A 56,262-nucleotide genomic window follows, 5' to 3' on the forward strand; every position below is an offset into this window, starting at 1 on the left:
AGGGCCGCGCCGGCGTGGTCGTCGCCGTCGGCCCGCTGCTGGACGCCGCCCTCGCCGCCACGGAGGGCCTGGACGTGACCGTGCTCCACGCGACGACCGTGCGGCCCTTCGACACGGCCGGGCTGCGGCGGGCGACGGAGGCGGCCGGCACGGACGTGGTGCTGGTCGAGCCGTATCTCGCGGGGACGTCGACGGCCGCGGTGAGCGAGGCGCTGGCCGACGTGCCGCACCGGGTGCTCGGCCTCGGCGTGGGCCGCCGGGAGCTGCGCCGCTACGGCACGGTCGAGGAGCACGTCGCCGCCCACGGCCTGGACCCGGCGGGGCTGCGCCGGCGGATCACCGCCTATCTGGGCGCCGGCCGCGCCACCGCCCCGGCTCCCGGCCGGTGACGGCACACTCGGGCCGCGGCACCGGACCGGCACCGCCGGCCCGGGTGGCGGGGGCGTCGGCGTCGGCGCGGACCAGGTCGCGTATCGCCGGGAAGGCGAGCAGGGCCGCCGCCACCACCACGCTCACCACGCCCGCGATCAGCAACACCTGGCCGGCGCCCAGCGCGCCGGCCGCCGGACCGGCGAGGGCCTGGCCGATCGGCATCATGGCCAGCGAACCGGCCACGTCGTAGGCGTGGATGCGGTTCAGGACGTCGGCCGGGACCTGGGTCTGCACACTCGTCGCCCACATGACCGCCCAGAAGGACATCCCGGCACCGGCGAGCGCCGCACCGGCCGCCATGGCCGGCACCCCGAGCCCCGCCCCGACGGCCGCCGGAAAGCCGAAGAAGGCGAACAGGGCGACGGCGCCCGCCCGGAGCATGCGGCGGGGCCGCAGCCGGAGGGCGATCATGCCGCCGATCACCGTGCCGCCGCCCAGGGCCGAGTTGACCAGGCCGTAGGCGCCCGGGCCGTGGTGCCGGACCACCTCCGTGGCCACCAGCGGAACCGTGGGACCCCACACGGCGATCATGTAGAGGCCCCAGACGGCGATCACGCCCCACAGCCAGGCACGGGACCGGAACTCCCGCCAGCCGTCGACGAGATCGGCGCGGAAGGCCCGCAGGCCGGAGCCGGTGGCGGCGCGGGTGCCCGCAGGCGGCGCGGGCAGCCGGAGCAGCAGCAGGCACAGGGCGCTGACCGCGTAGGTGGCGGCGTGCGCGGCGAAGACCCCGCCGGGCGAGGCGAGGCCGACCAGGATGCCCGCGACGGCCGGGCCGGCGAGCTGGGCGGCGGACTCGGCGACGCGGATCGCGCCGTTCGCGCCCTGGACGTCGGCGGCGAGCCTCGGCACCGTACTGGCCACACCGGGCTGGAAGACGGCACCGGCCGCGCCGTTGACGACGCCGACGGCACAGATCTGCCACAGCACCACGTGCCCGGTGAAGAACAGGCCCGCGGCGAACGACTGGGTGCCGATCCGGACGAGATCGGCGCCGATCATCAGCCTCCGGGTGCTGAACCGGTCGGCGACGACCCCGCCGAAGACGACCAGTCCGGCGAACGCGGCCGTCGTGGCGGCCATCGCGAGGCCGACCGCGCCCGCGCCGTACCCCTGTTCCAGCAGGCCGGTGGCGAGGGCCACGGGCAGCATGGTGTCGCCGAGGCGGGCGACGGCCCGGGCGGTGAAGAACAGCGCGAAGTCCCGCGACCAGAGCGCCGGACCGCCCGCCGGGGCGGCGCCCACGCCCCGTACGGCACCGCCGCGTCGTGCGTCCGTCCCCGTCATGTCCCCCGCTCCCCTCCCCGCCGTCCGGCCCCGGCGGCGCCGTCCCGTCGCGAGGGATCATGCCCCGCCCCGGCCGCGCGCACCCGGGGTGTCACTCCCCGGACAGGAGCAACCCGGGGTGTGCGTCGAGGAGTCGGGGCGGGGCGGCCTGGCGCCAGGAGTCGGTGAGGATGTCCCGCAGCTCGTCCTCGTCGTCCAGGGCGGCGAGTCTCGCTCTCACCCAGGCGAACTGGGCCTCGTGGGCGGCGATCCAGAACTTCTCCGGTTCGGCCAGCACCAGTTCGGCGCGCTCCTCCTTGGGGCAGCGCACGGCGAGGGAGGTCTCGTCCTCCGGCAGGGTCGCGAACATCTTCCCCGCCACCCGGAAGGTGGGCATGTTCCAGGCGGTCTTCTCCGTCGTCTCCGGCAGGGACAGGGCGAGGCGGCGTACGTCTTCTGCGTCCGGCATGCCCGCACCGTAACTCCTGCCACTGACAGTCACCCCCCGAGGCGTTTGAAGTACAGCGTCGTGGGCCGGAGGCCGCCCGTCGGAGCGGCGGCGTAGTCGGGGATCGTGCCGGCCTCGGTCCAGCCGGCCGAGCGGTACAGCTCCTCGGCCGGGCTGCCGGTCTCGGTGTCGAGGTGGAGCAGGCCGATCCCGCCGGCCAGAGCCGCCTCCTCGGCGGTGGTGAGCAGCCGGCGGCCCAGTCCCCGCCCGCGTGCGCGGCGGTGCACCATCAGCTTGACGAGCTCCGCGCGGTGCCGGCTGTTCGGCTGGTCGGGGAAGGCCAGACCGACCGTGCCGGACACCCGGCCCTCGGGATCCACGGCCGCCCAGACGGCGACTCGGCCCGCCCGGACGGCGTCCTCCCGCTCCCGCCACCAGGCGGTCGCCTCCGCGTGGGTGAACGGCGCGAGGAAGCCGACGGAGGCGCCGGCGGCCACCGTGTCGGCCAGCAGCGCCGCCAGGTCGCCGGCCCGGTCGCGGACGCGGGTCGCGTCCCAGCGTTCCACCCTCATGGCCGCACCACCGCCAGCACGTACCGCGCCCCGCCCGGTGCGGCGCAGCGGAACCGGGTCGCCCCGTGCACCCGCATCCGCAGGCAGTCGCCCGCGCCGAGCCGGTGAACCCGCCCGCCGACGGTCACCTCCAGGGCCCCTTCCAGCAGCCACACGTGCTGTTCCAGGCCGGGGACGGGCGGGCGGTCGTAGGCGATGTCCGCGTCCGCGGCGAGGCGGCCCTCGACCAGTTCGCCGCGCAGCGCGGCGTGCGGCGGGGACACCGACCGGCGGAGGAAACCGGAGGCGCGGTCCTGCCACACCCGCTGCTCCGCGGCCGGCACCAGGGCGGCCGGTTCCGCCTCGACCTCGCTGAGCAACTGGGACATCGCGCGGCCGTAGACGTGGCAGAGCCGGTTCAGGAGGGCGGCGGTAGGGCTGGTCTCCGCCCGTTCGGCGCGGGACAGGGTGGACCGGCTCACTCCGCTGCGCTCCGCCAACTCGCCCAGCGCCAGCCGTGCTGGGCGCGCAGCTCGGCCAGCCGGGCACCGATGAGGTGATCGACGGCGTCCTCGGTTCTCATGTCCGGGACGCTATCGGCGGGGATGGGACAGGCGGGTTACGGAGTCCTCACGTCCGGGCGGCCTCGCCCAGGGCCTCCAGCACCGGGCGGATCAACGGGTGCCCCTCGGCTCCACGGCGTACGGCGGCGAAGACCCTACGGGTCGGGGCGACGCCGTCGACGGGCCGGACCACCACGTCGGTGAGGTCCATGCCGCGCAGCGCGGAGCGCGGGACGAGGGCGACCCCGGCGTCGGCCGACGCGAGGGCGACGACGGCACGGAAGTCGTCCGAGGAGTGTTCCAGGCGAGGCTGGAAACCGGCGCTCTCACAGGCGAGGACGACCACGTCGTGGCACGGGTTGCCGGGGTACGGGCCGATCCAGGCGTCCTTGGCCAGGTCGGCGAGGGGCACCTCGCGGGCGTCCGCCAGCCGGTGCCCGAGCGGGACGACCGCGTCGAACGGCTCGGCGTACAGCGGGACGTGGGTCAGACGGGGATCGCCGGCGACCGGGGCGCCCCGGTACTCGACGGCGACCGCGACGTCCACCTGCCGGTCCAGCACCATGGGCAGGCTGGCGTCGCCCTCCGCGTCCTGGACCCGGATCCTTATGCCGGGCGCGGACGCCGCGAGCCGGGCCACCGCGGGGGCCACGACCTGGGCGATGCCGGTCGCGAAGGACGCCACGGTCACCGTGCCCGCCTCGCCCGAGCCGTAGGCCGCGAGCTCCGCCTCGGCCCGCTCCAGCTGGGCGAGGACCGCGTTGGTGTGGCTGAGCAGGATCTCACCGGCCGGCGTGAGCCGTACGCCCCTGGCGCCCCGCTCGACCAGCCGGTGGCCGGTCTCCTGCTCCAGCGCGGTCAGCTGCTGGGAGACGGCCGAGGGGGTGAGGTAGAGCGCGGCGGCCGCCGCGGTGACCGTGCGGTGGTCGGCCACCGCACGGAGGATGTGGAGCCGCCGTGCCTCGATCATGCCCCCGATTATCCCAGGGTGTCCGGTCCGCTCAGGCCTCCAGCTCGGCGCGCGCCGCGACGAACGCGTCGACGGCGCGGTCGACGTCCTGCGTGGAGTGCGCGGCGGACAGCTGGACGCGGATGCGGGCCCGGTCCTGCGGGACGACCGGGTAGGAGAAGCCGATCACGTAGACGCCGCGCTCCAGGAGCAGTTCGGCCATGCGGGCGGCCTTCGCCGCCTCCCCGATCATGACGGGGGCGATGGCGTGGTCGCCGGGGAGGACGTCGAAGCCCTCCTCGGTCATCCGGCGGCGGAACAGCGCGGTGTTCTCGGCGAGCTGGACCCGCAGGTCGTCGGCCGACTCCAGCAGGTCGAGGACCTTCAGGGAGGCGGCGGCGATCACCGGGGCGAGGGTGTTGGAGAACAGGTACGGCCGGGAGCGCTGGCGCAGCAGGGCGACGATCTCCGCGCGGGCGGCGACGTATCCGCCGGAGGCGCCGCCGAGGGCCTTGCCGAGGGTGCCGGTGATGATGTCGACGCGGTCCATGACGCCGTGCAGTTCGGGGGTGCCGCGGCCGGAGGGGCCGACGAAGCCGACGGCGTGCGAGTCGTCGACCATGACCATGGCGTCGTAGCGGTCGGCGAGGTCGCAGATCTCGGCCAGCGGGGCCACGTAGCCGTCCATGGAGAAGACGCCGTCGGTGACGATCAGGCGGCGCCGCGCGCCGGACGCCTCCTTGAGCTTGGTCTCCAGGTCCGCGAGGTCGCGGTTGGCGTAGCGGAAGCGGCGGGCCTTCGACAGGCGGATGCCGTCGATGATGGACGCGTGGTTGAGGGCGTCGGAGATCACCGCGTCCTCCTCGCCGAGCAGCGTCTCGAAGACACCGCCGTTGGCGTCGAAGCAGGAGGAGTACAGGATCGTGTCCTCCTGGCCGAGGAACGCCGACAGCCGGGCCTCCAGCTCCTTGTGCACCTCCTGGGTGCCGCAGATGAAGCGGACGGAGGCCATGCCGTAGCCCCAGCGGTCCAGGGCCTCGTGGGCGGCGGCGATCACCTCGGGGTGGTCCGCCAGGCCGAGGTAGTTGTTTGCGCAGAAGTTGAGGACCTCGCCGGGGCGGCCGCCGGCGGTGACGGCGACGGTCGCGGACTGCGGGGTGCCGATGACACGCTCGGGCTTGTGCAGGCCGGCGGCGCGGATCTCGTCGAGGGTGGCGCGCAGGTCGTCGCGGACGGTGTCGAACATGTGGGGTGCTCCTGAAGGCGCTGACGGAGAGGGGAAGTCGTGTCCGGGACGGGTCACGCGGTCCAGTCGAGGACGACCTTGCCGCCCTTGCCGCCGGCGGCGTCGGCGAAGGCCGCCTCGTAGTCGCGGTACCCGTACCGGCCGGTGATCACGGGGGCGAGGTCCAGACCGCCTTCCAGCAGCACCGACATCGCGTACCAGGTCTCGAACATCTCGCGGCCGTAGATGCCCTTGATGGTGATCATCGAGGTGACGATCCGCGCCCAGTCGACCGGGAACTCCTGCGCGGGCAGGCCGAGCATGGCGATCCGGCCGCCGTGCGTCATGTTGGCGATCATGTCCCGCATGGCCTCGGGACGGCCGGACATCTCCAGGCCGATGTCGAAGCCCTCGCGCAGCCCCAGCTCCCGCTGGCCCTCGGCGATCGGGGTCCGGGCCACGTTCAGGGCGAGGCTGACGCCGATCTTGCGGGCCAGTTCGAGACGCTCCTCGCTGACGTCGGTGATGACGACGTTGCGGGCGCCGGCGTGCCGGGCCACCGCGGCGGCCATCAGACCGATGGGGCCGGCCCCGGTGATCAGGACGTCCTCGCCGACCAGCGGGAAGGACAGCGCGGTGTGCACCGCGTTGCCGAACGGGTCGAAGATCGCGGCGACGTCGAGGTCGACGGGGACGCGGTGCACCCAGACGTTGGAGGCGGGCAGCGCGACGTACTCGGCGAACGCGCCGTCGCGGCCCACACCGAGACCGACGGTGGCCCGGCACAGGTGACGGCGGCCGGCCTGGCAGTTGCGGCACTTGCCGCACACCAGGTGGCCCTCACCGCTGACCCGGTCGCCGATGCGGATGTCGGCCACGTCGCGCCCGGTCTCGACGACCTGCCCGACGAACTCGTGACCGATGACGAGCGGCGTGCGGATCGCCTGCTGGGCCCAGCCGTCCCAGGCGCGGATGTGCAGGTCGGTGCCGCAGATACCGGTCCGCATGACCTTGATCAGTACGTCACCGGGGCCGACGACGGGCTCCGGGACGTCCGTCAGCCGGAGTCCCGGCTCCGCCTTCTCCTTGACCAGCGCCTTCAACGCTACGGCTCCTGTGGGTGAGGCCCGGACCGCGGGCATGCCGAAGCAGACCGGCACCGGGTCGGAGGGGTGTGATCACCCCGCAATCTGCCGTATGCGCGGGCCCGGGTCCATCGAGCTTTTCTTAACCGCCGCCTCAGCTTTCCTTCAGGCCCCGCGCCGTGACCGGCGCCTCACAGGGGCAGACCGTCCGCCGCGCTGCGTTCGAGGCGTACGACGAGGTCCGCGGCCAACCCCTTGATGGTCGCCAGGCCCGGCCTGCCCCAGGCGCGCGGCGCCATGTCGGCGGCGCACACGGTGCCCAGCGCCATACCCGAACGGTCGATCAGTGGGGCGCCGAGATACGACCGGATGCCGTACGCGTCGACGACCGGGTTGCCCGCGAACCGGGGATAGTCGCGGACGTCCTCCAGGACCAGCGCCTTGTGGCGTACCACCACATGGGGGCAGAACCCATGGTCGCGCGGCAGCACCCGGCCGATGAGCGCCCTGCCGCCGTCCTCCCGCACGACCGGGGCGGTGGCCGGGGCGCTCAGGCCCGCGAAGAACTGGTGGTCCTCGCCGACGAAGTTGACCATGGCGTACGGCGCGCCGGTGAGCTGGGCCAGGTGCCCGGCGAAGGCGTCGAGCACGGGGTCGGGCCGGTCGGCCAGACCGAGCCGCCGCAGCCGGTCCGTCCGGGCGGGGGCCTCCTTGTCCTCGGGCGTGAGCAGCAGGCCCCGGACCGGCCGGGGCGGCTCGTAGCTCATGGCCGGGCTCCGGCGCTGTGGGCGTACCTCATGTCGGGGCTCCGTGGGCGGTAGGGCGGGGTCACCTGTGGGCGCCGTGGGTGGGCGCGGTCGCCGGGGCGTGGGCGAGGAGGTGACGCACGAGGGTGAGCAGGGTCTGCACGCCGGAGCTGGAGATCCGGGCGTCGCAGCGGACCACCGGGACCCGCGGGTCGAGGTCGATGGCGGAGCGCACCTCCTCGGCGTCGTAGCGGTGGGAGCCGTCGAACTCGTTGACGGCGACGACGAAGGCGAGGCCGCGTTCCTCGAAGAAGTCGACGGCGGCGAAGCAGTCCTCCAGGCGCCGGGTGTCGGCGAGGACGACGGCGCCGAGCGCTCCCTCGGACAGCTCGTCCCACATGAACCAGAACCGCTCCTGCCCCGGTGTGCCGAACAGGTACAGCACGTGCTGCGGATCGAGGGTGATCCGCCCGAAGTCCATGGCGACGGTGGTCTCCATCTTGTTCTCGATGCCGTCGAGACTGTCCGTGCCGACACTGACCGTGGTGAGCAGCTCCTCCGTGCTGAGCGGCGCGATCTCGCTGACCGCGCCCACGAAGGTCGTCTTGCCGACCCCGAACCCGCCCGCGACGAGGATCTTGAGCGCGGTGGGGAACGGGTCAGAGCTGTCGTCGTAGTCCATCGAGCACTGCCTCCAGCAGAGACCGGTCAGTGGGTGTGTGGTGGTAGGCGGGCGGCTTGGTGGTGAGCACCCCGCAGTCGACCAGGTCGGAGAGGAGCACCTTGGTGACCACGGCGGGCAGTCGCAGCTGGGCGGCGAGTTCGGCGACCGAGACGGGCGCCCGGCACAGTTCGAGGGCCTGCGCGTGCTCGGGTCCCAGGTAGCCCAGCGGGGTGACGCCGGTGGACATCACCTGCGACATCAGGTCGAGGGCGACGCTGGGTCTGGTGCGGCCGTTGCTGACGGTGAACGGGCGGACCAGGCGTCCGGCCGCGGCGTCCAGCCACGGCCCGTCACCGGCCGCGGTCACGCTCAATGCCTCGTCGCCGAGGGTTCGCCGGTGTGCTGCCGGGGTGCGGTCACCAGGTACGGGCGGACGCTCTTGACCAGCATCGCCATCTCGTAGCCCAGTACGGCGGCGTCGGCCTCGCGGCCGGCGAGCACGGCGAGGCAGGTGCCGGAGCCGGCGGTGGTGACGAACAGCAAGGTGGAGGCGAGTTCGACGACGACCTGCCGGACGTCACCGCCGTCACCGAACCGGACCCCCGCGCTGCGGCCGAGGGAGTACAGGCCGGAGGCCAGGGCCGCCATGTGGTCGGCGCTGTCGTGGTCGAGGCCGTGCACGGACTTGACCAGTCCGTCGCAGGACAGGAGTACCGCGCTGCTGGTGTGCGGTACGCGCTGCACGAGGCCGCTCAGCAGCCAGTCGAGGTCGGACGCGTGGGCGGTCGGCGCTTCGCTCGCCATGGTGGATCGACTCCTTGCGGTACGAAGGTGTGGGGGCGCAGTGGGGGCGGGGTTGCGGCGTACGCGTGCGGGAGCGGTCATCCGGCCGGCGCGCTCCCGGGCGCGGGGGGCGCGGCGGTGTGTCCTGACGCCATGTGGTCCGACACCGGGGTCAGCTCGTGCGGGCCGGTGGGGCGGGGGTCCGGGTGGTGCGGGCCGGGGAGTTCGGGGCGCCCGCGTGCGGGCTCGGCCGGCCGCGCCGCGGGGACCTTGGCGTGGTCGGCCACCGTGTGGTCGTCACCTGTGTGGCCACCACCCATGTGGTCGGACGCCATGTTGTCGGACCCCGTGTGGTCGGACTCCATGGGCAGGGAGGCGGACCGGTACGCCGACTCCCCGTGCACCGGCTCCTCGTACACCGTCTCGCCGGAGACCGTCTCCTCGTACGCGGGCACCTCGTACACCGGCTCCTCGTACGTCGTCTCCAGGTGCTGGCGGGCCTCGGCGAGGCCGATGCCGCGCCGGAAGGCGGCCATGAGACCGGGGTCGTGCCCGGTGACGATGTCGGTGCCGGTGTCCTGGCGGGGCGCGGGGCCGCCGCGCAGCTGGGGGACGAGGTGTTCCTGGGCGCGGCGGCGCGGCAGCTCGGGTCTGTCCATGGTGCCGCGTACGGCGTCGCCGCGCGGGACGGGCAGGATGCCGGCGTGTGCGTCCACGGCCGGCCGGTCCTCGGCGTTGACGCCGGGCAGGGCGGCGGCGGGGGTGGGCCGCGTCTCCCGGGCGCCGCGCACGGGAAGCGGTGCCGGGGCGGCGCCGTGACGTCCGGGTCCGGTGCCCTCCGCAGTGGTCCGCCGTCCGGTTCCGCGCTGGGCGTGCCGCCGCCGGCCGGTGCCCGGGGTCTGTCCGTCGTCCGTGGCCGCCGCGGGGGTGTCCGTGACGGTGGGGCCGGTCGGGGTCTCGCCGTCCGGCCGGGCCGCGCTCCCGGCCGCGACCGGGCTCCCCGTGCCGGGCGGGTCCGCGGCGTCCGTCGGCGCCGGACCCGTCCGCCGGGCGCCGCCGTGGCCGGGAGTCCCGGCGCCGGATGTCAGCGCGGACGGCCCCGGCCCCGGCTGTGGCCGGGGTGCGGTGTCCGCGCCGGGAACGGCCGGCGCGCCGCCCAGGAGGGCCTGCGGGACGACGAGGACGGCCTGGACACCGCCGTAGATGTTGGTCCGGAGCCGGACGTGGATGTGGTGTCTGCGGGCGAGTTGGGAGACGACGTAGAGGCCGATGCGGCCGTCGGCCAGCAGGCTGGCGACGTTGACCTGGTCGGGATCGGCGAGCAGGGCGTTCATGCGGTTCTGCTCGGTGACGGGCATGCCGAGCCCGCGGTCCTCGACCTCCACGGCGAGCCCGGCGGTGACGAGGTCGGCACGGAGCAGCACCTGGGTGTGCGGGGCGGAGAACACCGTGGCGTTCTCGATGAGTTCGGCGAGCAGGTGGATGACGTCGGCGACGGCGTGGCCGCGCAGTTCGCCGTCGATGGGCGGCACCAGTTTGACCCGGGAGTACTGCTCGACCTCGGCGATGGCGGAGCGCAGCACCTCCGTCATGTCGACCGGGTTGCTCCACTGCCGGCGGGAGACCGCGCCGCCGAGCACGGCGAGGTTCTCGGCGTGCCGCCGGATGCGGGTGGCCAGGTGGTCGACGTGGAAGAGGCCCTTCAGCAGGTCGGGGTCCTCGATCTCGTTCTCGAGGTCGTCGAGGATGGAGATCTCGCGGTGCACGAGGGACTGGAGGCGGCGTGCGAGGTTGACGAAGACCTCGAGCTTCTGCTCGCTGCCCGCCTGGCTGGAGAGCTGGGCGGCGCGCACGACGGCGGTGACGGCGCCGTCGTGCGCGCGGGCCAGTTCGGCGGCGAGGAGTTCGAAATGGTCGGCGTCGGCCGGCGCGCCCCGGTGCGGGGGGCGCCGGGGCGGGGTCTCGCCCCGGCGCAGCGCGTCGACGAGGTCGTGCAGGTCGGCCTCGCCGACCGCGGCGGTGCGGCGCAGGGCGTCGACGCGGTCGGCGACCGAGCGGGCGGCGCGGTCGGCGGCAACGGCGGCGATGAGGATGCCCGCGACGGCCACGGTGACCGCTCCGGCGAGTACGGCCCAGAGGGTGGGGCCGGTGCGCACGCCGGTGGAGCGGATGGTGAACAGGACGGCGGCGGTGGCGCCGAGGGCGACGGCGAGGGGTGGCAGGACGGCGAGCCGCATGAGCTGGGGCCGTATGTGCGTCTCGGGCAGCGCGGGGGCGGGTCGGGCGACCGGCCGCCCGTGCCGGCCGCCCTCGCGGCGCTCGGCACGGGTGGCCGGTGCTCGGAGGTGAGACATCTGCGTCCTCGTACTGGTCCGTCGGGCCTGGGGTGTCCTGCGGTGCGCGCTGCGGGCATGCGTCATCGCGCCGTCGGCGGCGGGACCGGGGGAACCCGGCCGTGCGTCGCCCGACGGACACTCACAGTAGTTGCCTCGGCATCACGTGCGGTGGGCAGTTGACAAAGTCACCCGAGGAGCGTCCCGCTCTGGTATGAAGCGTCGTACGCGGGACCGATAACCCGACCGGACAGCCGCGGCCGTTCCGGAAGCAGACGAAAAGAGCTGGTCAAAAGCGGTCAGGAAAAGGAGGTCGCGGGCGGCGCGGAGGGGCGGGCGTCTTTCGGCCGTCTTCCGCCGGACATCCGCGCCCTGACGTGCGCGGCGCCCTTCCCGCTTCCTCGCGGGGCGTCCGCGACCCCCGCACGGAGTCACGGACAGTGATCTCCTGGCCTGGACTCCGTACCGCGTCAGGACCGTGCGGCCGGGGGCTCCGCCACGAACGCGCCGACCGAACGCCAGGTGCGCCGTACGTCGCCGGACACGCCCCGCCACCAGGCCTCCGCCGGTACCTTGCCGGCGGGCTCGAAGGGCTCGCCGGGCCGGGGCAGGGCCACCGCCTGGCCGGCCTCCTCGGCGGCCTCCTTGGTCCACTCGCCCGGCTCGGCCCACGGGTGCGGGGCCAGGTTGAAGGTGCCCCAGTGGATCGGCAGCAGCACTCCGTGCGGCGCCCCGCCCTGGAGGTCGAGGTGGGCGCGCAGACCCTCCGCCGGCGTCATGTGGATGTCGGGCCAGAACTCGCTGTACGCACCGATCTGGATCATGGTGGCGTCGAACGGGCCGTGCGCGGCGCCGATGTCGCGGAAACCGTCGAAGTAGCCGGTGTCCCCGCTGTGGTAGATCCGGTGTTCCTCGCCGGCCACCACCCAGGACGCCCACAGGGTGTGCTGGGTGTTGCGCAGGCCCCGCCCGCAGAAGTGGCGGGCCGGGGTGGCGGTGAGGGTGAGGCCGCCGACGCGGGCGGACTCGTGCCAGTCCAATTCGCGCAGCCGGTCCGGGGAGACGCCCCAGTGCTCGAGGTGGGCGCCGACGCCCAGCGGCACGGCGAACAGGGTGTCGGTGCCGGCCAGCGCCTTGATCGTGGGCAGGTCGAGGTGGTCGTAGTGATCGTGGGAGATGACGACGACGTCGACCGGTCCCAGCGCGGCCAGCGGCAGCGGCACCGGGTGCAGCCGCTTCGGCCCGGCGAACGGGAACGGCGAGCAGCGCTCGCCCCAGACCGGGTCGAACAGGACCCGGTGTCCGTCGATCTCCGCGAGCACACTGGAGTGGCCCGCCCAGGTGAGCCGGAGACCGGTGGCGGGCGGCCGGGCCAGGTCGGCGTAGGTCGTGGGGTACACGGGCACGGTGCCACCGGGGGCGCGCAGCGGCCGGGTGTCCTTGTCCAGGAACACCTTGGCGATGTCGATCCCGGAGCCGGAGGGTCGGGTGCGTGCGGGGCCGCCCGGGTTCTGGAAGACACCGTTCTCGAAGTGCGGCGAGCGGCGGATGCGGGCCAGGCGCGCTCCGCCGGGGTCGGCGCCGAAGGCCGCGGGCCGCAGCGCGCGCAGCCCGGGGTTCGCGATACGCAGACCGGTCACGGTACCTCCCGGTGGAGTGGGTGAGGCCCTCCATTATGGTCGGCCCCGCCGGCGGCCCCGACGGGCCGGGGGTGCCTGCCCTTCGCCGGCCGGGCCGCGCGCCGCCCGGCGCCGATGGCTCCGCCGCGGTGCGGGGCCGGGGCGGGGGCGCGGGACGGCTTCGGGGCCCGTGGGACAACGGCTAGGGTGACCGCGTGGCGAGAGTGCGGTTGAGCGTGGCCGAGCGGCGGGAGGAACTGCTGCGGGCCGCCATCGGGCAGATCGAGGCGCGGGGCGTGGCGGCGGTCAGGATCGCCGACGTGGCCGCGACCCTCGGGGTGAGCAACGCGCTGGTGCTGTACCACTTCTCGACGAAGGAGAAGCTGGTCGCCGCCGCCTTCACGTACGCGGCGGCCGACGACCTAGCGCGTCTGCGCGGGCTGCTGGGACGGCGGACGTCCGCGCTGCGCCGACTGCGGGCGGCGGTGCGCTGGTACGCGCCGACCGGGCAGGCGAAGGGCTGGCGGCTGTGGATCGAGGGCTGGGCGGTGGCCCTGCGGGAGCCCGCGCTGCGCGATGTCACCCGGGACCTCGACAGGCAGTGGAAAGCGGCCATCGTCGAGGTCATCACCGAGGGGGTGGCGGGCGGCGAGTTCGTGTGCGCCGACCCGCCCGGTACGGCGCTGCGGCTGACCGCGCTGCTGGACGGCCTGGCGGTGCAACTGACGTCCTACCCGGGCGGGGTGCCGCGGGCCCGGGCGCAGGAATGGGTGGACGACGCCCTCGCCCGGGAACTCGGCCTGGAACGCGAGGCGTCGGCCGGACGCGGACGCTGAGCGCGCCGCCTTTCGGGAACCGTCGCACGAGTTCCCCGCCGGGCCGTGTCCCGGACCCCCGGGTGCGGGGCACGGGACACGGCCGCGATGCGGTCAGGCCACGGCGGCGATACGCATCCGGATGTCGTCCGGCGACAACAGCCCCTTGGCGGTCACGTGGTCGCCGGAGGACTCGCCGCGCAGCCGCCGTCCGATCCACGGGACGAGGTGCTCGCGGGCCCAGTGCACGTCGTCGCGGCGGATCTCCAGGGTGCCCCGGGGCGGCAGCGGCGGCCACGGCTGCTCGGGGTCGGCCGGGACGTCCACGCCGAGGGCCTGCCCGGCCCGCAGCGCCACACGGGTGTGTCCCTCGGGTGAAAGGTGCAGCCGGTCGCGGTCCCAGGCCCTGCGGTCCTGCACGGATCTGAGGGACCACAGGTCCAGCACGGGGCAGCCGTACCGGTCGGCGATGGCCCGGACGTGCCCGTTGTACGTGGCGATCTTGCCGCGCAGGTGCTTGAGCACGGGCACGCCACGGGTGTCGAAGCCGGTCGTCACCAACACGGTGCCGACGGCTCCGGTCAGCCGGGCCACGGCGCCTTCGAAACGCGTCGCCACCTCGTCCGGGTCGGTGCCCGGGCGGATGATGTCGTTGCCGCCCGCACAGAAGGAGACGAGGTCCGGGGCGAGTTCGACGGCTCTGGGGAGCTGGTCCGCCATGACCTGGTCCAGGAGTTTGCCGCGCACGGCGAGATTGGTGTACTGGAAGTCGCCCTCGGGACGCCGGTCGGCGAGCAGTACCGCGAGCCGGTCGGCCCAGCCCACGAACGCCCCGTCGGGGCCGGGGTCGCCGACGCCCTCGGTGAAGCTGTCCCCCACCGCCACGTACGACCCGATCACTGATCTGTTGTCATTCTTCGAATCGTCTGCCACGTCGGACCATGATTCACCTTCGGATGTGACCTACGCGACCGTAGGCGGGGGTTGACGAACGGTGACATGAGCCACTGACAAAGAATCGGCCAACCACGGAATAGGGCCGTCGTCAGGCGCGTTGACCGCCTGGCAACCGGAACGCCGAAGGCCGGACCCCGGGTTCGGGGTCCGGCCTTCGGTGGCGTGTCGGACGGTGGTGCGGGGGTGTCAGCCGACGGTGAGGCCGTGCCGGCGGAGGTAGCCGACCGGGTCGATGTCGGAGCCGTAGTACGGCGTGGTGCGGATCTCGAAGTGCAGGTGCGGGCCGGTCACGTTGCCGGTGGCGCCGGACAGGCCTATCTGCTGCCCCGCGGTGACGCTCTGGCCGGCCGAGACGGAGAGCTGGGAGAGGTGGCCGTACTGGGCGTAGTAGCCGTCGTTCAGGCGGATGACGACCTGGTTGCCGTAGGCGCCGCCCCAGCCGGCGGAGACGACGGTGCCCGCGGCGACGGCCTTCAGGGAGGTGCCGGTGGGGACGACGAAGTCGACGCCGGTGTGGTAGCCGCTGGACCACATGCCGCCGGCCACGTGGTAGCCGGTGCCGGTGGCCGCGCCGGCCACCGGGAGGGTGTAGCCGGTGGACGTGCGGGGGGCCGGGGCGGACTTGGGGGCCGGGGCCGGCTTCGGGGCCGGGGCGGACCTCGGGGCCGGGGCGGAGTCGGTGCGGGTCCCCGTGGCCTTGCCGCCGAGGGTGAGCCTGAGGCCCGGGTGGATCAGCGACGGATCGGCGCCGACGGCCTGCCGGTTGTCCTCGTAGAGGCGCTGCCAGCCGCCGCCGACATGCTGCTCGTCGGCGATCCTGGCGAGGTAGTCGCCGCTGCGGACCGTGTAGGTGCGCAGGCCCGGAGCCGGCTGCGCGGCGGTCCTGACCGCCGTGTCCGGGAGGGACCGCACGGTCTTGCCGACCACGGGCTGGGCGGGGGTGGCGGCGTGCGCGCCGGCGGCCCCGATCAGCGGGAGGGCCAGCGCGGCGCCACCGGTCCCGGCGGCGGCGATGGAGCGGGACAGACGCTGGGTCTTGGGGCGGCGGTGCTTACCCGTGGCGGGCATGGCGCGGTTCCTCTCCGGCGCCTGCGAGGTCAGCTGTCGGGTTCGGGCTGGAGCTGCCCGGCCGTGCGTCGCACGGCTGCACCCCAAAGCCTGTCGCGGAGACCGGGACAGGCAGTCGTACCTGGTGGGTCCCCCGCTCCTGCCGGACGCGGATCAGTGTGGGGCTCCGGGCGGCGGCAGGATTCGGCGTTCCGTCCGGATTGGTGGTGAACGTAAGCGAGCGGGACGCGGGGAGACAAGCATCCGGTTCCCGCTCCCGGTGTTTCGGGCACCCGCACCGGGGAACTCGTGGTCACCCTGCGTGCAACTCCGCCTCGCCCGTCCCTCAAGTACCCGGCTGGGCAACGACATTACGTGGGCATGACATGCGACGTACGGTCACCACTATGACGCTGGTCACGTAGGTCCCTCACATGTCCGGTCGGTCGACCGCGAGTTGGGCACAATGTCACGATGGGGGCATTCCTCCCAAGCGTCATATAACCGGAGGAACGCGGAGTCCGGGCTACTCCTCGGTCCCCGTACCGGTGCGCCGTGGTGCCGTGCCCGGAGCCGGGCGGGGACCACGGCGCCCCTCCCCCGGGAGGTCGGCCGGTGGGTGTGACCACGCCCGCCGGACACCTGCCGCCTGGGGAAATCGATGTCGTATGGTCGTCGCAGTGCCCGCCGGTGAGCCGCGCCGACGGGGCCGACCGGGAGGAGCCCCCGTGACGCAGCAGGTCCCGTCGACCGAGCCGGAGCTGTCCGGAGTGCGCAACTTCCGTGACGTGGGCGGGCTGCCGACCACGGACGGCCGACGGGTGCGCCACGGCGTGCTGTTCCGCAGTGGGCACCTGGCGCACGCGACCGAGGACGACGCGGAGTTCCTCGCCTCCCTGGGCCTGCACACGGTCTTCGACTTCCGCAACGCGGCCGACCAGCGACTGGAGGGACCCGACGTCGAACTGCCCGGTGTGCGGAACGTGAACCTGCCGCTGAGCGACCCGGCGGACGGCGCCGAGTTCTGGAAGATGGTCCGGGACGGCGACCTGGAGCAGCTGCGCGCGATCCTCGACGGCGGCAAGGGGGCGGCCCGGATGACCGCCTCCTACCGGAAGATCGTCAAGGAGCGCACGGCCGAGCACTCCCGCGTGCTGCACGCGCTCGCCGACGACAGCGTGCCCGCGCTGATGCACTGCGCGGCCGGCAAGGACCGCGCGGGCATCTCGATAGCCGTCACCCTCCTGGCCCTCAGGGTGGAGCGGGACGCGATCGTCGCCGACTACCTGGAGTCCAACGCGCGGCACCGCCGCTACAAGGTGCGCCGCAGCGGCAGCGCGGACACCGCGTACACCCCCGAGGTCATGGCACTGCTCGACCCGCTCTTCGACGCCCGCGCCGAGTACCTGGAGGCGGCCTTCCGGAGCATCGAGGAGACGTGGGGCGACGTCGACACCTACCTGCTCCGGGGCCTGGGCCTCTCCCCCGACACCCGCGCACGGCTCCGCGAGCGCCTGCTGGACTGAGCGGCGGGCAGGTCAGGACTTGGCGCCCACCGTGAACAGCAGGTACAGGAACGCCGCGAGGACGTGCCCGAGGGCGATGTAGATGATCAGGCGGATCCACAGGGAACGGGGGAACCTGGTCTCGAAGTCGCTCATGGCAGCTCTCCGGTCGGTGGTCCCAGGCACAGCGTGGCCGTGGGACTCTGCAACAGGGTGTGGACGAACAGCAGCTCCACGCCGTCCTGGTCCTCGGCGGCCAGGCGGTGCGGGGTGAGGGAGTCGAAGTGCGCGCTGTCGCCGGTGGCGAGCAGGTGCGCGGTGTCGCCGAGCCGGAGCCGGAGCCGCCCCCTCAGGACGTACAGCCACTCCTCGCCGGGATGGACGCGCACCATGTCGCCCTGCGAGCCGTGGGGCACGCGCACCCGCAGGGCCTGCATGCCGCGGCCGGGCGCGCCGGCCTGCACGTACGTCCATCCGCCCGCCCGCGTGGACTCCATGTCGGCGGCCCGCACGATCGCGTCCCGGTCGGCGACCGTCTCGCCGAGCAGCTCGGAGACGGTCGTACCGTAGATACGGGCGAGCGCGAGGAGCATCGGCAGCGAGGGCTGGCGGTGCCCGGTCTCCAGGCGGGACAGGTGGGCCGGCGAGAGCCCCGCGGAGCGTGCCGCGGCCTCCAGGGTCAGCCCCGCACGCCGGCGCAGGGCGCGCAGCTGGGGCGCGACGGCCGGGAGGTCGTCACCCGGCGGCCCCGCGGGCGGCGGGGCGTCTGAGGCGGTCATGCCTCCATTGAGCCCGACTCTTGCCTGAGCGGCAATTTCCTTGCCTCAGAGGCAAGAATCGCCGGACCCACGCGCCCCGCACCCCTCCACTGTGCCCTGTTACGATCGAGCCCTGGATTTGAACGCGTTCAAAACCTTGGGGGATCGCATGTCCACGAGCACCACGCCCCGCCCGGCCGACGCGCCCGCCGCCGGCCTCGGCCCCGTCGCCCTCGTCCTCGGCGCCGTGTCCGCCGCGGGCGTGTGGCCGGCCCTGACGCTCTTCCTGCTGCCGGTGGTGCCCATCACCGGGGGGCTCGCCATCACGTTCGGCCTCATGGGCGTCCACTACGCCCGGCGGGGCACCGGCCGGCTCTGGCCGGCCGTGACGGGCACCGTCCTGGGCGCGGTGGGCTTCTGCTACCTCTTCCTTCTCTTCCTCCTCCTCATGCCGCTGTCCGCCTGACCCGGTGCCCGGCGCGTCCCGGCGCTCCCCCGATCAGCGGTTGGCCACCGCCTGCTTGATCAGGGTCTTGCCGAAGTCCCACATCAGGCCGCCCCCGCTGTGCGCCTCGTCCATCACCGCGGTGAAGGCGTCCACGAACCGGTCCACGTCGGCCTCGTCGATGATCAGCGGCGGGATGAGCTTGATCACCTCCAGGTGGTCGCCGGAGACCTGGGTGAGGATCCGGTGCCGCTGTAGCAGCGGGACGACGACCATCTGGGCGAACAGCCCCTTGCGTGCCGCCTGGAGCACCGTCCAGCGGCTGCGCAGCGCCAGCGAGGACGGCCGGCCGAACTCGATGCCGATCATCAGGCCCCGGCCGCGGACGTCGGCGAGCAGCTCGTACCTGTCGATGAGCGCGGTCAGCCGGGACTTCAGCAGCTCACCCGTCCTGCGCACCCCGGCGACGGTCTGCTCGTTCTCCATCACCGACAGCACGGCCAGGCCGGCCGCCATCGCCTGGGCGTTGGAGCCGAAGCTCGCCGAGTGGACGAGGACCCGGTCCATGGACGAGTAGACCTTCCGGAAGATCCACTCCTTGCCCAGGGTGGCGCCGACGGGGACGTAACCGCCGGACAGCGCCTTGGCCACGCACACCAGGTCGGGTTCCACCCCGTCCTCGTGCTGGTAGGCGTAGAAGTCGCCGGTGCGGCCGAGCCCGGTCTGCACCTCGTCGACGACGAGCAGCGCCCGGTGCCGGCGCAGCAGCTCCTGTGCGGCGCGCAGATAGCCGGGCGGGGTCTCGTGGACGCCCTTGCCCTGGATCGGCTCGACGATCAGGGCGGCCACGTCGCCCTTGTCCAGTTCCCGCGCGAGCGCGTCGAGATCACCGAGGGGTACGGCCGTGTCGGGCAGCAGCGGGTCGAAACCGTCCCGGAAGCCGCGCTCGCCGTTGACCGACAGGGAGCCGGTGGTCAGGCCGTGGAAGGCGTGGTCGCAGTAGAGGACACGGGGCCGTCCGGTGGCGTACCGGGCGAACTTCAGGGCCGTCTCGACCGCCTCGGTGCCGCTGTTGCCGAAGAACACCCGGTCCAGGTGCGGGCTGTGGGCCAGCAGCCGTTCGGCGAGCAGGCCGGGCAGCGGTTGGCAGTCGAAGCGGGTGAGGTCGGCGAGGTCCATGTCCAGCACGTCGTGCAGCGCCTTGCGGACGACCGGGTGGTGGCGGCCGAGCCCCATGACCCCGAACCCGGCGAGCATGTCCAGGTAGTCGTTGCCGTCGGCGTCCCAGAAGTGGGCGCCCTCGGCCCGTTCGTAGACCTTGTCGAAGCCGATGGTGCGCAGCATGCGCGGGAGCTGCGGGTTGAGGTGCTTGGCGTGCAGCTCGTAGCGTTCGGCTCCGCGCTCGGCGAGCAGGGCGCCGAGGTCGAACTCGGTGGTCATTCACTCTCCTTGACTGTGCCGTCGGCGTCCCGTCCCGGAAACCGCCTGCACCGGGAACTCGCGTATCTCGTCGGTGAGTTCACCGAGTCTCGTCTCGGACAGCGCTTTTCGGTCGCGTGGTCCCCGGACGGTCTCCAGAATGCTCAACGCTCGGCCCCCTCTCGGTCCGTGCCTCGCCTCGACCCGCTCGTCCCTCGGCACCGCACCGGGTGCCGCCCCCGGCCGCCGCCGGCCCGGCCCGGACCCACCGCGGCCGGCGGCGCGGCGCGACCGGACGGGCCGGTACCCCGGCGGGTCCCGGGGTCCGGCGGCCGCCGCGTCAGTCCCGGTTCCCGGAGACCGTCTCGCGCATCGCCCGCAGCGACTCCTTCAGTGAGCCCATGGTGGCGAGGACGGCCGTGGGCTCGTACCCGCAGTGCGCCATGCAGTTGGCGCAGCGCGGGTCCTTGCCGCGGCCGTACTTGTCCCAGTCGGTCCCCTCGATCAGCTCGCGGTACGTCGGTACGTACCCGTCGCTCATCAGGTAGCAGGGGCGCTGCCAGCCGAAGAGCGAGTAGTTGGGGATGGCCCAGGCGGTGCAGGGGAAGTCGACCTTGCCCTCCAGGAAGTCCAGGAAGAGCGGGGAGTGGTTGAGCCGCCACCTGCGGCGGTTGCCGCCCGCGAAGGCCTTCCGGAACAGCTCACGGGTCTGCTCGACGCCGAGGAAGTGCTCCTGGTCGGGTGCCTTCTCGTAGGCGTAGGCGGGCGAGATCATCATTTCGTCGACCTTGAGGTCGTCATTGAGGAAGTTGAGCACCTCGATGATCGTCTGGGGGGTGTCGGTGTTGAAGAAGGTGGAGTTGGTGGTCACCCGGAAGCCGCGCCGTCTGGCCTCCTTGATGGCCTCGACCGCCTCGTCGAACACCCCCTCCTTCGCGACCGACTCGTCGTGCCGCTCGCGCAGACCGTCGATGTGCACGGCGAAGGCGAAGTAGGGCGACGGCGTGAACTTGTCGATCTTCTTGCGCAGCAGCATCGCGTTGGTGCACAGGAAGACGTACTTCCTCTTGGCCACCAGCTGCCGCACGATCTCGTCGATCTGGGGGTGCATCAGCGGTTCACCGCCCGCGATGGACACCATCGGCGCGCCGGACTCCAGCACCGCGCCCACGGCCTGCGCGACCGGCATGCGCTGCTTGAGCACGCCGGCCGGATGCTGGATCTTGCCGCAGCCCTCGCACTTGAGATTGCAGGCGAAGAGCGGTTCCAGCTCGACGATCAGCGGGAACTTGTCCCGCTTGCGAAGCTTCTGTTCAGCCAGGTAAGTAGCGACTTTGATGGACTGACGCAACGGCATGGCCATCTGGCTCACCTCCGGGGGAGCGACAAAGAACGGTGCCATTCGAAAAACGCGGGAAGTACGGAACGGAGTACGCGGAAAGCCGATATTCCGCCGCGTACGGTGCCGATCCGGACGAGTTCGTGTTCAGGTGCGTCCACGACCACCCGGACGGCCGCGGCCGGGCGGGGGCCCGAGCGGACGGCCGCGAGGAGGGTCGCCGCCGACTCCATGTCGACCGCGATCGCGCCGGTGGCGAGCAGGGCGGAGCGCTCGTGTCCCCGCACGACGTGGTCGGAGCCGGTGAGCGGGCCGGTGTGCACCGTGCGGCCGGGCAGGCGCCGCACGAGCTCCGCCACCAGCGGTGCCGTGCCCGCGCACGGGACGGTCCCGCGCGGGTCCCGGGTCTCCTCGGCGACGACGAGGTCGCCGGGGTGCATACCGGGGGCCAGCCCGGCGCAGAAGCCGGTGGCCAGGACGGCCGCGCCGGCCAGGGCGGGGGCGCCCAGGTGCCGGGTGACGGAGCGTTCCGCCGCGCGGGGACCCATGCCGGTGCGGACGAAGGTGACCCGCCCGTCGGCCCCGCTGCGGTCACCGGTGCGCAGGGCCAGGTGCTCGATGCCGAGCGCGCAGGCGATCAGCAGCGGGGCGGGGACGGGCGGGGTGCTCATGTCAGGCTCCCCCGGCCTCGGTGAGCGGTGCCGCGGCCCGGGCGAGCAGCTGCCGCTCGAAGGGGTCCCCGTGCAGATAGCGGCCGAGCGCGGTGAGGGGGAAGACGTGCCGGTAGAGGTGGTAGTTGATGGAGAAGTCCCAGGGGAAGCCGGTGCCGGTGAAGTACGGCTCGTCCCAGGTGCCGTCCGCCCGCTGGGTGGTCGTCAGCCACCGGACGCCGCGCTCCACGGCCTTGGAGTCCCGCTCGCCCGCCGCGAGCAGGGCCATCAGCGCCCACCCGGTCTGGGAGGCGGTGGAGGCGCCCCGGCCGCTCCACTCCTTGACGTACTTGTAGGAGCGCAGGTCCTCGCCCCAGCCGCCGTCGTCGTTCTGGACGCTCTCCAGCCACAGGACGGCCCGCCGGATCGCCGGGTGCGAGCCGGGCAGTCCGGCCGCGGTGAGCGCGGGCACCACCGACCCGGTGCCGTAGAGGTAGTTGACTCCCCAGCGGCCGAACCACGAACCGTCGGCCTCCTGTTCGGCGAGCAGCCAGGCGATGCCGCGCCGGGTGCGCGGGTCGTGGGACAGGCCCTCGGCGGCGAGCATCTCCACGACGTGCGCGGTGACGTCCGCGGACGGCGGGTCGATGACCTCACCGAAGTCGCAGAACGGCAGCCGATTGGGGAACGGGCTGGTGTTGTCGGCGTCGAAGGCGCCCCAGGCGCCGTTCCTCGACTGCATGCCCAGGTTCCAGCGGACGGCCCGGCCGATGGCGCGGTCCACCCGCTCGGGATCGTGGTGACGGACCCGGCGCAGCGCGAGCGCGACCTCGGCGGTGTCGTCGATGTCCGGGTAGTTGTCGTTGTGGAACTCGAACGCCCAGCCCCCGGGTGGGAGATGAGGACGCTTGACGGCCCAGTCACCGGGCCGCACGATCTCCTCGCCGAGCATCCAGTCGGCCGCCTTGACCAGTTGCGGATGGTCGACGGGGAGTCCGGCGTCGGCGAGGGCGATGGTGGCCAGGCAGGTGTCCCACACCGGGGACTGGCAGGCCTCGATCATCCGGGCGCCGTCCTCGCGCCAGACGGCGAAGCGGTCCAGGGAGGCCAGGCCCTCCCGCATCACGGGGTGCTGGAGGTCGTAGCCCAGCAGGTAGAGGGCGATCACCGAGTAGACGGCCGGGGGCTGGATGCCGCCCCAGCAGCCGTCGTTCTCCTGCCGTTCGATGATCCAGCGGGCCGCCGAGTCCATCGCCGCCTTGCGCACCCTGCGCGGGGCGACCTTGCGCAGCCGGTGCAGCGCCTTGTCCAGACGCTGGAAGGCACCGTCCCAACTCGCAAGCGGCGCGCGGGGCTTGGGCGGGTTGGGTCGGGCGGGGTCGGTGTGCAGCTCGTCCAGCGGGAACGGCGCCGGGCGGACCGGTCGTTTGGCGGAGACGATGGTGAGCGGCACGATGGTCTGCCGGGCCCAGCAGCCGAAGTCGTAGATGTTCAGCGGCATCCAGCTGGGGAACCAGATGAGCTCCGGCGGGAGTTCGGGCAGGTCCTCCCATTTCCACCAGCCGAACAGGGCGAGCCAGATCCGGGTGAACACGCGGGCGGCGGCGATGCCGCCGCGCTCGCGGACCCAGGCCGACGCCCTCGCCATGTGGGGGGCGTCGGGGGCGTCACCGGCCAGCCGGAGGGCGACGTAGGCCTCGACGGTGGCGGACAGGTCGCCGGGCCCGCCGTAGAAGGTGGCCCAGGTGCCGTCGTCCCGCTGCTCACCGCGGATGAACAGGGCGGCGGCCCGCGTGGTGTCCTCGTCCAGGATGTCGAGGAACTGACGCAGCAGCAGGTCCTCGGCGTCCATGGTGACGTTGGTCTCCAGGTCGCCCTTCCACCAGCCCTGGGCGTCCTGCCGGGCGAGCAGGAAGTCGGTGGCGCGCTGCGCGGCGCGTGCGGCGGCTTCGTGCACCCCGGTCTTCTCGGGGATGGTGAAGGTGGTGGTGTCGCTGGCCGCGGCCGCGCGGGACGGCAAGGTCGCCCCGGTGCTTCCGTCGGTCGTCGCTGTCATGGCTTCCCCTTCGTGCAGTCGTGCGCGTCGTGCTGCTGTGGGAACTCCGTCGGCCGGTGTCCTCGAAAGGGTCACCGGCCGGCGACTACGCGAGGCCTGTCGAACCGGTGGCGGTCACCTCTTCCGTACGACGACGAAGTCGGCGAGGGCCGTGAAGGAGTCCCGTACCCGGTCGGGCATGCCGACGGCGTCGAGGGCCTCGATGGCGATGGTGTGCTGGCGACGCGCCTCCCGCGCCGTCCATTCGCGGCCGCCGGCCTCCTCGATGAGGGCCGCGCGGGCCGCGAACTCCTCCTCGGAGAAGTTCGCGAAGTCGCTGCTCTTGGCGTCGGCGGCGAGGATCTCGCCGAGTTGCTCGGAGGCGGGGCCGCCGGCCGCGAGCGCGGCCACCACCGGCAGGGACTTCTTGCGCTGGCGCAGGTCGCTCCACGTCTGCTTGCCGGTGGCGTCCGGGTCGCCCCAGATGCCGAGGAGGTCGTCGACGGCCTGGAAGGCGAGGCCGAGGTGGTGGCCGTAGCGCTCCAGCGCGTCGGCGGTGGTGTCGTCGGCGCCGCCGAGGACCGCGCCGATGGAGGAGGCGCAGGCGAGCAGCGCACCGGTCTTGTTGCCCTCCATCTCCAGGCACTCCTCGACGCTGACGCGGTCGCGGTGCTCGTAGGAGATGTCCTGGGCCTGACCGTCGATCAGGGCACGGGTGGCGGTGGTGAGCCGGCGGGTGGCGCGGCCGGCCTCGGCGGTGCCCAGTTCCAGCAGCACCTCGTTGGCGAGGGCGAACAGGGCGTCGCCGACCAGGATGGCCTGGGCGGGGCCGTGCACCTTCCAGACGGTGTCCCGGTGCCGGCGCTGCTCGTCGCCGTCCATCAGGTCGTCGTGCAGCAGGGAGAAGTTGTGCACGAGTTCGACGGCGACCGCGCCCGGGACGCCCGTCTCGGGTGCGGCGCCGGTGACCTCGGCGGAGAGGACGGCGAGCGCGGGACGCACGGCCTTGCCGCCGTCGCCGTCGGCGGGGTTGCCGGCGGCGTCGATCCAGCCGAAGTGGTAGGCGGCGACGGTGTCCATGGGAGGCGCCAGGCGGTCGACGGCCGCACGCAGGACCGGTGTGGCCAGGGTCCGGCCGCGCTCCAGCAGCGCGGTCACGTCCACCGCGGCCCGTGGAGCGGGCGTCGAGGCCGGGGGCACAGTGGGCACAGTCTCTCCTCTTGTCGCGGTACCGGAGGTGCGGGGGGCCGCCGCCCGCTGACCGGGCATCAGGCCGCCTCCTCGAATCCGAAGAGGCGGCGGGGGCGGGGCCGGCCCAGGGCGCCGAGCGCGGCGTCGGCCGCGCTCACTCCGCTGCGGACCGCACTCTCCATGGTCGCGGGCCACCCTGTGGCGGTCCACGCTCCGGCCAGGTACAGGCCGGGGGCCTTGGTGCGGGCGCCGGGCCGCAGCCGCCCGACGCCGGGGGTGGGGGCGAACGTGGCCGTGCGCTCCCGGGTCACGAAGAAGTCCTCCACCACGGCCGTACGCGTCGCCGGGATCAGCCGGGCCAGCTCGGGCAGGTAGCGCCGGCGGAGTTCGGCGACCGGGGTGTCGATCTCGTCCCGCGCGGCCGACTGGGACAGGGCGAGGTACTGGCCGGTGCGCAGTCCGGAGGCGTCGGTACGGTCGAAGACCCACTGCACCGGGGTGCCGAGCGCGGCGAGGAAGGGCGCCGCCAGGACCCGGCGGTCGTAGACGACGTGGACGTTGAGGATCGGCGCGGTCTCCATCTCCAGCAGCCGGCCCGGGGAGTCCAGGGCGCCGGCCGGCAGCAGGGCGTGGGTCTCGCGCTGGGGTACGGCGAGGACGACCGTGTCCGTCTCCAGCGTCTCGCCGGGGAGGTGGACGCTCCAGGACCCGTCCGCGTGGGAGGAGAGGGAGGTGACGCGGGTCCGGACCTCGGTGCGGACGCCCGCGGAGTCGAGTGCCACCCGGGCCAGCCGGTCGTGCAGTTCGCCCAGCGGGACGCGGGCCCAGCCGATGTCGGCCGCGCCCGGGTCGGAGAGCAGACCGGTCTTGAACACCATCGCGGCGAGCCCGAGCGAGGCGTCGCCCGCGACCGCGTTGAGGGTGGCGACACCCACCAGGTCCCACAGCGCCTCGACGGCGCGCGGCGACTGGCCGTGGGCGGCCAGCCAGCTGCCGAAGTCCTGTGCGTCCAGGGCCGGGTCGGCGGGGTCGAGCCGCTTCAGCGCGAGCGCGGCCCGGCCGACGGCCGCGCGTTCGGCGAGCGAGAGGTGCGGGTAGGCGGCCAGGCTGCGCCCCAGGTGGAGGGGGACGGGCAGCGGGTCGCGCCGCAGCCGGCCGAGCCGCCGGCCGGCGGGCTTGGAGACGTCGACGACGGGCACGTCCAGGCGGTCCTGGAGCGGTGCCAGCGCCGCTCCCCCGATCCGGTCGAGGAACCAGCGGTAGGCGGTGCAGCAGCGCAGGTACACGTGCTGGCCGTTGTCGACGGTCAGCCCGCCGCGCCGGAAGGAGAAGGCGAGGCCGCCCAGCCGGGGCCGGGCTTCGAGCAGGGTGACGCGTACCCCGGCGTCGGCGAGGGCGAGGGCCGCGGTGACCCCGGCGAGTCCGCCGCCGACCACGACGGCGCTGCGGCCCCCCGGCCGGGGGGTGGCGGCGTGCGCCGGTGCGGGGCGTGAGCCGTCGCTCATCGTGCGTCCTTCCGTGCGTGCCGGACGTGCTGGTCGAACGGTGCACGCCCGGCCGTCGCAGTCAGGGACGCCACGCCGCGGCGCGGGGTTGCCCGGCCTCTGCCGCCTGGTCCGGGGAGGTCCATCAGGCGCGCCTCCTGACGGAGCGCCGGGAGACGTGGCGGGTCACGTGACGGGTGTCGAGCCCGGACAGGCCGCGCACGGCGACGTAGGCCTTCTCGTGCCCGGGCAGCGAGACCCGGCCGCGCAGCACGGCCTCCGGGTCGCGCTCGATGCGGTCCAGCAGCCGGCGGTAGATGCCGGCCATCGCGGCCACGCAGGCGCCGCTGCGCCGGTCGAGCATGGGCAGCAGCCGGTAGCCCTCGGCGAACAGGGCCCGGGCGCGGCGCACCTCGAAGTGGACGAGGCCCGCGAAGTCCGAGCCGGCCGGGGGCGTCGGTCCCCGGAACCCGGCCGAGCAGCCGAACTTGGCGAGGTCGTCGGCGGGCAGGTAGGTACGGCCGTCCTCGGCGTCCTCGCGGACGTCCCTGAGGATGTTGGTGAGCTGGAGCGCGAGGCCGAGGGTGTCGGCGTACTCGGGTGCGCGCTCGGCGCCGCGCGCGCCCGGTTCGGTGCCGAACACGCCGAGCGAGAGGCGGCCGATGGCGCCGGCGACACACCGGCAGTAGACCTTCAGGTCGTCCCAGGTCTCGTAGGTCTGTCCGCGCACGTCCATCCGGACGCCGTCGATCAGCTCGTCCAGGCCGTGGAGCGGGATCGGGAAGGCCTCGGCCGCGTGGGCGAGGGCGACGGCCACCGGGTCGGTGTCGTCCTCCTCGACCTCGCCGTCCTTGACCCGGGCGAGCAGCGTCCGGGTGTCCTCCAGACGGGTCAGTTTGACCTCGTCGGCCAGGTCGCCGTCGCCGATGTCGTCCACGCGCCGGGAGAACGCGTACAGCGCCGACATGGCGCGGCGTTCCGCCGTCGGCAGCAGCCGGATGCCGTAGGCGAAGTTCCGGGCCTGCTGCCCGGTGACGGTCTCGCAGTAGCTGTAGGCGGCGAGTACCGGTGCGGACACGTGCGGCGGAGAATCCACGGTCCGGATCACCCCTTTCCTCGCAGGATCACGCCCGCCTCGCGCAGCAACCGGAGCGTGCCGGGCGCGGGCGGGCCGGGAAGTACGTCGAACTCGGCGGCGGTGATCGCGCCGAGCGCCGCCCTCCCGCCCGCCACGAACCCCGCGAGCAGCAGTTTCAGCCTGCCGTGGACGCTACCCACCAGGGGGGCGCCTTCATTCAGCAGATCGCGGGCGCGTTGTGCTTCGTACGCGACCAGGGCGCGCACCGACGCGCCCGCGCTGTCCGCGGCGAGGTCCGTCTCGCGGACGTGGAAGCGCTTCATGTCCTGTGCGGGTAGGTAGATCCGGTCGCGGCCGAGGTCCTCGGCGACGTCTTGGAGGTGCTCCACGATCTGGAGGGCGGTGCAGATCGCGTCGGAGAGCCGGACCCGCTCGGGGGTCGAGGTGCCGGTGACGGCGAGGACGAGGCGGCCGACGGGGTTGGCGGACAGTTCGCAGTAGGCGAGAAGGTCGTCGTAGGTCTCGTAACGGGTGACGAGCTGGTCCTGGCGGTTGGCGGCGATCAGCCCGAGGAAGGGTTCGGGGGCGAGGGCGTGGCGGCGGACCGTGGGCTGGAGGCGGCGCAGCAGCGGGTGTCGCGGCGTGCCGTCGAAGACGCGGCGCAGGTCGGCCTCGAAGGCGTCGAGGAGGACCAGCCGGTCCTCGGCCGCGTCCGGCTCCACGCCGAGCAGACGGGCGTCGCCGCCGCCGGGGGCGAGGTCGCCGTCGCCGATGTCGTCCACCAGTCGGGCGAATCCGTAGACGGCCATGAGGTCCTCGCGCCACGCCCGGGGCAGGAAGAAGGGGGCCACGGGGAAGTTCTCGCTCGCGGACTTGGCCAGGGTGGCGCGTTCCAGGTCCGGCGCCGGGTCGGTGGCCGTCATCGTGTGCCGCCCGGGGCGGGGACGGCACACGCTGCGTCGAGCAGGGGAGTCTCCGTAGCCATTGCCGTCACATCTCCCGTTCTACACTGCCGACCTAATACACACTATTTCGGACACGCCGCCCGGCCGCGCGTACGGCGCCCTGACGGAGGGTGTCGCGCGTTATCGCCCCACTTGCCGGGTTCCGGCGCCGGTACAGCTTACGTTGTACAACGCGGCACGGACCGCCGGGGTGTCCTGCACATCACAACAACACACCGATCGGCGTCAAGATTCCTTACGGCGGCCGGAGTTGACGTTTCCTTTGCGGACGAGGGGCCCCACCGGTCCTGCGCGGACGCAGGGCCCCGCCGGACGGTCACCGGTGGGGCCCTGGCCGAAACAGGTCACTTGCCGGTGAACTTCTCGTACTCCTTGAGCACCTCTTCGGTGGGTCCGTCCATGCGCAGCTCGCCGCGTTCCAGCCACAGCACGCGGTTGCAGGTGTCGCGGATCGACTTGTTGTTGTGGCTCACCAGGAAGACCGTGCCGGCCTCCTTGCGCAGTTCCCGGATGCGCTCCTCCGAGCGCTTCTGGAACTTGCGGTCACCGGTGGCCAGCGCCTCGTCGATCATGAGCACGTCGTGGTCCTTGGCGGCGGCGATGGAGAACCGCAGCCGGGCGGCCATGCCGGAGGAGTACGTGCGCATCGGCAGGGTGATGAAGTCGCCCTTCTCGTTGATGCCGGAGAAGTCGACGATGTCCTGGTAGCGCTCCTTGACCTGCTCCCGGGACATCCCCATGGCGAGACCGCCGAGGATGACGTTGCGCTCGCCGGTGAGGTCGTTCATCAGGGCCGCGTTCACGCCGAGCAGGGAGGGCTGGCCGTCGGTGTAGACCTTGCCCTTCTCGGCGGGCAGCAGACCGGCGATGGCACGCAGCAGGGTGGACTTGCCGGAGCCGTTGGAGCCGATCAGGCCGATGGCCTCGCCGCGGTAGGCGACGAAGGACACCCCCCGTACGGCGTGCACCTTGCGCACCCCGCGCGCCGCGTCGTCGGAGCCGCGCCTGAGGATCCGGCTCAGGGCCGCCGTCGCGCTGCCCTTGCCGGTGCGGGCGCCGTTGACGCGGTAGACGATGTGCAGCTCGTCGGCGATGACCGTCGGACGACGCTCGCCGTTGTCGTGTTCAGCCACGGCCGTACCGCTCCTCCGCCTTCCAGAAGTACACGAAGCCGCCGGCGAAGACCGCCACGGCCCAGAACAGGGCGATGGCCCACACGTGCGGCGGCAGGTTCGAGGCACCGTAGCCGTCGATCAGCGCGAACCGCATCAGGTCCATGTAGATCGCGGCCGGGTTGACCTGGAGCACCCGGACGATCCACTCGGGACGCCCCTCCAGCATCTTGTTGATCGAGAACATGACGCCGGAGGTGTACATCCAGGTGCGCAGCAGGAACGGCATGAGCTGCGCCAGGTCAGGCGTCTTGGCGCCCATGCGGGCCACGATCATCGCCAGTCCGGTGTTGAACAGGAACTGGAGCACCAGGACGGGCACGATCAGCAGCCACGACGGGCTCGGGTAACTGCCGAAACCGATCGCCACGACGAACAGCACGATCATCGAGAACAGCAGCTGCTGGAGCTGCTGGAGCGAGAAGGAGACCGGCAGCGAGGCGCGCGGGAAGTGCAGCGCCCGCACCAGACCGAGGTTCCCGGAGATCGCCCGGACGCCCGACATCACCGAACTCTGCGTGAAGGTGAACACGAACACGCCGGTGACCAGGAACGGGATGTACACGTCCCGGGACATGCCGCGGCTGGCCTTCAGGATCACCCCGAAGATGAAGAAGTACACGGCCGCGTTCAGCAGCGGCGTGGCCACCTGCCACAGCTGGCCCAGCTTGGCCTGGCTGTACTGGGCCGTCAGCTTCGCCTGGGAGAAGGCGAGGATGAAGTGGCGGCGCCCCCACAGCTGACGGACGTACTCCACGAGCGAGGGCCGGGCACCGCTCACGGTCAGCCCGTACCTGGCGGCCAGCCGGTCCGCCGTCAGTCCCTCGTCGGGCGACGGGGCGGCGGTCACCGCGACCGTGCCGTCGTGCGTGGTCTCACTCACAGGTGGAAACTTTCGTCATCGTCATCGTCATCGGGTTCGCGTTCGTGGTCCGGCGGCCCGTCTCGTCCGGCGGCCCCTCCCGGGGCGCGCGGGCCCTCACGGACGAGCTTGTCAGATGACCGGGGGACGGCCCAGCCGGGTGAGGCGCCACACCGTGCGCCAGCGCATCGGGCGGCGCGGACCGCACGGTGTGCTCCAGCCTTCCCGGAATCCGCCGAACCACGCCTTCAGCGCCGGCCGCGACGGGCGGCGCGCCAGGGTGAGCAGCAGCCACACCCCGAGGTAGACGGGGACGAGCGGGGCGGGCAGGTTGCGGCGGGCCAGCCAGACCCGGTTGCGGGCGACCATGCGGTGGTAGACCGCGTGCCGCGAGGGCGCGGTCGTCGGGTGGTACAGCACCATGTCGGACCGGTAGTCGATCATCCAGCCGGCGTCGAGGGCCCGCCACGCGAGGTCGGTCTCCTCGTGGGCGTAGAAGAACTCGTCCGGGAGCCCGCCGACCTCGGCGAGGACGCGGGTGCGCACGGCGTTGGCACCGCCCAGGAAGGTGGTGACCCGGGAGGAGCGCATCGGGTCGGCGGCGCGCAGCCGGGGCACGTGCCGGCGCTGGGTCTCGCCGGTGCCGGGGTCGGCGATGCGGAAGCTGATGATGCCGAGCTCCGGATCGGCGGCGAAGGCCTCCCGGCACAGCTCGGCGGTGTCCTGCCGGGCGAGCAGGCCGTCGTCGTCGAGGAAGAGCAGGATGTCGACGTCGCGGCCGCCGGGACCGAAGGCCTCGATGCCGACGTTGCGTCCGCCGGGGATGCCCAAATTCTCGGGCAGCTCGACGGTGCGGACGCCCGCCGGCACGTCCGGGACCGGGGAGCCGTTGCCGACGACGACGACCTGGACGGGGTCGCCGTCCTGCTTGGCGACGGAGTCGAGCAGGGCGCGCAGTTCCTCGGGCCGGTTGCCCATGGTGATGATGACGGCGCCGACCTTCACGGCACTCACCGCAGCCTGCTGGAGGCGAGGACGGACACCAGGTGCAGCAGCGTCTGGAGCACGGCGATGCCGGCGAGGACGGCGGTGCCGAGACGGGTGAAGAACAGGTCGCCGCGCACCTGGTCCGCGATGGCCAGGACGAGGATGAGCAGCGAGGCCTCGATACCGAGGATGAGCCGGTGGAAACGGAGCGCCGAGGCGGCGCGGCGGGCCAGCGCCATGCCCGCGGAACGCGGCTCGGCGACGCCCGCCGCGTCCTGCACCGGCGGCATGCCGGCCTGGTGGCGGGCGACGCCGACCAGGTCGGTCTCGGCCTTGATCAGGATGGCGCCGAGCGCGGCGAGGGTGCCGAGGAAGGCCCACAGCCAGTCGATGCGGCCGCTGCCCCACAGGTCGGCGGCGCGCAGGCCGAGGCCGACCAGGACGGCCGCGTCGGTGAGGTAGGCGCCCACGCGGTCCAGGTAGACCCCGCCGAGCGAGTACTGCTTCTTCCAGCGGGCGATCTCGCCGTCGACGCAGTCCAGCAGGAGGTACAGCTGGGTGGCGACGATCCCGAGGACGGCGCCCGCGATCCCCGGCACCAGCAGGGCCGGGGCCGCGAGCACGCCGCAGACGGTCATCAGGTACGTGAGCTGGTTGGGCGTGACCCTGGTGTTCACCAGGTAGCGGTCGACGCGCAGGGACACCTCACGCATGTAGAGGCGTCCCGCCCAGTGCTCACCGCTGCGCCGGTCCTTCACCCCCGCGGGGTGGACGACCGGACGGAGTTCAGCTACCGATGGCCTTGACATAGTCGGCGTAGATGTCCTTGATCTGATTCGTCTTGAGGTCGAGGTGTTCGATGATCGTGTAGCGGCCGGGCCTGGTCTCCGGGGCGAACTCCACCGCGCGGACGAACTCGTCCACCGTGAAGCCGATCTCCTCCGGCAGCACCGGCAGCCCGTGCCTGCGCAGCACCCCGGCCATGTACGCCGACTCCTCGTGCGCGCCCCGCAGGTACATCGCGAAGGCGGCGCCGAGACCGCACTGCTCCCCGTGGGCGGCCGCCCGCTTGGGGTAGAGCAGGTCGAAGGCGTGGTTGATCTCGTGGCAGGCGCCGGAGGACGGGCGGGAGTCACCCGACACCGACATGGCGATGCCGGTGAGGACCAGCGCCTCCGCCAGCACCTGGAGGAAGCCGTCCTCGCCGACCCCGCCGGGGTGCCGGAGCACCGCCTCGCCGGCCTGACGTGCCATGGCGGCGGCCAGGCCGTCGATCTTCTCCCCCTTGACGCGGTGCGCCAGCTCCCAGTCCGCGACCGCGGAGATGTTGGAGATGGCGTCGCCGATGCCGGAACGCACGAAGCGGACGGGCGCCTCACGGATCACGTTCAGGTCGATGACGACCGCGATGGGGTTCGGCACGCCGTACGAGCCGCGGCCCGCGTCGTTGTCGAGGGTGGCGACCGGCGAGCACAGGCCGTCGTGCGCGAGGTTGGTGGCGACCGCGACCAGCGGCAGGCCGACACGGGCCGCCGCGAACTTGGCGCAGTCGATGATCTTTCCGCCGCCGAGGCCGACGACCGCGTCGTAGTGGCCGGCCTTTATGTCGCCCGCCAGCCGGACCGCGTCGTCGATGGTGCCGCCGCCGACCTCGTACCAGGTGGCGCCGGGCAGCGAGGGGGCGATCCGGTCGCGCAGGCGGGCGCCCGACCCGCCGCTGACGGCGATGGCGAGCCGGCCCGACTGCGAGATGCGCTCGTCGGCGAGGACACAGGCCAGGTCGTCGAGGGCACCCGGGCGGATGTCCACGACGACCGGCGAGGGAATGAGCCGGGTCAGTACTGGCACGCGATCTCCCGTCCGCGGGCGAGGTCGTCGTGGTTGTCGATCTCCACCCACGGGACCTCGCCGATCGGCGCGACGTCGATCCTGAAGCCGCGGTTCACCAGCTCCTGGTACCCGTGCTCGTAGAACTGCTGCGGGTCGGTCTCCCAGACCGTCTTCAGCGCGTCCACGAGCTCGGGCGCGGCGTCGCCCTCGATGAGGGTGACACCGATGTACTCGCCGGTCGCCTCGGCCGGGTCCATCAGCTTGGTGATCTTCCGGACACCCTTGGCCGGGTCGACGACGACCTTCATCTCCTCGTCGGCGAGGGACTTCACGGTGTCCAGCGCGAGGATGATCCGCCGGCCCTCGCCGCGGGCGGCGAGCAGCGTCCGCTCCACGGAGACCGGGTGCACGGTGTCACCGTTGGCGAGGATGACGCCGTCCTTCAGGGCGTCCCGGCCGCACCACAGGGAGTAGGCGTTGTTCCACTCCTCGGCCTTGTCGTTGTCGATGAGCGTGAGCTTCAGGCCGTACGTCCGCTCCAGGGCCGCCTTGCGCTCGTACACGGCCTCCTTGCGGTAGCCGACGATGACCGCGACCTCGGTCAGCCCGATCTCGGCGAAGTTGCCGAGGGTCAGGTCCAGGACCGTGGGTTCGCCCTCTATGCCCGCGGGACCCACCGGCACCAGAGCCTTGGGAAGGCTGTCGGTGTAGGGGCGCAGACGCCGTCCGGCGCCGGCCGCCAGCACGAGGCCGATCATGCGGGTTCTCCTTCATCGTGTACGGCGGGCGCGCCGCCCTTGTGGGCGGACACCCAGAAGCGGATGCTCTCCACGAGCACCAGCAGGGCGACGGCCACGGCGAGGACCGTGAGCGCGGCCTCGAACCGCGAGGCGGTGAGCACCGCGGCCAGGACGGTGACGAGCAGCGTCCGCCCCTCCTGCCCCCCGACGGCACGCACCAGCCAGGCCGGGGGCGCTCCGGCGTCGCCGCGGATGCGGTACACCGTGTCGTAGTGATGGTAGGCGACGGCGGCCACCAGGCCGAAAGCCGCGGGAAGGGCGCCGTTCACCCCGGCCCGGGCGGCCAGGGCGAGCACGGTGCCGTACTCGGCGGCCCGGAAGAACGGCGGCACCAGCCAGTCCAGGGCGCCCTTGAGGGGGCGGGCGACGGCGAGCGCGGAGGTGACGACGTACACGAGGGCGCCGGCGACGGGCAGCACACCGCCGAACCGGGTGAGCGCCGAGCAGGCCACGACCGCGGCGCCGCCGAGCAGCGCGACGGCCGGCACGGCGAAGCCCGGCAGCCCCCGCCCGGTCACCCGCCCGACCGCCTCGGCGAGCGGACCGGAGTCGGCGAGGTCGGCGAGCGCCCGCGCCGCCCGGTCGGTGCGCCGGGCCCGGCGGGTCACCGAGCGCAGCACCCGGCCGGCCGTGGTGTAGGTGGCCGCGAAGGCGCAGCCGACGAGCAGGACGTAGAAGGTGATGCGCGGGGTCGTCACGGCCGTGAGTACGGCGATCAGTGCCCAGCGCTCGCCGATCGGCAGCACGATCATGCGGCGCAGCCAGACCGTCCAGCCGACGCTGTCGAGCTTGTCGGAGAGGGCGGCGGTGGGGCTGGTGTTGGCGGTGGCGTCGTGGTTGGCCTCGTTGAAGGAGAAGTCGACCACGTGCCGGCAGGTCTGGAGGATCATCGCGCCGAGGGCGAGGGCCCACACGTCGTCGCCGCCGCGGGCCGCCCCGAGCGCGAGACCGGCGTAGTAGGCGTACTCCTTGGCCCGGTCGAAGGTGGCGTCGAGCCAGGCGCCGAGCGTGGAGTACTTGAGCGCGTAGCGGGCCAGCTGGCCGTCGGTGCAGTCCAGTACGAACGACGCGATGAGCAGCACGCCGGCCGCGACGAAACCGCCGCGGGTGCCGGTGGCCGCGCAGCCCGCCGCTATCAGGGCCGTGAGCAGCGAGGCGGTGGTGACCTGGTTCGGGGTCAGACCGCGGCGGGCGCACCAGCGGGCCAGGTAGCGCGAGTAGGGGCTGATGCAGAACGTGGTGAAGAAGCCGTCGCGGGACTTCACGGCCGACCTCAGGCGTACGGCCTCGTCGTCCACGGCGGCGACCGCCTGCCGGGCCTCGTTGCGGGCCTGCGGGTCGGCGGGGACGGTGGCGACCAGGCTGCCCAGCTCCGGCCGGTGCACGGCGTCGCCCCCGGCGTCGAGGGCGGTGACGACGTGGTCGGCGAGGTTGTCCGCGGCGAGCGCGGGGGCACCGCCCGGTGCGAGTGCCGCCGGGTCGCCGGCCGCACCGGTGCCGGCGGATGTCTCGCGGGCCACCGCCCGGGTGAGCGCCTGCCGGGCGGCGGGCTGCGCGGTGACGGCGCCGGGGACCGCGGCGAGCGGGAAGCGCGGGTCGGTCAGGCCGAGACGCAGGGCGTGCGGGTGACCGACGAAACGGGAGTCGACCAGCGCCACGCGCCGGTCGACGGGCACGGCCGCCAGCAGGGTCTCCGCCTCGGCGGCGTCGGCGGCCACGCGCACGTCGAAGCCGAGGGACCGCAGATCGTTCTCGAGTGACGATCCGGGCACCGGCTGACCGGTGACGATGGCGGTCGACAACCGAACTCACTCCCTGGGTGCCGGCGCGCGGGCGCCGGTCTTCTGCGTGATGGGGCGCCCTGCCAGCGGCACCCGGGCGGCATGTCGGCAGAGGCTATCGGATGGGCCGGAGGCCGTGTTCACCGGCCGTTCACGGCCCGGTCCACGGGGACTGCCCCGGCCTTTGCCGCGATCATCATCGGGGATCCGGGCCCCGGCCCACAAACCCGTGGGCGCAGACCCGGGCATCCGGGACACCGGGCGGTTCGGCATAGGGTGGGCGACCATGACGTGGCTGATCACCGGCGGAGCCGGATACATCGGGGCGCACGTGGCACGGGCCATGACCGGCGCCGGGGAGAGCGTCGTCGCGCTGGACGACCTGTCGGCCGCCGTGCCGGCGCGGCTCCCCGCCGAGGTGCCGCTGGTGCGCGGTTCGACGCTGGACGGGGCCCTGCTGAAGCGGGTCCTGACCGAGTACGGCGTGACGGGCGTCGTCCACCTCGCGGCGCGCAAGCAGGTCGCGGAGTCGGTGGCGCAGCCCACCCGCTACTACCGGGAGAACGTGGGCGGGCTGGCCACGCTGCTGGACGCGGTCGCCGAGGCGGGCGTCGGCCGGCTGCTGTTCTCCTCCTCGGCCGCGGTGTACGGCAACCCGGACGTGGACCTGATCACCGAGGACACCCCGTGCGCCCCGGTGAACCCGTACGGCGAGACCAAGCTGGCCGGGGAGTGGCTGGTGCGGGCGGCCGGGCGGGCGCACGGCATCTCCACGGTGTGCCTGCGCTACTTCAACGTGGCGGGCGCCGCGGCGCCGGAACTCGCGGACACCGGGGTGTTCAACATCGTGCCGATGGTCTTCGACCGGCTCACCCGGGGCGAGGCCCCGCGGATCTTCGGCGACGACTATCCGACACCGGACGGCACCTGCGTGCGGGACTACATCCATGTCGCCGATCTCGCCGACGCCCACCTCGCGGCGGCCCGGCGGCTGGCCGACGGCGCCACCGGTGACCTGACGCTGAACATCGGCCGCGGCGAGGGCGTCTCGGTCCGTGAACTGATCACGGTCATCGGGGAGGTCACCGGGGACCGCCGGGCACCCGTGGTGGAGGGCCGCCGTCCGGGCGATGCCCCCCGCGCGGTGGCCTGCGCCGAACGCGCCGCCGAGACCCTGGGCTGGCGCGCCCGGCGCGGTGTACGGGAGATGACCGAGTCGGCCTGGCAGGGCTGGCAGCACCACCACACCGTCCACCCCGCCGGCACGCGCGGTGGGGGGCCGGTTCCACCGGCAGCGGACAACTCCGGCACGGCCGGTCAGCCGACGCGCGGCTGAGCCGCTCGGGCACCTCGCCCCACCCACGCCGACCGGCGGTGGCCCCGCACCCGCGGGACAGGCCTGGCGTGGCGCACAGCGGACGAAGCCTCGCGAACTTGCGGACGACCGACCCGACCCGGCCCCGGCTCGGCAGCGCCCCGGGAGCAGCACGGCGCACCCGTCCGGGCCGGGGCCCGACACGGCCCCGGCACAGGGCAGGCCCGCGCCCGCGCGGTCCGCGCCTGCTCGGCGGTGGGCCCGCGCGACGGGTGGCGGGCGGGACCTGCGAGTCCACGGCGGGCGGCCCGCCTCAGCCACGGCGGCGAACCGGCCGGGGAGCCGCCTCCCGTCCCGGCGGCACATCCGCGCCCGCAGTAGCGGCCCCCGGCTCAGCAGCGACCCGCGAGCAGCGCGGCGCACGGCGGTGCACCCGTCCGGGCCGGGTTCCGACGCGCGGGTGACGCCGCCGGCACAGGCAGGCCCGCGGCGCCGGGGTGGCAGGGCTCTGACCTGCGAAACGTTTCCGCAGGTCAGGGCATATGACAACGGTGTTCAGTGCCGCGTTGCCCGATACCCCCGCCCCGTAGTTGACTGGCCCTTCCGGCAGGCTCACGGAAGGCGGTAGTCATGGGGGCAGGGCACGACCACGGGCACGCGCACTCCCATGTGCCGGCCACGGGTACGGCCACGGCCGCGTACCGGGGCCGGCTGCGGATCGCGCTGGGCATCACGCTCACGGTCATGGTGGTCGAGATCGCCGGCGGCCTCCTCGCGGACTCGCTCGCGCTGATCGCGGACGCGGCGCACATGGCGACCGACGCGGTGGGGCTGGGCATGGCCCTGCTCGCCGTCCACTTCGCCGGCCGCCCGCCGAGCACCAACCGCACGTTCGGTCTCGCTCGCGCGGAGATCCTCGCCGCGCTGGCCAACTGCCTGCTGCTGCTCGGCGTCGGTGGTTACGTCGTGTACGAGGCGGTGCAGCGGTTCGTCGAGCCCGCGGACACCCGGGCCGGGCTGATGATCGTGTTCGGTCTGGTCGGCCTGGTCGCGAACTCCGTCTCGCTGGTGCTGCTGATGCGCGGGCAGAAGGAGAGCCTGAACGTGCGCGGCGCCTTCCTGGAGGTGGCCGCGGACGCCCTCGGCTCGGTGGCGGTGCTGATCTCGGCGACCGTGATCCTCACCATCGGGTGGCAGCCCGCCGACCCGGTCGCCTCGCTGGTGATCGGGCTGATGATCGTGCCGCGGACCGTCAGGCTGCTGCGCGAGACGCTGGACGTGCTGCTGGAGGCGGCGCCGAAGGACGTCGACATGGCGGAGGTCCGGGCGCACATCCTGGCGCTGGACGGCGTCGAGGACGTCCACGACCTGCACGCCTGGACGATCACCTCCGGCATGCCGGTGCTGTCCGCGCACGTCGTGGTCAGCTCGGAGGTGCTGAACGCCATCGGCAACGAGAAGATGCTGCACGAACTCCAGGGCTGCCTGGGCGACCACTTCGACGTGGAGCACTGCACCTTCCAGCTGGAGCCGGGTGGCCACGCGGAGCACGAAGCGCGGTTGTGCCACTGACCGTCCGCACAGTCGTACGACGCACCGCGGACGGTTCCCGGCGGCGCCCGGCGGGCACGATGATCCACCGGGTCCGGCCCCGGGCACCGCACCGTGCGCGGGGCCTCCCCTGCCGTGAGGTGCCGGGAGTGCCGGATTCGTACGGCAGACTTGGGGTGCGAGAACCGAGGCGAAGGATGGGTATGCCGATCACACCTGCCACCGCGACGCACAGCTCGTCGGAGGGCACCGAAGAGGCGATTCTGCTGGAACTGGTCGACGAGAAGGGCATGACGACCGGTACGGCGGAGAAGCTCGCGGCCCATCAGCCGCCGGGACAGCTGCACCGCGCTTTCTCGGTGTTCCTCTTCGACGAGCGGGGCCGGCTGCTGTTGCAGCAGCGGGCCCTCGGCAAGTACCACTCCCCCGGTGTGTGGTCCAACACCTGCTGCGGTCACCCGTACCCCGGCGAGGCGCCGTTCGCGGCCGCTTCCCGGCGCACGTTCGAGGAGCTGGGCGTGTCGCCGTCGCTGCTCGCGGAGGCCGGCACGGTCCGGTACAACCACCCGGACCCCGCGTCGGGCCTGGTGGAGCAGGAGTTCAACCACCTGTTCGTCGGCCTGGTGCAGGCGGAGCCGGGACCGGACCCGGAGGAGGTCGCCTCGACGGCCTTCGTGACGGCGGCCGAGCTGGCGGAGCGGCACGCCCGGGAGCCGTTCTCGGCCTGGTTCATGACCGTGCTGGACGCGGCCCGTCCGGCGATCAGGGAGCTGACGGGCCCGTCCGCGGGCTGGTAGGGATCCTCAGGAGTAGTCGGGCTTGAGCGGCAGGGCGGCCCAGATCACCTTGCCGCCGCTCGCGGTGTGTTCGACGTCGACCACCCCGCCCGCCTCCCGGGCCACCTCACGGACCAGGAGCAGGCCCCGGCCGCCGGTCCGGCCGTGGTCGGCCTCCAGGGCGGTCGGCCGGTAGGGGTGGTTGTCCTCGACGGACACCCGCACCCACTCCGCTCCGACGGCGACCTCGACGGCCAGCACCGGCGACAGGAGCGCCGCGTGCCGTACCGCGTTGGTGACCAGCTCGGAGACGATCAGCAGCAGGCCGTGCGCCAGGTCGTCGGGGACCGGCACGCCCTGGCGCAGCAGCAGGTCCCGCACCGCGTGCCGGGCCTGCGGGACCGAGGCGTCCACCGCGGCCGCGGTGAACCGCCAGACACCTTCGTACGGCAGGGGATCGGGCGGCCGTTCGCCGCCCCCCGCTGGGCGCCGGCCGGCTCCGCGCCCGTGGTCGTCCATCGTCAGGTCGCCGCCCTCACACTCGATTGTCACCACGCGTCGAGTGTTGGTAACAATCCGCTCCGACCCGCAACTCTGAACGCAAGTCAGCGGGTATCGAACGGTTTCTGACCGAGTGCGCGTGACGGAGTCAGGAAGGCGATCACCTTTGTCGCCGGGGCGCCGATTCGCGAACTAGTCCGACGATAGGGCGCCCCCGCCGCGGGCCCTCCGGGGTCCTCCGGGCGCCCGGGGCGGCGGACGGGGCCTTCGGTACGATCCGCCGCATGGAGCCCCAGCTGTCCCACCAGGTCACCGACTCCGTCGCCACCGTGGTGATCCGCAACCCCGCGAAGCGCAACGCCATGACGGCGTCGATGTGGCTGGCGCTGCCGCCGCTGCTGGACGCGCTGGCACGGGACCCGGGGGTGCGGGCGCTGGTGCTGACCGGTGAGGGCGGCACCTTCTGCGCGGGTGCCGACATCTCCGCGCTGCGGGACGCGCCGGACCGGACGCCGGGCCTCGCGGTGGTGGCCGAGGAGGCCCTGGCCGCGTTCCCCAAGCCGACCGTCGCCGCGGTGCGCGGGCACTGCGTGGGCGGCGGGGCGCAGCTCGCGGCCGCCTGCGACCTGCGGCTGGCGGAGGAGGGCGCCTCGTTCGGGGTGACACCGGCGAGGCTCGGGATCGTCTATCCGGCCTCCTCCACCCGCCGGCTGGTGTCCCTGGTCGGCCCGGCCACGGCCAAGTACCTGCTGTTCACGGCCGAGTTGATCGACGCCGGGCGGGCCCTGCGGACCGGTCTGGTGGACGAGGTGCTGCCCGCGGGCGAACTGGACGCGCGGGTCGCCGACCTGACCCGGGTCCTCGCCTCGCGGTCGCAGCTCACCCAGGCCGCGGCCAAGGAGTTCATCAACGGCCGCACGGACCGGGACGCCCACTGGGCCGGGCAGGCGCGGGACAGCGGCGACATCGCGGAGGGCGTGGCCGCGTTCCTGGAGCGCAGGCAGCCGCGGTTCACCTGGAGCGTGTCTACGTCAGGATGAACCGGCTCGCCGAGCGGAACTCGGCGACGAGGTGGGCGGGCGCCTTCTCCGGCGAACCGGCGTCGTACGGCGGCTGCGGGTCGTACTCCGTCAGCAGTTGCACGGCCCGGGCGTGGTCGTCGCCGGCGATGGTGCCGAGCAGCGTGAGACCCATGTCGATGCCGGACGAGACACCGGCCGCGGTGACGTACTTGCCGTCCACGACCACCCGATCCCCCGTCGGTTCGGCCCCGAAGCCGCTCAGCTGGTCCAGGGCCAGCCAGTGCGAGGTGGCACGCCGGCCCCGGAGCAGTCCCGCGGCGGCCAGCAGCAGCGAGCCCGTGCACACGGAAGTGGTCCAGGCGCTGGTCGCATCGGCCGCGCGCAGCCAGTCCAGCAGGACGGGGTTGTCCATCTGCGGGACCTGGCCGGGGCCGCCGGGGACGACCACGATGTCCGGGCGCGGTACGTCGGCGAGCCGGCGGTCGGCGACGAGCGCGAGGTTCCCGGTCTCGGTGCGGACGGGTCCGGTCCGTTCGGCGACGAAGACGGTCTCGGAGTCCGGGAGCCGGCCGAGGGTCTCGTAGGGGCCGACGGCGTCGAGGGCGGTGAAGCGGTCGAAGAGGACGACGGCGATCTGCACGCGGTTTCCTTGTCTCTGGGGGCCGGTGACGGGCCGGGACGGGGGTCAGCTCGCGGGGGCGGGGCGGAAGCGGCGGCGGTACTCGGCCGGAGCGGTGCCGAGGACCCGCAGGAAGGCGCGGCGCATGGCCTCCGGCGTGCCGTGGCCGCTGGCGCGGGCGATCTGTTCGATGCCGTCGGTGGTGTCCTCCAGCAGGCGGCGCGCGTGTTCCAGACGGACCCGGTCGACGTACCGGCCGGGTGTCATACCGGTCTCCGCCTGGAAGGCGCGGGCGAAGTGGCGCGGGGAGAGGGCGGCGCGGGCGGCCAGCGCTTCGACACCGAGGTCGCCGTCCGGGTGCTCGGTGATCCACTGCTGGACGTCCCGGAGGGGTTCGCGCCGGGCGGTCTGGGCGGCCAGCTGCGCGCTGAACTGGGCCTGGTTGCCGGGCCTGCGCAGGAACACCACGAGGTGGCGGGCGACGGTGAGCGCCACCTCCCGGCCGAGGTCCTCCTCCACCAGCGCGAGGGCGAGGTCGATGCCCGCGGTGACCCCGGCCGAGGTGGCCACGTCACCGTCCCGGACGAAGATCGGGTCGGGGTCGACGTGGACGGCGGGGTGGTCCCGGGCGAGCTGGTCGCAGTACGCCCAGTGGGTGGTGACGCGCCGGCCGTCGAGCAGCCCGGCCCGGGCCAGCGGGAAGGCGCCGGTGCAGACGGAGACGAGGCGTGCCGCCCGCGGGCCGCGCGTCCGCAGCCACTCCACCAGCCGTGGGTCGGGGTCGCGGGTCCCCTCGCCGCCGGGGACCAGCAGGGTGTGCGGGTCCGGGGCGTCCGCGAGGGACCCGTCGGGTACGAGGGTCAGTCCGCTGGAGGTGCGCACGGGCGCGCCGTCCGGGGACGCCGTCCGGATCCGGTACGAGCCCGGGGTGTGCCGCTCCGCACCGGCGAAGACCTCCACGGGGCCGGTGACGTCGAGGCTCTGGAGGCCGTCGAAGACGGTGACGAGGAGGGTTCGCTGCCGCATGGCACCGATTCTTCGCGGCCCCGGCGACGGCCGCAATGACGTGTTTCCCACCTTTCCGGCCACGCGGCACCGCGCCGGGCCGGGTGCCCGGGTCGGGACGGTCCGGCGCCCCGCCGCGCGTCGCCCTGATCCCGGTTGTCGGTGTCACCTGCCACAATTGCCGCGCAACCTCAGTGGAGAAGGCGGTACGGGATCGTGACGACACCCGGTTCCCTGGCAGCAGGGTCCATCGAAGGCAGGATCGCCGAGGAACTCGGCGTACGGGAGCGGCAGGTGAAGGCCGCGGTGGAACTGCTCGACGGCGGTTCGACCGTGCCCTTCATCGCCCGCTACCGCAAGGAAGCGACCGAGATGCTCGACGACGCGCAGCTGCGCACGCTCGAGGAGCGGCTGCGCTACCTGCGGGAGCTGGAGGAGCGGCGGACCGCGATCCTGGAGTCGGTGCGCGAGCAGGGCAAGCTGACCGAGGAGTTGGAGGCCCGGATCCGCGGCGCCGAGACCAAGGCCCGGCTGGAGGACGTCTACCTGCCCTACAAGCCCAAGCGGCGCACCAAGGCGCAGATCGCGCGGGAGGCGGGCCTGGAGCCGCTGGCGGAGGGGCTGCTGGGTGATCCCGGGGTCGATCCGGTGACCGCCGCGGCGGCGTTCGTCGACCCGGACAAGGGTGTCGCCGACGCGCAGGCCGCGCTGGAGGGTGCGCGGGCGATCCTCACCGAGCGGTTCTCCGAGGACGCCGACCTGATCGGCGAGCTGCGCGAACGCATGTGGGTCCGCGGCCGGCTGGTCGCGAAGGTGCGGGAGGGCAAGGAGGAGGCGGGCGCCAAGTTCGCCGACTACTTCGACTTCGCCGAACCCTTCACCGAGCTGCCCTCGCACCGGATCCTGGCCATGCTGCGCGGCGAGAAGGAGGAGGTCCTGGACCTCGTCCTGGAGCCGGAGGAGCCCACGGAGGGCCCGTCCTCGTACGAGGGTCTGGTCGCCGCGAGGTTCGGCATCGCCAACCAGGGCCGTCCGGCCGACAAGTGGCTCACCGACACCGTCCGGTGGGCCTGGCGCACCCGCCTCCTGGTGCACCTCGGCATCGACCTGCGGGTCCGGCTGCGCACGGCGGCCGAGGACGAGGCGGTGAACGTGTTCGCCGCGAACCTGCGCGACCTGCTGCTGGCCGCGCCGGCCGGCACCCGGGCGACGCTCGGCCTGGACCCGGGTTTCCGTACGGGTGTGAAGGTCGCCGTCGTCGACGCGACCGGCAAGGCCGTCGCCACGGACGTGATCCACCCGCACGTACCGGCCAACAAGTGGGACGAGGCCCTCGCCAGGCTGGCGGAGCTGGCCCGGGAGCACGCGGTCGAGCTGATCGCGATCGGCAACGGCACGGCCTCCCGCGAGACCGACCGGCTCGCCACCGAACTCATCGCCCGCCACCCCGAGCTGAAGCTCACCAAGGTGGTGGTGTCCGAGGCGGGCGCCTCCGTGTACTCCGCCTCGCAGTACGCCTCCCAGGAACTGCCCGGCATGGACGTGTCGCTGCGCGGCGCGGTCTCCATCGCCCGGCGCCTCCAGGACCCGCTGGCCGAACTGGTGAAGATCGACCCCCGGTCGATCGGTGTCGGCCAGTACCAGCACGACCTGTCCGAGGTGAAGCTGTCCCGCTCGCTGGACGCGGTCGTCGAGGACTGTGTGAACGGCGTCGGCGTGGACGTCAACACCGCGTCCGTGCCACTGCTGTCCCGCGTGTCCGGGATCTCCGCCGGGCTCGCCGAGAACATCGTCGCGCACCGGGACCACAACGGCCCCTTCGTCTCCCGCGCCGAGCTGAAGAAGGTGTCGCGCCTCGGCCCGAAGGCGTACGAGCAGTGCGCGGGCTTCCTGCGCATCCGGGGCGGCGCCGACCCGCTGGACGCCTCCAGCGTGCACCCGGAGGCGTACCCGGTGGTGCGCCGCATGGTGAAGACCACGGGTCAGGAGGTGGCGTCCCTGGTCGGGAACACGGGCGTGCTGCGCTCGCTGCGGCCCGCCGACTTCGTGGACGACACGTTCGGTCTGCCGACCGTCACCGACATCCTCCGGGAGCTGGAGAAGCCGGGGCGCGACCCGCGTCCGGCGTTCCGGACGGCCACCTTCAAGGAGGGCGTGGAGAAGATCTCCGACCTGTCCGCCGGGATGGTCCTGGAGGGCGTGGTGACCAACGTGGCGGCGTTCGGCGCGTTCGTGGACGTCGGTGTCCACCAGGACGGTCTGGTGCACGTGTCCGCGATGTCGAAGACGTTCGTCAAGGACCCGCGCGACGTCGCGAAGCCGGGTGACATCGTCAAGGTGAAGGTGCTGGACGTCGACATCCCGCGCAAGCGGATCGCGCTGACCCTGCGCCTGGACGACGAGGCGGCGCCCCAGGGCGAGGGCGGCGGCAGGCCGCAGCGCGGAGGTACGCGGCCGCCCCAGCAGCGCCAGGGCGCCGGCGGCCAGGGGCAGCGCCAGGCCTCCGGCGGCCAGGGCCGGCGGCAGGGCGGCGAGCAGGGGCAGCAGCGGCAGCCCCGTGGGGGCGGCGACCGGGGCGGACGGCAGGCACCGGCGCCGGCCAACAGCGCCATGGCCGACGCCCTGCGCCGCGCGGGCCTGCTGAACCCGAAGAAGCGCTGACCGGCCGGGCCGGAGCCGCCCGGCTCCGGCCCCGCCCGGGCATCACCCCGCGGCCCGGCAGGCCCGGCCCGATGCGGACGCAGGACCCCAGGGCCTCTCGTTCGGATCATGCCGGGCTCGCGGGCCCTGGCACCGCTCCCTGATCCGGCCCGATCCGAACGAAAGACCCTAGCGCTCGGTCACCTTGCCGGCCGCCACCTCGAGGCGCCTGGTCACCCGGACCGCGTCGAGCATGCGCCGGTCGTGGGTGACCAGCAGCAGGGTGCCCTCGTAGGCGTCGAGGGCGGACTCCAACTGCTCGATGGCCGGCAGGTCAAGGTGGTTGGTCGGCTCGTCCAGCACCAGCAGGTTCACCCCCCGGCCCTGGAGCAGGGCGAGCGCGGCGCGGGTGCGTTCGCCCGGGGAGAGGGTCGCCGCCGGGCGCAGGACGTGAGCGGCCTTCAGGCCGAACTTGGCGAGCAGCGTGCGGACCTCCGCCGGTTCGGTGTCGGGTACGGCGGCGCCGAACGCGTCGAGCAGGGACTCGGGCCCGTGGAACAGCAGGCGGGCCTGGTCGACCTCGCCGACCAGGACCCCGGAGCCCATGGCCGCGTGGCCCGCGTCGAGCGGCACCCGGCCCAGCAGGGCGCCGAGCAGCGTGGACTTGCCCGCGCCGTTGGCCCCCGTGACGGCGACCCGGTCGGCCCAGTCGATCCGCAGGGACACCGGGCCGAAGGTGAAGCCGCCGCGTCGCACCTCGGCGTCCCGCAGCGTCGCGACGACCGCGCCGGACCGGGGCGCGGACGCGATCTCCATGCGCAGGTCCCACTCCTTGCGCGGCTCCTCGACCACCTCGAGGCGCTCGATCATGCGCTGGGTCTGGCGGGCCTTCGCCGCCTGCTTCTCGCTGGCCTCGCTGCGGAACTTGCGGCCGATCTTGTCGTTGTCGGCGCCGGCCTTCCGCCGGGCGTTCTTGACCCCCTTGTCCATCCAGGACCGCTGCGTCTGGGCGCGGTCCTGGAGGCCGGCCTTCTTGTCGGCGTACTCCTCGTACTCGTCGCGGGCGTGCCGGCGGGCCACGTCCCGCTCCTCCAGGTAGGCCTCGTAACCGCCGCCGTAGAGGTTGATCCGCTGCTGGGCGAGGTCCAGTTCGAGGACCTTGGTGACGGTGCGGGTGAGGAACTCGCGGTCGTGGCTGACGACGACCGTGCCCGCGCGCAGGCCGGTGACGAACCGCTCCAGGCGCTCCAGGCCGTCCAGGTCGAGGTCGTTGGTGGGCTCGTCCAGGAGGAAGACGTCGTACCGTGACAGCAGGAGGGACGCGAGGCCGGCGCGGGCCGCCTGGCCGCCGGAGAGCGTGGTCGTCGGCTGCCCCAGGTCCACGGCCAGGCCGAGCGAGTCGGCGACCTCCTCGGCGCGTTCGTCGAGGTCGGCACCGCCGAGGGCGAGCCACCGTTCGAGGGCGGTCGCGTAGGCGTCGTCCGCGCCGGGCGCGCCGTCGACCAGCGCCTGGGTGGCCTCGTCCATGATCCGCTGGGCCTCGGCGACACCGGTGCGGCGGGCCAGGAACTCCCGGACGGTCTCCCCCGGCCTGCGCTCCGGCTCCTGCGGCAGATGGCCGACGGTCGCGGCCGGCGGGGACAGCCGCAGTTCGCCCTGCTCGGGCGGGACCAGACCGGCGAGCATCCGCAGCAGGGTCGACTTGCCCGCGCCGTTGGCGCCGACCAGCCCGATGACGTCGCCGGGCGCGACGACCAGGTCGAGCCCGGAGAACAGGGAGCGGTCGCCATGGCCGGCGGCGAGGTTCTTGGCAACGAGGGTGGCAGTCATCAGGCGTCGATCCTAATGGCCGTAACGGCCCGGGCCGGCCCCGTTCCCGCCGCTCACGGCCCTGCCGGGCACACCCGGCCGCCCCCGCGGGCGTCTTCGGCGGCGGGGTGCCGGCGGACGCGCGCGAGGCCTATCGTCCTGGCGTGGACAGTGAGCGGAACGACGAAGTGATCGTGGTGGGCGGCGGGATCGCCGGGCTGACGACGGCCGTGCTGCTGGCCGAGTCCGGGCGACGGGTGCGGGTGTGGGCGCGGGAATCGGCCGAGCGGACGACCTCCGCGGTGGCGGGCGGCCTGTGGTGGCCGTACCGCATCGAACCCGAACCGTTGGTCGGCGCCTGGGCACTGCACTCCCTGACGGTGTACGAGGAGCTGGCGGCGCGGCCCGCGGAGACGGGCGTACGCCTGCTGGAGGGGGTGCACCAGGGAGCGCGGCTGAATGAGCTGGGCCCGTGGGCGGGCCGCGTGCCGGGGCTGCGGGCCGTGGCCGACGGACTGGCGGCGCGGCTGCCGGTGATCGACATGCCGGTGCACCTGGCATGGCTGCGGGAGCGGCTGGTGAAGGCGGGAGGGACGGTGGAGGAGCGGGAGGTGACCGACCTGAACGCGGTGCCCGCCACCGTGGTCGTCAACTGCGCCGGGCTGGGCGCCCGCGCGCTGGTGCCGGACCCGGCGGTGCGTCCGGTGCGCGGGCAGTTGGTCGTGGTGGAGAACCCGGGCGTCACGACCTGGTTCACCTCCGTCGACCACTCCTCGGCCGCCTCCGCCTACTTCATCCCGCAGCCGGGCGGGCTGCTCCTCGGCGGTACGGCGGAGGAGGACGACTGGTCCCTGGAGCCGGACCCGGACACCGCCGCGGCGATCGTCGCCCGCTGCGCGGCGGCCCGGCCGGAGATCGCCGGGGCGCGGGTGCTCGCCCACCGGGTGGGGCTGCGGCCGGCCCGGGACGCCGTACGACTGGAACGCCGGCCCCTGCCGGGCGGCCGCACGGTGGTGCACAACTACGGACACGGCGGCGCCGGCATCACGGTGGCATGGGGCTGCGCCCACGAGGCAGCCACGCTGGCCCACCCCACGGCATGAAACACGCCCCACGACGGACTCCCCGCCCCCGAAGACGCCGGGCACCACCACGAGCGGGGTCCCGGCGGGGGTGGGGTGGGTGACTTCGGCTTGGCGTGCGGTTTCCGGTTGGGGCGGGTGGGCGTCTCCCGTCGGCTGTGCGCGTCCCGGCCGGGGCGGGCAGGCGACTCGGGGGGGCCTGACGAAGGGGTCGCTGTCCGGAGTCGGCGAGCGCATCGGGTCTGGCGCCCCCGTCGCCGGCCGGAGTGGGCGAGTGGCTCACGCCTGCCGCACGGGGCCCGGCCGAGGCAGGGCGGTGACTCGGGTTCGATGCACCGGGCCCGGCCGACGCGGGCGGGTGACTCGGCTCCGTTGAGCGAGCCCCCATCTGGGGGCGCGAGCGGTTCGTCCCGGTGCACGGGCCCCCGACCGGAGTGGGCGAGCGCGGTTCGTACCGGATGAACGGGGCGCAGCCGCGTGCGGGGAGAACCCGGCGGTGGGCCCGGGCGGCTGTGAGTGGCGGGGTCCGGTGCCGGGAGTAGGGGGACCCGGCCGCCTGTCGGGGTGGCAGGCGGCCGGGGTTGTGCGGGGGGCGGGTCGTCAGGCTGCCGGGAGGTGTCGGACGGCCCGGGGTGCGTGGACACCGGAGAGCGTCCGCGGCGCGGGCTCCGTGGCGCTGCCCGACGTGGCGCGGGCGAACGCCGCCGCGCCGCCGACCAGCGGAAGCAGTGCGTTCGTACCCGACAGGTCCACCGTGAGGGTCGGCGCGGTCGACGCGGGCGGATCGATGAGGTCCCGGTCCGTACCGGCGACGATCAGCGCCAGCCGGTGCCCGGCGGGCACGACGTGGTCGGTCGCCGCGAGGTCGAGGGTCATCGTGTACGGCTTGCCGGGGACGAGCAGGACGCCCTTGTCCAGGGAGGCGTGGTGGCCGAGGTCGGCCCAGCCGCGGCTGAACACGGTCTGCTCGACCGCGGCCGTCCTGGCCCGGGTCTCCTTGAAACAGGCGTTGTCCCCGGCCGTGCTCGCGCCCCAGCAGGTGCGGTCGGTGAGGGTGGTGATGCCCTCGGCGGCGTCGGCGTAGTCGCGGATGGTGTCGGCACCGAGGTCGACGAGGACGGCGGACAGGTGGGCGGAGGTGGTGGTCGGGGTCGCGGTGACCGTCACCCGGGAGGAGCCGGACAGGCGCAGGTCGCGGGTGAGGGGTGCGGTGAGGAACCCGGCCTTCTCGGGGGTGGGCGTGGTGAGGTGGGCGGCCCAGTCGGTCTCGCTCAGCCGCGGGTCGTCGGTGAAGGTCTCGGTGCCGGTGGCCGGGCGCCGCCCGAGCGTGCCGACGCCGGCCCGGGTGCCGGGGGCCGGGTGCAGGACGGTGGCGCGGGTGCCGCGCGGGGGCCAGGCCGCCGAGGTGACCCACTGGTCGGGGTGGCGTTCGATGTCGGCGACGGGTTCGCGGTCGATGCCGTTGTCGTAACCGAGGAGTTCGTGGTCGAACCAGCGGTGCAGGGTGTCGACCCAGGCGCCGCGCCGGTAGTCGAAGGGGTCGACGTGCCCGGTCTGCGACAGCCAGATCTTCCGCTCGACGCCGTGCTCGGCGAGGGCGTTCCACCACTGGCCGAGGTGCTTGGTGCGGACGTTGAGGTCCTGCATGCCGTGGACGAGGAACACGCTGGCGCGCACCTTGCCGGCGTCCTTGACGTAGTCCCGTCCGGTCCACAGCGGGGTCCAGTCGCCGCTGCGCGGGCTGCCGTCGGCGAGTTCCCGCTGGACGGCGGCGCAGTGGGCGTGCGCGTCGTCGCTCTCGACGTACCCGGCCAGTTCGTCGGGGCCGCCGTCGTAGAGGGGGGCGCCCTGCGCGAAGTAGTAGTCGTACCAGGAGGAGATCGCGCTGATGGGGACGATGGTCCTCAGGCCCTTGACGCCCGTGGCGGCGACACCGTTGGCGATGGTGCCGTCCCAGCTCTTGCCGATCATGCCGGTTCTGCCGTTGGTCCAGCCGGCTCGTACCCGGGTGCCGCCGGTCCGGCTGGTGTACGCCCGAGCGCGGCCGTTGAGCCAGTCGACGACGGCCTTCGCGGACCGGACGTCGGAGCGGCCGCCGACGTCCACGCAGCCGTCGGAGCGGTCGGTGCCGGCGAGGTCGACGCCGACGAAGGCGTAGCCGCGGGGCACGAAGTAGTTGTCGTAGAACAGCGGCATCTGTACCACGCGGCCCTGGGCGTCGTATGTCTTGCGCTGGCTCTCGTTGCCGCGTCCGCAGCAGGAGTAGTAGGGGCTGGCGTCCATGATGACCGGCACCTTGCGGCCCTGCCGGGCGGGTTCGGCGGGGCGGACGATGTCGGCGGCGACGCGGTCGGTGCGTCCGTCGCGGTCCTCGTCCAGGCCGGTGTCCACCCAAACGGACTCGCGGATGGCGTCGGCGTAGGAGTAGACGGGTCTGCTCTCCCGGGGTGCGGCCTGTGCGCCGGCCGGGGCGAGGAAGACCGCCGTCAGGGCGGCGACGGCGGCGATGACGAGCGTTCTCCGGAGTGTGGAGCGCTGGCGTTTCGGCATGCGCGGACGGTACCGCCGTCAACTGCCGTGCAGAAGAGGGCTCTCCGGGAGCCGTGACGGCTGAATGGCGATCGTGTGACAGCAGGGGTCATGGACAGGTCAGGGGCCACAGGGTCTGAATAGGCTGCGAACAGACTTGTCCGAACGGACTCTCACTCCCGACGACTTGGAGCTGACGTGCACCGCAGAATCATCGCGCCGGGCACCCTGGCGGCGGCCTCCCTCCTGCTGGCGATCCCGGCATCGGCCGCGAGCTACTCCCCGGGCGCGCCGGGCATCGGCGACCCCTACTACCCGGACTACGGCAACGGCGGCTACGACGTCTCCCACTACGACCTGAGGCTCCAGTACCAGCCGGCGACGGACGAACTGGAGGGCACCGCCACCATCCTGGCGAAGACGACCCAGGACCTGTCCAGCTTCGACCTGGACTTCCTGCTGGACGTCGGCGAGGTGCGGGTCAACGGCGTGAAGGCGGCCTTCACCACCTCCGGCCAGCACGAGCTCGTCGTCACTCCGAAGACCCCGCTGGCGAAGGGCACGCCGGTCACGGTCGTCGTCCGCTACCGGGGCGTGCCGTCCGCGAAGAGCGCCTACGGGTTCACCGCGTGGCACCGCACCCCGGACGGCGGGGTGGCCGCCGACGAACCCGAGGCCGCCTGGTGGTGGTTCCCCAGCAACGACCACCCGAGCGACAAGGCCACCTACGACGTGTCGGTCGCCGTGCCGGACGGCACCCAGGCCATCTCCAACGGCACGCTCCAGTCGACCGCGTCGAAGCTGGGCTGGACCCGCTACAACTGGCGGCAGAACAAGCCGCAGGCGACCTACCTGGCCACCCTGGCGCTCGGCAGGTTCGACATCACCACCGGCACCTCCGACGGCGGGGTGCCCGTCATCAACGCCTACAGCAAGGACCTCGGCGACAACGACGGGGCCGCGCGGGCCGGCGTGGAGCGCACCGAGGAGCTCGTCGACTGGCTGAGCGACTACTTCGGGCCGTATCCCTTCAGCTCGGCGGGCGGCTACGTGCCGAACACCACCACCGGGTACGCGCTGGAGACGCAGGGCCGCGTCTACTACAGCCCGAAGCAGTTCGCGAACGGCTCCAACACCTCCGTGGTCGTGCACGAGCTGGCCCACCAGTGGTACGGCGACGACGTGTCGGTGAAGGGCTGGAAGGACATCTGGCTCAACGAGGGCTTCGCCCGGTACGCGCAGTGGCTGTGGTCCGACGCGGAGGGCGAGGGCACCACGCGGGAACTCGCCGACTACGTGTACGCCTCGCACCCGGCCGACGACCCGTTCTGGACGGTCGAGCCCGGCGACCCGGGCCCCGACGAGCAGTTCGGCGCCGCCGTCTACGACCGGGGTGCCCTGGCCATCCAGAGGCTGCGCGAGACCATCGGTGACGACGCGTTCTTCGCGATCCTCAAGGGCTGGCCGAAGGCGCACGCGTACGGCAACGCCTCGGTGGCCGACTTCCAGAAGTACGCCGAGCAGGTGTCCGGCAAGCCCCTGTCCGCACTGTTCGACACGTGGCTGTTCCAGCCGTCGAAGCCGGCCGCGACGACGGCCCGCGCGCTGGCGGGGACGGGTAGGTCGGTGGCGCAGCCGAAGTCGTGGAAGAAGATCGAGGCGACGAACGACGTGCACGAGCACTGACCCGCGCGCTCCTCACCACCCCGCCCCGGCCGCCCCCGCCCAGCCCACCTAGGGGGCGCCGGGGCGGGGTGCAGCCCGTGTCACACAGCGACAGACACCGGCTGCCCCGCGCTCGACGCCGACCGACCGCGGCGGCGAGTGGGCGGGGCCGACGCCGTGTTCCCGACGCCGGACGCCTCCGAGGGGTCGTCCCGGCGGACGGACCGGCCGCCGGACCTCGGCCGACCGGCCGAAGACTCGGCCGCACCGACTCGCGCGGGGCCGCCCCGGCGGACGGCGAGTCCGGCACGGCTCATGTCACGCAGCGACAGACGGTGGCTCCGCCCACTCGGCGTCGGGCGGCCTCCGCGGCGGGGGCAGGCGATGCCGTGCTCGGTGCCGGCCGACACCGGAGATCGTCCCGGCGCCCGCAGCGACCGACTCCGGCGCGAAATCCCGGCCGACCGGCCGGCACACGGGGACCGCCTCAGGGACCGCCAGGACCCGGCGCGGCCCATGTCGCACAGCGACAGAAAGTGGCCATCCCGAGCAGGTGACCACCCACTCGGCGCGGGCCCGCCCCGGCGAGCGTCCCGGCGCCCGCAGCAACCGGCTCCAGCGCGAAATCTCGGCCGATCGGCCGGTGAGGCGGCCCGGCCGGCACACGGGGACCGCCTCAGGGACCGCCAGGACCCGGCGCGACCCATGTCGCACAGCGACAGAAAGTGGCCATCCCGAGCAGGTGACCACCCACTAGGCGCGGGCCCGCCCCGGCGAGCGTCCCGGTGTCCGCGGTGGCCGGCGTGGGCGTGGATGCGGTCGGCCGGCCCCTGAGACAGCGGCTCGCGCGGGATCACCTCCGGGGAGGACGCCCGGAGGCGGACGCGGCTCGTGTCGTACAGCGACAGGCGTCGGACACTCGGACCGAGGCGAGCGCCCGCTCGGCGCGGGCCGGCACCGGGCGGAGCGATGCCGGAACGGGCACGGGGATCGTCCCGGCGGCCGGAACGGGCGCGGGGTCGGGGCCGGGCCCGGCCGATGACGCGGCCCTACCGGCGCCTCGGCCGAACGGCCGGTGAGGCGGCCGGGCCCGCTCGCCCGCAGGACGGGCCTCCGGGGGCGTCGCCACAGGCGGTGGCCGCCCGGGCCGGGGCGAACGCCAGCCGGACCCGGGCACCCCGGGTCACTTCGTGGTCGGGGTGTTCCGGTCGGTGTTCTGGGCCACCCGGCGGCGGACGCCGAACCAGCCGGCGACCAGCATGACGCCGATCACCGGGACCATGAGCAGCGTCTTGCGGCCGACCTCGGGGTCGTTCCACATCAGGCCGAGGCAGACCATGAGGAAGGCGATGGTGGCGATCTCGGTGACCGGGGTGAACTTCAGCTGGAAGTGCGGCCGGGTCACCAGCCCCGCGCGGGCCCGGCGGACGAAGATCACATGACAGATCATGATGATGACCCAGGTGCTGATGATGCCGAGGGAGGCGACGTTCAGCACGATCTCGAAGGCCTGGCTGGGCAGGCGGTAGTTCAGGACGACACCGAGGACGCAGACCGCGCAGGTCAGCAGGATGCCGCCGTAGGGGACCTGGCTGCGGTTCATGCGGGCGGTGAACTTCGGGGCGGAGCCGGCCGTGGCCATGGAGCGCAGGATGCGGCCGGTGGAGTACAGCCCGGAGTTGAGCGAGGACATGGCGGCGGTGAGCACCACCAGGTTCATCACGTCACCGGCCGCCGGGATGCCGATCTTGGACAGGACGGTCACGAACGGGCTCTGGTCGGCGGAGTACACCGAGCCGGGCAGCAGCAGCGCGAGCAGGACGACCGAGCCGACGTAGAACAGGCCCACGCGCCACATGATCGAGTTCACCGCGCGCGGGACGATCTTCTCGGGCTCGGCGGTCTCGCCGGCGGCGACGCCGACCAGTTCCAGGGCCGCGTAGGCGAAGATCACGCCCTGCATGACGAGGACGACCGGCATCATGCCGTGCGGGAAGAAGCCGCCGTGGTCGGCGATCACGCTGAGACCGGGCCGGGTGCCGTCGACGTCGTGCTGGGTGACCAGCAGGAAGATGCCGATGAGCATGAAACCGACGAGGGTGACGACCTTGATGATCGCGAACCAGAACTCCATCTCGCCGAAGATCTTCACCGATATGAGGTTCACGGCGAGGACCACCGCGAGGGCGATCAGCGCGAGCACCCACTGCGGTATGGAGGTGAACATGCTCCAGTAGTGCGCGTAGAGCGCGATCGCGGTGATGTCGGCGATGCCGGTGGTCGACCAGTTCAGGAAGTACATCCAGCCGGCGACGTAGGCGCCCTTCTCGCCGAGGAACTCGCGCGCGTACGACACGAAGGAGCCGGAGGACGGGCGGTACAGGACCAGCTCACCGAGGGCCCGGACGACGAAGAAGGCGAAGATGCCGCAGACCAGATAGGCCAGCGCCAGCGCGGGGCCCGCGTTGTGCAGCCGTCCGCCGGCGCCCAGGAAGAGACCGGTGCCGATGGCGCCGCCGATGGCGATCATGTTGACGTGGCGGGCCTTGAGGCCCTTGCTGTAACCGGCGTCGCCCGCGTCCTCGGGCGTCCGGGCCACCTCGGGACGGTCGGCGGCCTGTGTGGTGTCCACGGCGTCCTTACTGCTCACGGGTGGTTTCACTTCCTGGTGCGCCCGGCCTCGTGGGCCGGGGTTCGTGCAGGTCATGGCCCGCACCACCCTGGTGGGTCGCGGCACAGACCAAGACAGCAGCTTCCCAGACGTCTCCGCCGGCACGCGGTGGCCCACGTCACAGAGCGTCCTTTCTCACAGGTCACAGGGGTGGGAAAGCGGACGTCACGGGCCGTTCACCTACGACGGATGAGGTGTCACAGTTCCGGTGGGACAGCGATACTGCTGCACATGACGACCGACACCACGGAGCAGTCGGATCCGGGCGGCCCCAAGCTGACGATCGACGAGCTGGCCGCCCGGGCGGGCGTCACCGTCCGTACCGTCCGTTTCTACGGCACCAAGGGGCTGCTGCCCCCGCCGGTGCTCGGTCCGCGCCGGGTCGGGCACTACGGGCCGGAGCACCTGGCGCGGCTGGCCCTGATCGACGAGCTACAGCGGCAGGGCATGACCCTGTCGGCGATCGAACGGCACCTGCGCCGGTTGCCGCCGGACCTGAGCGCCCAGGACCTGGCCGTCCACCGGGCGGTGGTGGCGTCCTGGGCGCCGGACACGGTGGAGTCGGTGACCCGCGAGGAACTGTGCCGGCTCGCGGGCCGGGAGCTGGACGACGCGGACGTGGTCCGGCTGGCCGACCTGGACGTGGTGGCTGTCGAGGACGGCGGCTACCGGGTCGACACGGGACTCCTGCGGCTGGGCGTCGAGCTGCTCGACGTGCCGCTGTCCCAGGAGGTGGTCCTCGCGGCGCGGGAGGTGCTGCTGGAGCACTCCCGGGCGGCGGCGCAGGAGCTGTCGCGGCTGCTGCGCGGGGCGGTGTCCGAGCGGGCCGCGAAGGACGTGAAGTCACTGACCGCCCACATGCACCCGCTGGTGGTGCAGGCGCTGCTCACGTCGTTCCAGCGTTCCCTGCGGCAGGAGCTGCGCGGCTGGCTGAGCGACCCCCGCGAGCATGCCGGGAGCGGTGACGACGGCGCTGCCGGTCGGGGCTGAGCGGCGGGACACCCCCGGGCGGGGTGCCCGCGGGCCCGCGGGTGGGCAGGCCCGCGGGCCGTCGCGCGGGTGATCAGCGCGCGTCGGTGAAGGTCTCCCCCTTCTCGGCCTTCGCGACGAGCAGCGCGGGCGGGACGAACCGCTCGCCGTACCGTTCGGCCAGCTCGCGGGCGCGGGCGACGAATCCGGGCAGGCCCCCGTCGTAGCCGTTGATGTACTGGAGGACGCCACCGGTCCAGCCGGGGAAACCGATGCCGAGGATGGAGCCGATGTTGGCGTCGGCGACCGAGGTGAGGACGCCCT

General features: G+C 73.3%; 51 protein-coding genes, 1 pseudogene and 1 riboswitch (2 of these 53 only partly in view). Of the genes and pseudogenes, 12 read left to right on the forward strand and 40 right to left on the reverse strand.

The features are described from left to right. Positions 1-389, forward strand: the end of a protein-coding gene (locus tag ACIQVT_RS30770; RefSeq protein WP_403761434.1) for a transketolase family protein. 541 nt of this gene lie to the left of the window's left edge; 389 of the gene's 930 nt are visible here — the last part of the coding sequence; its start codon lies off the left edge, out of view; its stop codon occupies positions 387-389. On the opposite strand, the gene ACIQVT_RS30775 is transcribed toward ACIQVT_RS30770, so the two are convergent. The 13 genes and pseudogenes from ACIQVT_RS30775 to ACIQVT_RS30835 all read right to left on the reverse strand — a co-directional run bounded on the left by ACIQVT_RS30775 (position 337) and on the right by ACIQVT_RS30835 (position 12,685). Then, on the reverse strand, positions 337-1,719 hold the full coding sequence (locus ACIQVT_RS30775) for an MFS transporter (protein ID WP_403761437.1): 1,383 nt from the start codon (positions 1,717-1,719) through the stop codon (positions 337-339). The genes ACIQVT_RS30770 and ACIQVT_RS30775 overlap by 53 nt on opposite strands. A 91-nt stretch (positions 1,720-1,810) precedes the next feature. Next, positions 1,811-2,167 carry an MmcQ/YjbR family DNA-binding protein gene (locus tag ACIQVT_RS30780; protein WP_403761440.1) on the reverse strand — a complete coding sequence of 119 codons (357 nt, stop codon included), beginning with the start codon at positions 2,165-2,167 and terminating at the stop codon, positions 1,811-1,813. A 29-nt stretch (positions 2,168-2,196) separates the two neighbouring features. Then, complete coding sequence (locus ACIQVT_RS30785; RefSeq protein ID WP_403761443.1) at positions 2,197-2,718, reverse strand: GNAT family N-acetyltransferase; 522 nt, start codon at positions 2,716-2,718, stop codon at positions 2,197-2,199. Beyond that, positions 2,715-3,280: pseudogene (locus tag ACIQVT_RS30790) on the reverse strand (helix-turn-helix domain-containing protein). Before ACIQVT_RS30790 ends, ACIQVT_RS30785 begins: the two are co-directional and overlap by 4 nt. A 47-nt stretch (positions 3,281-3,327) precedes the next feature. Next, positions 3,328-4,230, reverse strand: a complete 903-nt coding sequence (locus ACIQVT_RS30795; protein ID WP_403761446.1) for a LysR family transcriptional regulator — start codon at positions 4,228-4,230, stop codon at positions 3,328-3,330. A gap of 31 nt (positions 4,231-4,261) precedes the next feature. Next, the gene (locus ACIQVT_RS30800) at positions 4,262-5,455 is read right to left on the reverse strand and encodes a glycine C-acetyltransferase (protein ID WP_403761449.1); all 1,194 of its coding nucleotides are present in this window, start codon (positions 5,453-5,455) and stop codon (positions 4,262-4,264) included. 53 nt (positions 5,456-5,508) lie between these two features. Continuing rightward, a complete protein-coding gene (gene tdh / locus ACIQVT_RS30805; protein ID WP_403761452.1) occupies positions 5,509-6,537 on the reverse strand; it encodes an L-threonine 3-dehydrogenase in 1,029 nt (342 codons plus the stop codon). 173 nt (positions 6,538-6,710) lie between these two features. Continuing rightward, positions 6,711-7,286, reverse strand: a complete 576-nt coding sequence (locus ACIQVT_RS30810; protein ID WP_403761455.1) for a GAF domain-containing protein — start codon at positions 7,284-7,286, stop codon at positions 6,711-6,713. Positions 7,287-7,347: 61 nt separating this feature from the next. Continuing rightward, positions 7,348-7,947 (reverse strand): GTP-binding protein, encoded by a 600-nt coding sequence (locus tag ACIQVT_RS30815; protein WP_403761461.1) that lies wholly within the window; start codon positions 7,945-7,947, stop codon positions 7,348-7,350. Beyond that, positions 7,925-8,296 (reverse strand): DUF742 domain-containing protein, encoded by a 372-nt coding sequence (locus tag ACIQVT_RS30820; protein WP_403761467.1) that lies wholly within the window; start codon positions 8,294-8,296, stop codon positions 7,925-7,927. The genes ACIQVT_RS30815 and ACIQVT_RS30820 overlap by 23 nt, the downstream gene beginning before the upstream one ends. Positions 8,297-8,298: 2 nt before the next feature. Further along, on the reverse strand, positions 8,299-8,733 hold the full coding sequence (locus ACIQVT_RS30825) for a roadblock/LC7 domain-containing protein (protein WP_403761470.1): 435 nt from the start codon (positions 8,731-8,733) through the stop codon (positions 8,299-8,301). Between the two features lie 77 nt (positions 8,734-8,810). Continuing rightward, a complete protein-coding gene (locus ACIQVT_RS30830) occupies positions 8,811-11,066 on the reverse strand; it encodes an ATP-binding protein (RefSeq protein WP_403761473.1) in 2,256 nt (751 codons plus the stop codon). A gap of 449 nt (positions 11,067-11,515) precedes the next feature. Beyond that, positions 11,516-12,685: an MBL fold metallo-hydrolase gene (locus tag ACIQVT_RS30835; RefSeq protein ID WP_403761476.1), complete on the reverse strand. Its 1,170-nt coding sequence runs from the start codon at positions 12,683-12,685 to the stop codon at positions 11,516-11,518. Positions 12,686-12,879: 194 nt separating this feature from the next. Here ACIQVT_RS30835 and ACIQVT_RS30840 point away from each other — a divergent pair, with 194 nt between their 5' ends. Next, positions 12,880-13,500, forward strand: a complete 621-nt coding sequence (locus ACIQVT_RS30840; protein ID WP_403761479.1) for a TetR/AcrR family transcriptional regulator — start codon at positions 12,880-12,882, stop codon at positions 13,498-13,500. A gap of 93 nt (positions 13,501-13,593) precedes the next feature. Here the strand turns inward: ACIQVT_RS30840 and ACIQVT_RS30845 are convergent, their stop codons facing one another. After that, complete coding sequence (locus tag ACIQVT_RS30845) at positions 13,594-14,379, reverse strand: SGNH/GDSL hydrolase family protein (RefSeq protein WP_403761683.1); 786 nt, start codon at positions 14,377-14,379, stop codon at positions 13,594-13,596. A 243-nt stretch (positions 14,380-14,622) separates the two neighbouring features. Beyond that, positions 14,623-15,504, reverse strand: coding sequence for a peptidoglycan DD-metalloendopeptidase family protein (locus tag ACIQVT_RS30850; RefSeq protein WP_403761484.1), 882 nt, complete (start codon positions 15,502-15,504; stop codon positions 14,623-14,625). 5 nt (positions 15,505-15,509) lie between these two features. Next, a riboswitch (cyclic di-AMP (ydaO/yuaA leader) is annotated at positions 15,510-15,666 on the reverse strand. Between the two features lie 545 nt (positions 15,667-16,211). On the opposite strand from ACIQVT_RS30850, the gene ACIQVT_RS30855 reads away from it, so the two are divergent. Then, the gene (locus ACIQVT_RS30855) at positions 16,212-17,009 is read left to right on the forward strand and encodes a tyrosine-protein phosphatase (RefSeq protein WP_403761489.1); all 798 of its coding nucleotides are present in this window, start codon (positions 16,212-16,214) and stop codon (positions 17,007-17,009) included. 12 nt (positions 17,010-17,021) lie between these two features. Here the strand turns inward: ACIQVT_RS30855 and ACIQVT_RS30860 are convergent, their stop codons facing one another. Both ACIQVT_RS30860 and ACIQVT_RS30865 read right to left on the reverse strand, forming a co-directional pair. Further along, complete coding sequence (locus ACIQVT_RS30860) at positions 17,022-17,144, reverse strand: DUF6126 family protein (protein ID WP_403761492.1); 123 nt, start codon at positions 17,142-17,144, stop codon at positions 17,022-17,024. Beyond that, positions 17,141-17,767, reverse strand: a complete 627-nt coding sequence (locus tag ACIQVT_RS30865; RefSeq protein ID WP_403761495.1) for a helix-turn-helix domain-containing protein — start codon at positions 17,765-17,767, stop codon at positions 17,141-17,143. Before ACIQVT_RS30865 ends, ACIQVT_RS30860 begins: the two co-directional genes overlap by 4 nt. A gap of 148 nt (positions 17,768-17,915) precedes the next feature. Between ACIQVT_RS30865 and ACIQVT_RS30870 the strand changes: the two genes are divergently transcribed. Further along, positions 17,916-18,212 (forward strand): hypothetical protein, encoded by a 297-nt coding sequence (locus ACIQVT_RS30870; RefSeq protein ID WP_403761498.1) that lies wholly within the window; start codon positions 17,916-17,918, stop codon positions 18,210-18,212. A 33-nt stretch (positions 18,213-18,245) separates the two neighbouring features. On the opposite strand, the gene ACIQVT_RS30875 is transcribed toward ACIQVT_RS30870, so the two are convergent. The 16 genes from ACIQVT_RS30875 to ACIQVT_RS30950 all read right to left on the reverse strand — a co-directional run bounded on the left by ACIQVT_RS30875 (position 18,246) and on the right by ACIQVT_RS30950 (position 35,805). Continuing rightward, positions 18,246-19,631 carry an aspartate aminotransferase family protein gene (locus tag ACIQVT_RS30875; protein WP_403761501.1) on the reverse strand — a complete coding sequence of 462 codons (1,386 nt, stop codon included), beginning with the start codon at positions 19,629-19,631 and terminating at the stop codon, positions 18,246-18,248. A 319-nt stretch (positions 19,632-19,950) separates the two neighbouring features. Beyond that, the gene (gene hpnH / locus ACIQVT_RS30880; RefSeq protein WP_403761505.1) at positions 19,951-20,973 is read right to left on the reverse strand and encodes an adenosyl-hopene transferase HpnH; all 1,023 of its coding nucleotides are present in this window, start codon (positions 20,971-20,973) and stop codon (positions 19,951-19,953) included. A 5-nt stretch (positions 20,974-20,978) separates the two neighbouring features. After that, entirely contained in the window at positions 20,979-21,620 is a 642-nt protein-coding gene (locus tag ACIQVT_RS30885; RefSeq protein WP_403761508.1) for a 1-hydroxy-2-methyl-2-butenyl 4-diphosphate reductase, read from the reverse strand. 1 nt (position 21,621) lies between these two features. After that, on the reverse strand, positions 21,622-23,655 hold the full coding sequence (gene shc, locus ACIQVT_RS30890) for a squalene--hopene cyclase (protein ID WP_403761511.1): 2,034 nt from the start codon (positions 23,653-23,655) through the stop codon (positions 21,622-21,624). Between the two features lie 114 nt (positions 23,656-23,769). Then, the gene (locus ACIQVT_RS30895) at positions 23,770-24,903 is read right to left on the reverse strand and encodes a polyprenyl synthetase family protein (RefSeq protein WP_403761514.1); all 1,134 of its coding nucleotides are present in this window, start codon (positions 24,901-24,903) and stop codon (positions 23,770-23,772) included. Beyond that, positions 24,903-26,330 (reverse strand): hydroxysqualene dehydroxylase HpnE, encoded by a 1,428-nt coding sequence (gene hpnE / locus ACIQVT_RS30900; RefSeq protein ID WP_403761518.1) that lies wholly within the window; start codon positions 26,328-26,330, stop codon positions 24,903-24,905. The genes ACIQVT_RS30895 and hpnE overlap by 1 nt, the downstream gene beginning before the upstream one ends. After that, a complete protein-coding gene (locus ACIQVT_RS30905) occupies positions 26,327-26,455 on the reverse strand; it encodes a DUF6380 family protein (RefSeq protein ID WP_403761521.1) in 129 nt (42 codons plus the stop codon). Before ACIQVT_RS30905 ends, hpnE begins: the two co-directional genes overlap by 4 nt. Beyond that, complete coding sequence (gene hpnD / locus ACIQVT_RS30910) at positions 26,455-27,417, reverse strand: presqualene diphosphate synthase HpnD (RefSeq protein WP_403761524.1); 963 nt, start codon at positions 27,415-27,417, stop codon at positions 26,455-26,457. The genes ACIQVT_RS30905 and hpnD overlap by 1 nt, the downstream gene beginning before the upstream one ends. Beyond that, entirely contained in the window at positions 27,414-28,310 is an 897-nt protein-coding gene (gene hpnC / locus ACIQVT_RS30915; protein WP_403761527.1) for a squalene synthase HpnC, read from the reverse strand. Before hpnC ends, hpnD begins: the two co-directional genes overlap by 4 nt. Positions 28,311-28,696: 386 nt before the next feature. After that, entirely contained in the window at positions 28,697-29,485 is a 789-nt protein-coding gene (locus ACIQVT_RS30920; protein ID WP_356820359.1) for an ABC transporter ATP-binding protein, read from the reverse strand. Next, positions 29,478-30,407, reverse strand: a complete 930-nt coding sequence (locus ACIQVT_RS30925) for an ABC transporter permease (protein WP_403761531.1) — start codon at positions 30,405-30,407, stop codon at positions 29,478-29,480. The genes ACIQVT_RS30920 and ACIQVT_RS30925 overlap by 8 nt, the downstream gene beginning before the upstream one ends. A gap of 111 nt (positions 30,408-30,518) precedes the next feature. Beyond that, complete coding sequence (locus ACIQVT_RS30930; RefSeq protein ID WP_403761686.1) at positions 30,519-31,391, reverse strand: glycosyltransferase family 2 protein; 873 nt, start codon at positions 31,389-31,391, stop codon at positions 30,519-30,521. 5 nt (positions 31,392-31,396) lie between these two features. Beyond that, a complete protein-coding gene (locus ACIQVT_RS30935) occupies positions 31,397-32,182 on the reverse strand; it encodes a CDP-alcohol phosphatidyltransferase family protein (protein WP_403761534.1) in 786 nt (261 codons plus the stop codon). Further along, positions 32,160-33,221, reverse strand: coding sequence for an iron-containing alcohol dehydrogenase family protein (locus ACIQVT_RS30940; RefSeq protein ID WP_403761537.1), 1,062 nt, complete (start codon positions 33,219-33,221; stop codon positions 32,160-32,162). Before ACIQVT_RS30940 ends, ACIQVT_RS30935 begins: the two co-directional genes overlap by 23 nt. Then, positions 33,209-33,961, reverse strand: a complete 753-nt coding sequence (locus tag ACIQVT_RS30945) for a sugar phosphate nucleotidyltransferase (RefSeq protein ID WP_403761540.1) — start codon at positions 33,959-33,961, stop codon at positions 33,209-33,211. The genes ACIQVT_RS30940 and ACIQVT_RS30945 overlap by 13 nt, the downstream gene beginning before the upstream one ends. Further along, positions 33,958-35,805: a DUF5941 domain-containing protein gene (locus ACIQVT_RS30950; RefSeq protein WP_403761544.1), complete on the reverse strand. Its 1,848-nt coding sequence runs from the start codon at positions 35,803-35,805 to the stop codon at positions 33,958-33,960. The genes ACIQVT_RS30945 and ACIQVT_RS30950 overlap by 4 nt, the downstream gene beginning before the upstream one ends. Positions 35,806-36,070: 265 nt before the next feature. On the opposite strand from ACIQVT_RS30950, the gene galE reads away from it, so the two are divergent. The 3 genes from galE (at position 36,071) to idi (ending at position 39,447) form a co-directional block, all read left to right on the forward strand. Beyond that, a complete protein-coding gene (galE, locus tag ACIQVT_RS30955) occupies positions 36,071-37,120 on the forward strand; it encodes a UDP-glucose 4-epimerase GalE (protein ID WP_403761547.1) in 1,050 nt (349 codons plus the stop codon). A 609-nt stretch (positions 37,121-37,729) separates the two neighbouring features. Next, positions 37,730-38,671, forward strand: coding sequence for a cation diffusion facilitator family transporter (locus ACIQVT_RS30960; RefSeq protein WP_403761550.1), 942 nt, complete (start codon positions 37,730-37,732; stop codon positions 38,669-38,671). A 182-nt stretch (positions 38,672-38,853) separates the two neighbouring features. Continuing rightward, on the forward strand, positions 38,854-39,447 hold the full coding sequence (gene idi / locus ACIQVT_RS30965; protein ID WP_403761553.1) for an isopentenyl-diphosphate Delta-isomerase: 594 nt from the start codon (positions 38,854-38,856) through the stop codon (positions 39,445-39,447). A 6-nt stretch (positions 39,448-39,453) separates the two neighbouring features. Here idi and ACIQVT_RS30970 read toward each other — a convergent pair whose 3' ends face one another. Beyond that, positions 39,454-39,945, reverse strand: a complete 492-nt coding sequence (locus ACIQVT_RS30970) for an ATP-binding protein (RefSeq protein WP_403761689.1) — start codon at positions 39,943-39,945, stop codon at positions 39,454-39,456. Between the two features lie 266 nt (positions 39,946-40,211). On the opposite strand from ACIQVT_RS30970, the gene ACIQVT_RS30975 reads away from it, so the two are divergent. Further along, positions 40,212-40,967 (forward strand): enoyl-CoA hydratase/isomerase family protein, encoded by a 756-nt coding sequence (locus ACIQVT_RS30975; protein ID WP_403761556.1) that lies wholly within the window; start codon positions 40,212-40,214, stop codon positions 40,965-40,967. Here ACIQVT_RS30975 and ACIQVT_RS30980 read toward each other — a convergent pair. Both ACIQVT_RS30980 and ACIQVT_RS30985 read right to left on the reverse strand, forming a co-directional pair. Then, positions 40,954-41,589 (reverse strand): DJ-1/PfpI family protein, encoded by a 636-nt coding sequence (locus ACIQVT_RS30980; RefSeq protein ID WP_403761559.1) that lies wholly within the window; start codon positions 41,587-41,589, stop codon positions 40,954-40,956. The genes ACIQVT_RS30975 and ACIQVT_RS30980 overlap by 14 nt on opposite strands. 45 nt (positions 41,590-41,634) lie before the next feature. Next, entirely contained in the window at positions 41,635-42,594 is a 960-nt protein-coding gene (locus ACIQVT_RS30985; protein WP_403761562.1) for a GlxA family transcriptional regulator, read from the reverse strand. A 195-nt stretch (positions 42,595-42,789) separates the two neighbouring features. Here ACIQVT_RS30985 and ACIQVT_RS30990 point away from each other — a divergent pair, with 195 nt between their 5' ends. Further along, on the forward strand, positions 42,790-45,234 hold the full coding sequence (locus ACIQVT_RS30990) for a Tex family protein (RefSeq protein WP_403761565.1): 2,445 nt from the start codon (positions 42,790-42,792) through the stop codon (positions 45,232-45,234). Positions 45,235-45,402: 168 nt separating this feature from the next. Here the strand turns inward: ACIQVT_RS30990 and ACIQVT_RS30995 are convergent, their stop codons facing one another. Next, positions 45,403-47,043, reverse strand: coding sequence for an ABC-F family ATP-binding cassette domain-containing protein (locus ACIQVT_RS30995; RefSeq protein ID WP_403761568.1), 1,641 nt, complete (start codon positions 47,041-47,043; stop codon positions 45,403-45,405). Between the two features lie 167 nt (positions 47,044-47,210). Here ACIQVT_RS30995 and ACIQVT_RS31000 point away from each other — a divergent pair, with 167 nt between their 5' ends. Further along, positions 47,211-48,125 carry an FAD-dependent oxidoreductase gene (locus ACIQVT_RS31000; protein ID WP_403761692.1) on the forward strand — a complete coding sequence of 305 codons (915 nt, stop codon included), beginning with the start codon at positions 47,211-47,213 and terminating at the stop codon, positions 48,123-48,125. Positions 48,126-48,704: 579 nt separating this feature from the next. On the opposite strand, the gene ACIQVT_RS31005 is transcribed toward ACIQVT_RS31000, so the two are convergent. Further along, positions 48,705-50,654: a Xaa-Pro dipeptidyl-peptidase gene (locus ACIQVT_RS31005; RefSeq protein WP_403761573.1), complete on the reverse strand. Its 1,950-nt coding sequence runs from the start codon at positions 50,652-50,654 to the stop codon at positions 48,705-48,707. A 177-nt stretch (positions 50,655-50,831) separates the two neighbouring features. On the opposite strand from ACIQVT_RS31005, the gene ACIQVT_RS31010 reads away from it, so the two are divergent. Further along, the gene (locus ACIQVT_RS31010) at positions 50,832-52,319 is read left to right on the forward strand and encodes a M1 family metallopeptidase (RefSeq protein WP_403761576.1); all 1,488 of its coding nucleotides are present in this window, start codon (positions 50,832-50,834) and stop codon (positions 52,317-52,319) included. A 1,162-nt stretch (positions 52,320-53,481) separates the two neighbouring features. Here ACIQVT_RS31010 and ACIQVT_RS31015 read toward each other — a convergent pair. Beyond that, positions 53,482-54,948: an amino acid permease gene (locus ACIQVT_RS31015; protein ID WP_403761579.1), complete on the reverse strand. Its 1,467-nt coding sequence runs from the start codon at positions 54,946-54,948 to the stop codon at positions 53,482-53,484. 252 nt (positions 54,949-55,200) lie between these two features. Here ACIQVT_RS31015 and ACIQVT_RS31020 point away from each other — a divergent pair, with 252 nt between their 5' ends. Further along, positions 55,201-55,959: a MerR family transcriptional regulator gene (locus ACIQVT_RS31020; protein WP_403761582.1), complete on the forward strand. Its 759-nt coding sequence runs from the start codon at positions 55,201-55,203 to the stop codon at positions 55,957-55,959. Positions 55,960-56,032: 73 nt separating this feature from the next. Here ACIQVT_RS31020 and ACIQVT_RS31025 read toward each other — a convergent pair whose 3' ends face one another. Then, positions 56,033-56,262, reverse strand: the end of a protein-coding gene (locus ACIQVT_RS31025; RefSeq protein ID WP_403761585.1) for a 3-hydroxyacyl-CoA dehydrogenase NAD-binding domain-containing protein. The gene runs 1,948 nt beyond the window's last position; 230 of the gene's 2,178 nt are visible here — the last part of the coding sequence; the start codon falls outside the window, past its right edge — the gene reads right to left on this strand; the stop codon is at positions 56,033-56,035.

Source organism: Streptomyces sp. NPDC100445 (assembly GCF_044759735.1).
In the GTDB taxonomy this organism is placed as follows: domain Bacteria; phylum Actinomycetota; class Actinomycetes; order Streptomycetales; family Streptomycetaceae; genus Streptomyces.

What these genes read in the sequence shown, in the direction of transcription:
- idi (WP_403761553.1), top strand. Translation starts at nt 38,854, where the DNA reads ATGCCGATCACACCTGCCACCGCGACGCACAGCTCGTCGGAGGGCACC.
- ACIQVT_RS30795 (WP_403761446.1), bottom strand. Translation starts at nt 4,230, where the DNA reads ATGATCGAGGCACGGCGGCTCCACATCCTCCGTGCGGTGGCCGACCAC.
- ACIQVT_RS30945 (WP_403761540.1), bottom strand. Translation starts at nt 33,961, where the DNA reads ATGATCGGCCTCGTGCTGGCGGCCGGCGCCGGACGGCGTCTGCGCCCC.
- ACIQVT_RS30975 (WP_403761556.1), top strand. Translation starts at nt 40,212, where the DNA reads ATGGAGCCCCAGCTGTCCCACCAGGTCACCGACTCCGTCGCCACCGTG.
- hpnH (WP_403761505.1), bottom strand. Translation starts at nt 20,973, where the DNA reads ATGGCCATGCCGTTGCGTCAGTCCATCAAAGTCGCTACTTACCTGGCT.
- galE (WP_403761547.1), top strand. Translation starts at nt 36,071, where the DNA reads ATGACGTGGCTGATCACCGGCGGAGCCGGATACATCGGGGCGCACGTG.
- ACIQVT_RS30850 (WP_403761484.1), bottom strand. Translation starts at nt 15,504, where the DNA reads ATGCCCGCCACGGGTAAGCACCGCCGCCCCAAGACCCAGCGTCTGTCC.
- ACIQVT_RS30935 (WP_403761534.1), bottom strand. Translation starts at nt 32,182, where the DNA reads ATGTCAAGGCCATCGGTAGCTGAACTCCGTCCGGTCGTCCACCCCGCG.
- ACIQVT_RS30905 (WP_403761521.1), bottom strand. Translation starts at nt 26,455, where the DNA reads ATGGACCTCCCCGGACCAGGCGGCAGAGGCCGGGCAACCCCGCGCCGC.
- ACIQVT_RS30870 (WP_403761498.1), top strand. Translation starts at nt 17,916, where the DNA reads ATGTCCACGAGCACCACGCCCCGCCCGGCCGACGCGCCCGCCGCCGGC.
- ACIQVT_RS30995 (WP_403761568.1), bottom strand. Translation starts at nt 47,043, where the DNA reads ATGACTGCCACCCTCGTTGCCAAGAACCTCGCCGCCGGCCATGGCGAC.
- ACIQVT_RS30830 (WP_403761473.1), bottom strand. Translation starts at nt 11,066, where the DNA reads ATGTCTCACCTCCGAGCACCGGCCACCCGTGCCGAGCGCCGCGAGGGC.
- ACIQVT_RS30985 (WP_403761562.1), bottom strand. Translation starts at nt 42,594, where the DNA reads ATGCGGCAGCGAACCCTCCTCGTCACCGTCTTCGACGGCCTCCAGAGC.
- ACIQVT_RS30875 (WP_403761501.1), bottom strand. Translation starts at nt 19,631, where the DNA reads ATGACCACCGAGTTCGACCTCGGCGCCCTGCTCGCCGAGCGCGGAGCC.
- ACIQVT_RS30885 (WP_403761508.1), bottom strand. Translation starts at nt 21,620, where the DNA reads ATGAGCACCCCGCCCGTCCCCGCCCCGCTGCTGATCGCCTGCGCGCTC.
- ACIQVT_RS30960 (WP_403761550.1), top strand. Translation starts at nt 37,730, where the DNA reads ATGGGGGCAGGGCACGACCACGGGCACGCGCACTCCCATGTGCCGGCC.
- shc (WP_403761511.1), bottom strand. Translation starts at nt 23,655, where the DNA reads ATGACAGCGACGACCGACGGAAGCACCGGGGCGACCTTGCCGTCCCGC.
- ACIQVT_RS30800 (WP_403761449.1), bottom strand. Translation starts at nt 5,455, where the DNA reads ATGTTCGACACCGTCCGCGACGACCTGCGCGCCACCCTCGACGAGATC.
- ACIQVT_RS31005 (WP_403761573.1), bottom strand. Translation starts at nt 50,654, where the DNA reads ATGCCGAAACGCCAGCGCTCCACACTCCGGAGAACGCTCGTCATCGCC.
- ACIQVT_RS30785 (WP_403761443.1), bottom strand. Translation starts at nt 2,718, where the DNA reads ATGAGGGTGGAACGCTGGGACGCGACCCGCGTCCGCGACCGGGCCGGC.
- ACIQVT_RS30865 (WP_403761495.1), bottom strand. Translation starts at nt 17,767, where the DNA reads ATGACCGCCTCAGACGCCCCGCCGCCCGCGGGGCCGCCGGGTGACGAC.
- ACIQVT_RS30780 (WP_403761440.1), bottom strand. Translation starts at nt 2,167, where the DNA reads ATGCCGGACGCAGAAGACGTACGCCGCCTCGCCCTGTCCCTGCCGGAG.
- hpnE (WP_403761518.1), bottom strand. Translation starts at nt 26,330, where the DNA reads ATGAGCGACGGCTCACGCCCCGCACCGGCGCACGCCGCCACCCCCCGG.
- ACIQVT_RS30970 (WP_403761689.1), bottom strand. Translation starts at nt 39,945, where the DNA reads ATGGACGACCACGGGCGCGGAGCCGGCCGGCGCCCAGCGGGGGGCGGC.
- ACIQVT_RS30815 (WP_403761461.1), bottom strand. Translation starts at nt 7,947, where the DNA reads ATGGACTACGACGACAGCTCTGACCCGTTCCCCACCGCGCTCAAGATC.
- ACIQVT_RS30895 (WP_403761514.1), bottom strand. Translation starts at nt 24,903, where the DNA reads ATGCCCGGTCAGCGGGCGGCGGCCCCCCGCACCTCCGGTACCGCGACA.
- hpnC (WP_403761527.1), bottom strand. Translation starts at nt 28,310, where the DNA reads ATGACGGCCACCGACCCGGCGCCGGACCTGGAACGCGCCACCCTGGCC.
- ACIQVT_RS30825 (WP_403761470.1), bottom strand. Translation starts at nt 8,733, where the DNA reads ATGGCGAGCGAAGCGCCGACCGCCCACGCGTCCGACCTCGACTGGCTG.
- ACIQVT_RS31020 (WP_403761582.1), top strand. Translation starts at nt 55,201, where the DNA reads ATGACGACCGACACCACGGAGCAGTCGGATCCGGGCGGCCCCAAGCTG.
- ACIQVT_RS30860 (WP_403761492.1), bottom strand. Translation starts at nt 17,144, where the DNA reads ATGAGCGACTTCGAGACCAGGTTCCCCCGTTCCCTGTGGATCCGCCTG.
- ACIQVT_RS30810 (WP_403761455.1), bottom strand. Translation starts at nt 7,286, where the DNA reads ATGAGCTACGAGCCGCCCCGGCCGGTCCGGGGCCTGCTGCTCACGCCC.
- ACIQVT_RS30775 (WP_403761437.1), bottom strand. Translation starts at nt 1,719, where the DNA reads ATGACGGGGACGGACGCACGACGCGGCGGTGCCGTACGGGGCGTGGGC.